Source organism: Streptosporangium nondiastaticum (assembly GCF_003011965.1).
In the GTDB taxonomy this organism is placed as follows: Bacteria; Actinomycetota; Actinomycetes; order Streptomycetales; family Streptomycetaceae; genus Streptomyces; species Streptomyces nondiastaticus.
Map to the genome: position 1 here is coordinate 1 of NZ_PXWG01000047.1, position 47,196 is coordinate 47,196.

At 73.5% G+C, this 47,196-nt stretch carries 42 protein-coding genes; 22 read left to right on the plus strand and 20 right to left on the minus strand.

All coding sequences use genetic code 11. The features are described from left to right. Nucleotides 1-111 precede the first annotated feature (111 nt). Entirely contained in the window at nt 112-519 is a 408-nt protein-coding gene (locus tag B7P34_RS39740) for a DUF6542 domain-containing protein (protein ID WP_353620251.1), read from the plus strand. Here the strand turns inward: B7P34_RS39740 and ppgK are convergent. Both ppgK and B7P34_RS18480 read right to left on the minus strand, forming a co-directional pair. Continuing rightward, complete coding sequence (ppgK, locus tag B7P34_RS18475; RefSeq protein WP_106677872.1) at nt 410-1,180, minus strand: polyphosphate--glucose phosphotransferase; 771 nt, start codon at nt 1,178-1,180, stop codon at nt 410-412. The genes B7P34_RS39740 and ppgK overlap by 110 nt on opposite strands. A gap of 70 nt (nt 1,181-1,250) precedes the next feature. Beyond that, the gene (locus B7P34_RS18480) at nt 1,251-2,243 is read right to left on the minus strand and encodes a 4-hydroxy-3-methylbut-2-enyl diphosphate reductase (RefSeq protein ID WP_223267981.1); all 993 of its coding nucleotides are present in this window, start codon (nt 2,241-2,243) and stop codon (nt 1,251-1,253) included. Between the two features lie 115 nt (nt 2,244-2,358). Between B7P34_RS18480 and B7P34_RS18485 the strand changes: the two genes are divergently transcribed. From B7P34_RS18485 to B7P34_RS18500, 4 genes are all read left to right on the plus strand, one after another. Then, nucleotides 2,359-3,717, plus strand: coding sequence for an APC family permease (locus B7P34_RS18485; RefSeq protein WP_106677875.1), 1,359 nt, complete (start codon nt 2,359-2,361; stop codon nt 3,715-3,717). 219 nt (nt 3,718-3,936) lie between these two features. Next, nucleotides 3,937-5,181: an exodeoxyribonuclease VII large subunit gene (gene xseA, locus B7P34_RS18490; protein ID WP_106677876.1), complete on the plus strand. Its 1,245-nt coding sequence runs from the start codon at nt 3,937-3,939 to the stop codon at nt 5,179-5,181. A 10-nt stretch (nt 5,182-5,191) separates the two neighbouring features. After that, complete coding sequence (locus B7P34_RS18495; RefSeq protein ID WP_106677920.1) at nt 5,192-5,476, plus strand: exodeoxyribonuclease VII small subunit; 285 nt, start codon at nt 5,192-5,194, stop codon at nt 5,474-5,476. A 138-nt stretch (nt 5,477-5,614) separates the two neighbouring features. Continuing rightward, nucleotides 5,615-6,208, plus strand: a complete 594-nt coding sequence (locus tag B7P34_RS18500; protein WP_106677878.1) for a malonic semialdehyde reductase — start codon at nt 5,615-5,617, stop codon at nt 6,206-6,208. 87 nt (nt 6,209-6,295) lie between these two features. Here B7P34_RS18500 and B7P34_RS18505 read toward each other — a convergent pair whose 3' ends face one another. Then, a complete protein-coding gene (locus B7P34_RS18505) occupies nt 6,296-6,853 on the minus strand; it encodes a DUF4245 domain-containing protein (protein WP_106677879.1) in 558 nt (185 codons plus the stop codon). 189 nt (nt 6,854-7,042) lie between these two features. Here B7P34_RS18505 and glpX point away from each other — a divergent pair, with 189 nt between their 5' ends. Next, nucleotides 7,043-8,074 (plus strand): class II fructose-bisphosphatase, encoded by a 1,032-nt coding sequence (gene glpX / locus B7P34_RS18510; RefSeq protein WP_030367537.1) that lies wholly within the window; start codon nt 7,043-7,045, stop codon nt 8,072-8,074. 105 nt (nt 8,075-8,179) lie between these two features. On the opposite strand, the gene B7P34_RS18515 is transcribed toward glpX, so the two are convergent. Beyond that, on the minus strand, nt 8,180-8,539 hold the full coding sequence (locus B7P34_RS18515) for a WhiB family transcriptional regulator (RefSeq protein WP_030367536.1): 360 nt from the start codon (nt 8,537-8,539) through the stop codon (nt 8,180-8,182). A gap of 227 nt (nt 8,540-8,766) precedes the next feature. After that, the gene (locus B7P34_RS18520) at nt 8,767-9,456 is read right to left on the minus strand and encodes a DUF1707 SHOCT-like domain-containing protein (RefSeq protein WP_106677880.1); all 690 of its coding nucleotides are present in this window, start codon (nt 9,454-9,456) and stop codon (nt 8,767-8,769) included. 159 nt (nt 9,457-9,615) lie between these two features. On the opposite strand from B7P34_RS18520, the gene B7P34_RS18525 reads away from it, so the two are divergent. Next, nucleotides 9,616-11,280 carry a fumarate hydratase gene (locus B7P34_RS18525; protein ID WP_106677882.1) on the plus strand — a complete coding sequence of 555 codons (1,665 nt, stop codon included), beginning with the start codon at nt 9,616-9,618 and terminating at the stop codon, nt 11,278-11,280. 111 nt (nt 11,281-11,391) lie between these two features. Here B7P34_RS18525 and B7P34_RS18530 read toward each other — a convergent pair whose 3' ends face one another. Next, nucleotides 11,392-12,936, minus strand: coding sequence for a ricin-type beta-trefoil lectin domain protein (locus tag B7P34_RS18530; RefSeq protein WP_106677883.1), 1,545 nt, complete (start codon nt 12,934-12,936; stop codon nt 11,392-11,394). 107 nt (nt 12,937-13,043) lie between these two features. On the opposite strand from B7P34_RS18530, the gene B7P34_RS18535 reads away from it, so the two are divergent. From B7P34_RS18535 to B7P34_RS18545, 3 genes are all read left to right on the plus strand, one after another. Then, nucleotides 13,044-14,438: a class II fumarate hydratase gene (locus B7P34_RS18535; RefSeq protein ID WP_106677885.1), complete on the plus strand. Its 1,395-nt coding sequence runs from the start codon at nt 13,044-13,046 to the stop codon at nt 14,436-14,438. 89 nt (nt 14,439-14,527) lie between these two features. Then, complete coding sequence (gene fomD, locus B7P34_RS18540) at nt 14,528-15,229, plus strand: cytidylyl-2-hydroxypropylphosphonate hydrolase (protein WP_106677887.1); 702 nt, start codon at nt 14,528-14,530, stop codon at nt 15,227-15,229. A 177-nt stretch (nt 15,230-15,406) separates the two neighbouring features. Further along, nucleotides 15,407-16,084 carry a class I SAM-dependent DNA methyltransferase gene (locus B7P34_RS18545; RefSeq protein WP_106677889.1) on the plus strand — a complete coding sequence of 226 codons (678 nt, stop codon included), beginning with the start codon at nt 15,407-15,409 and terminating at the stop codon, nt 16,082-16,084. Here B7P34_RS18545 and B7P34_RS18550 read toward each other — a convergent pair. Beyond that, complete coding sequence (locus B7P34_RS18550; RefSeq protein WP_106677891.1) at nt 16,065-16,544, minus strand: AMP-binding protein; 480 nt, start codon at nt 16,542-16,544, stop codon at nt 16,065-16,067. The genes B7P34_RS18545 and B7P34_RS18550 overlap by 20 nt on opposite strands. A 270-nt stretch (nt 16,545-16,814) precedes the next feature. Then, on the minus strand, nt 16,815-18,452 hold the full coding sequence (locus tag B7P34_RS18555; protein ID WP_106677893.1) for an ABC-F family ATP-binding cassette domain-containing protein: 1,638 nt from the start codon (nt 18,450-18,452) through the stop codon (nt 16,815-16,817). Between the two features lie 147 nt (nt 18,453-18,599). On the opposite strand from B7P34_RS18555, the gene B7P34_RS18560 reads away from it, so the two are divergent. Together B7P34_RS18560 and B7P34_RS18565 are read left to right on the plus strand one after the other, a co-directional pair. Continuing rightward, nucleotides 18,600-18,836 carry a hypothetical protein gene (locus B7P34_RS18560; protein WP_146166850.1) on the plus strand — a complete coding sequence of 79 codons (237 nt, stop codon included), beginning with the start codon at nt 18,600-18,602 and terminating at the stop codon, nt 18,834-18,836. 51 nt (nt 18,837-18,887) lie between these two features. Further along, nucleotides 18,888-19,697, plus strand: a complete 810-nt coding sequence (locus B7P34_RS18565) for a class I SAM-dependent methyltransferase (RefSeq protein ID WP_106677895.1) — start codon at nt 18,888-18,890, stop codon at nt 19,695-19,697. A 52-nt stretch (nt 19,698-19,749) separates the two neighbouring features. On the opposite strand, the gene B7P34_RS18570 is transcribed toward B7P34_RS18565, so the two are convergent. Further along, entirely contained in the window at nt 19,750-21,708 is a 1,959-nt protein-coding gene (locus tag B7P34_RS18570) for a Xaa-Pro dipeptidyl-peptidase (protein ID WP_223267982.1), read from the minus strand. Between the two features lie 187 nt (nt 21,709-21,895). Between B7P34_RS18570 and B7P34_RS18575 the strand changes: the two genes are divergently transcribed. Then, nucleotides 21,896-23,407 (plus strand): M1 family metallopeptidase, encoded by a 1,512-nt coding sequence (locus B7P34_RS18575; RefSeq protein ID WP_106677897.1) that lies wholly within the window; start codon nt 21,896-21,898, stop codon nt 23,405-23,407. A gap of 124 nt (nt 23,408-23,531) precedes the next feature. Then, on the plus strand, nt 23,532-24,284 hold the full coding sequence (locus tag B7P34_RS18580; RefSeq protein ID WP_106677899.1) for a MerR family transcriptional regulator: 753 nt from the start codon (nt 23,532-23,534) through the stop codon (nt 24,282-24,284). Between the two features lie 178 nt (nt 24,285-24,462). Here B7P34_RS18580 and B7P34_RS18585 read toward each other — a convergent pair whose 3' ends face one another. The 7 genes from B7P34_RS18585 to B7P34_RS18615 all read right to left on the minus strand — a co-directional run bounded on the left by B7P34_RS18585 (nt 24,463) and on the right by B7P34_RS18615 (nt 32,618). Then, a complete protein-coding gene (locus B7P34_RS18585; RefSeq protein WP_106677900.1) occupies nt 24,463-26,622 on the minus strand; it encodes a 3-hydroxyacyl-CoA dehydrogenase NAD-binding domain-containing protein in 2,160 nt (719 codons plus the stop codon). Nucleotides 26,623-26,687: 65 nt separating this feature from the next. After that, nucleotides 26,688-27,902, minus strand: a complete 1,215-nt coding sequence (locus tag B7P34_RS18590; RefSeq protein ID WP_106677901.1) for an acetyl-CoA C-acetyltransferase — start codon at nt 27,900-27,902, stop codon at nt 26,688-26,690. 75 nt (nt 27,903-27,977) lie between these two features. Continuing rightward, the gene (locus B7P34_RS18595) at nt 27,978-29,120 is read right to left on the minus strand and encodes an acyl-CoA dehydrogenase family protein (protein WP_106677903.1); all 1,143 of its coding nucleotides are present in this window, start codon (nt 29,118-29,120) and stop codon (nt 27,978-27,980) included. Then, nucleotides 29,117-30,256: a CaiB/BaiF CoA transferase family protein gene (locus tag B7P34_RS18600; RefSeq protein WP_106677904.1), complete on the minus strand. Its 1,140-nt coding sequence runs from the start codon at nt 30,254-30,256 to the stop codon at nt 29,117-29,119. The genes B7P34_RS18595 and B7P34_RS18600 overlap by 4 nt, the downstream gene beginning before the upstream one ends. A 146-nt stretch (nt 30,257-30,402) precedes the next feature. Further along, complete coding sequence (locus tag B7P34_RS18605) at nt 30,403-30,780, minus strand: MmcQ/YjbR family DNA-binding protein (RefSeq protein ID WP_106677905.1); 378 nt, start codon at nt 30,778-30,780, stop codon at nt 30,403-30,405. 91 nt (nt 30,781-30,871) lie between these two features. Then, the gene (locus B7P34_RS18610) at nt 30,872-31,807 is read right to left on the minus strand and encodes a dihydrodipicolinate synthase family protein (protein WP_106677907.1); all 936 of its coding nucleotides are present in this window, start codon (nt 31,805-31,807) and stop codon (nt 30,872-30,874) included. A gap of 124 nt (nt 31,808-31,931) precedes the next feature. Continuing rightward, nucleotides 31,932-32,618, minus strand: a complete 687-nt coding sequence (locus B7P34_RS18615; protein WP_223267983.1) for an endonuclease V — start codon at nt 32,616-32,618, stop codon at nt 31,932-31,934. Nucleotides 32,619-32,682: 64 nt separating this feature from the next. Between B7P34_RS18615 and B7P34_RS18620 the strand changes: the two genes are divergently transcribed. Then, entirely contained in the window at nt 32,683-32,982 is a 300-nt protein-coding gene (locus B7P34_RS18620) for a YciI family protein (protein ID WP_106677909.1), read from the plus strand. A gap of 6 nt (nt 32,983-32,988) precedes the next feature. On the opposite strand, the gene B7P34_RS18625 is transcribed toward B7P34_RS18620, so the two are convergent. Then, nucleotides 32,989-34,095 carry a WD40/YVTN/BNR-like repeat-containing protein gene (locus B7P34_RS18625; protein WP_223267984.1) on the minus strand — a complete coding sequence of 369 codons (1,107 nt, stop codon included), beginning with the start codon at nt 34,093-34,095 and terminating at the stop codon, nt 32,989-32,991. Nucleotides 34,096-34,251: 156 nt separating this feature from the next. Here B7P34_RS18625 and B7P34_RS18630 point away from each other — a divergent pair, with 156 nt between their 5' ends. Together B7P34_RS18630 and B7P34_RS18635 are read left to right on the plus strand one after the other, a co-directional pair. Then, nucleotides 34,252-35,445 (plus strand): sensor histidine kinase, encoded by a 1,194-nt coding sequence (locus B7P34_RS18630; protein WP_106677910.1) that lies wholly within the window; start codon nt 34,252-34,254, stop codon nt 35,443-35,445. Between the two features lie 285 nt (nt 35,446-35,730). Next, nucleotides 35,731-36,144, plus strand: a complete 414-nt coding sequence (locus B7P34_RS18635; RefSeq protein WP_030367709.1) for an SsgA family sporulation/cell division regulator — start codon at nt 35,731-35,733, stop codon at nt 36,142-36,144. Between the two features lie 41 nt (nt 36,145-36,185). On the opposite strand, the gene B7P34_RS18640 is transcribed toward B7P34_RS18635, so the two are convergent. The 3 genes from B7P34_RS18640 to B7P34_RS18650 all read right to left on the minus strand — a co-directional run bounded on the left by B7P34_RS18640 (nt 36,186) and on the right by B7P34_RS18650 (nt 39,647). Further along, complete coding sequence (locus tag B7P34_RS18640) at nt 36,186-37,622, minus strand: hypothetical protein (RefSeq protein WP_106677912.1); 1,437 nt, start codon at nt 37,620-37,622, stop codon at nt 36,186-36,188. Between the two features lie 22 nt (nt 37,623-37,644). Then, entirely contained in the window at nt 37,645-38,136 is a 492-nt protein-coding gene (locus tag B7P34_RS18645) for an inorganic diphosphatase (protein WP_189382878.1), read from the minus strand. A 599-nt stretch (nt 38,137-38,735) separates the two neighbouring features. Further along, nucleotides 38,736-39,647: a DMT family transporter gene (locus B7P34_RS18650; protein WP_146166851.1), complete on the minus strand. Its 912-nt coding sequence runs from the start codon at nt 39,645-39,647 to the stop codon at nt 38,736-38,738. A 282-nt stretch (nt 39,648-39,929) separates the two neighbouring features. Here B7P34_RS18650 and B7P34_RS18655 point away from each other — a divergent pair, with 282 nt between their 5' ends. The 5 genes from B7P34_RS18655 to B7P34_RS18675 form a co-directional block, all read left to right on the plus strand. Beyond that, a complete protein-coding gene (locus tag B7P34_RS18655) occupies nt 39,930-42,038 on the plus strand; it encodes an MMPL family transporter (protein ID WP_106677916.1) in 2,109 nt (702 codons plus the stop codon). Further along, on the plus strand, nt 42,038-43,348 hold the full coding sequence (locus B7P34_RS18660; RefSeq protein ID WP_106677917.1) for a sensor histidine kinase: 1,311 nt from the start codon (nt 42,038-42,040) through the stop codon (nt 43,346-43,348). Before B7P34_RS18655 ends, B7P34_RS18660 begins: the two co-directional genes overlap by 1 nt. A 141-nt stretch (nt 43,349-43,489) precedes the next feature. After that, nucleotides 43,490-44,218: a response regulator gene (locus B7P34_RS18665; protein ID WP_106677925.1), complete on the plus strand. Its 729-nt coding sequence runs from the start codon at nt 43,490-43,492 to the stop codon at nt 44,216-44,218. Nucleotides 44,219-44,583: 365 nt separating this feature from the next. Beyond that, a complete protein-coding gene (locus B7P34_RS18670) occupies nt 44,584-45,306 on the plus strand; it encodes an AfsR/SARP family transcriptional regulator (protein WP_223267985.1) in 723 nt (240 codons plus the stop codon). 175 nt (nt 45,307-45,481) lie between these two features. Then, the coding region (locus B7P34_RS18675) for a beta-ketoacyl synthase N-terminal-like domain-containing protein (protein ID WP_286157489.1) at nt 45,482-47,196 on the plus strand (1,715 nt) is incomplete at its 3' end.

Below are 47,196 nucleotides of genomic sequence, written 5' to 3' on the forward strand. Positions count from 1 at the left end.
GGCCTCCGCCGGCCCCGCGGCGGGCCCGCAGACCCGGGGCTGCGGGGCCTGGGGCGGCTGCCCGCGCCCCGGCTGACCGGGCTCGGCAGCGGACTGCTGACCACCGTGTGGATGCTCGGGACCGGCTGGCTGGACTCCCGGGCGGGCGGCTCCCCCGCCTTCTACGGGATCTGCTTCCTGCTGGCGGGCACGGTGTGCGCCCTGTGGGTGCGCCCGGCCGACCTGGCCACCGCGCCCGTCGCCGCCCCCATCGCCTTCGCGGTGGGGGCGGTGCCCTTGGTGGACGCCGGGGGCGGCGCGGGCAGCAGGGTCATGGGCCTGGTCACCCTGCTGTCGCTCAACGCGGGCTGGCTCTACGCGGGCACGCTGCTGACCGCGCTCGTCGCGCTCGGCCGCCGGATCGCGCTCGTCAGACGGCGGAAACAGGCACGGCTGCGCCGGCTGCAGCGGCAGCGGCCATCGCGGCCCCCACGATCCCCGCGTTGTTCTCCAGCTCAGCAGGCACGATCTCGGCGCTGACGCCCTCGATCAGCGGCAGGAACTTGTTCGCCTTGCGGCTCACCCCGCCCCCGATGATGAACAGCTCGGGCGAGAACAGCATCTCCACGTGGGCGAGGTAGCGCTCCACGCGCCGCGCCCAGTGGTGCCACTTCAGGCCCTCCTCCTCCTTGGCGCGGGTCGAGGCGCGGGTCTCCGCGTCGTGGCCCTGCAGCTCCAGGTGGCCCAGCTCGGTGTTGGGCACGAGCCTGCCGTCGCTGAAGACGGCGCTGCCGATGCCGGTGCCGAAGGTCAGCATGATCACGGTGCCCTTGCGGCCCCGGCCGGCGCCGTGGGTCATCTCCGCCAGCCCGGCCGCGTCGGCGTCGTTGATCACCGTGACCGGGACGCCGAGCTGCTCGCCGAGCAGCCAGGCCGCGTCCCAGCCGACCCAGGCCTTGTCGACGTTGGCGGCCGTACGGGTCGTGCCGCCGACGACCACGCCGGGGAACGTCGCCCCGACGGTCCCGGAGGGCCGCCCGAAGTGCTCCACGACCTGCCGGACGCAGGCCGCGACCGCGTCCGGGGTGGCCGGGCGGGGAGTGAGCACCTTGAAGCGCTCCTCGGTGAGCTCGCCCCGCGTCACGTCGACCGGCGCGCCCTTGATGCCCGATCCGCCGATGTCCACGCCGAATACGTTCATGGCCACCACGCTACGGCGTGGTGGCCATGTGCGCAGGGGTGCCCGCGACCGGGTTTCCCGGGCGGCGTCCCTAGGCGGACTCGCCCCCGGCCAGCTTCCCGGCCGCCTCCGCGCGCAGGTCGCGGCGGAGCTCCTTGGGCAAGGAGAAAGTGATGCTCTCCTGGGCGGAGGTGATGGTCTCGACGTCGCCGTAGCCGCGCTGGGCGAGCCACTCCAGGACGCCCTCGACGAGGATCTCGGGGACGGAGGCGCCCGAGGTCACGCCGACCGTGGAGACGCCCTCCAGCCAGGCCTCGTCGATCTCCTCGGCGTAGTCCACGAGGTGCGCGTCCTTGGCGCCGGCGCCCAGGGCGACCTCGACCAGGCGGACGGAGTTCGAGGAGTTCTTCGAGCCGACGACGATCACCAGATCGGCGTCGGCGCCCATCTGCTTGACCGCGGTCTGCCGGTTCTGCGTGGCGTAGCAGATGTCGTCCGACGGCGGGGAGATCAGGTTGGGGAACTTCTGCTGCAGCGCGCCGACGGTCTCCATCGTCTCGTCGACCGAGAGGGTGGTCTGGGAGAGCCAGACGACCTTGTCCGGGTCGCGCACCTCGACGCCCGCCACGTCGCCGGGGCCGTCGACCAGGGTGATGTGGTCGGGCGCCTCGCCGCTGGTGCCGATGACCTCCTCGTGGCCCTCGTGGCCGATCAGGAGGATGTCGTAGTCCTCCTTGGCGAAGCGGACGGCTTCCTTGTGGACCTTGGTGACCAGCGGGCACGTGGCGTCGATGGTGGCGAGCTTGCCGCGCTCGGCCTCCTCGTGGACGACCGGGGCGACGCCGTGCGCGGAGAAGATGACGATGTTGCCCTCGGGCACCTCCGCCGTCTCGTCGACGAAGATCGCGCCCTTCTTCTCCAGGGTCTTCACCACGTATTTGTTGTGGACGATCTCATGACGCACGTAGACGGGGGCGCCGTACTGCTCCAGGGCCTTCTCGACGGCGATCACGGCGCGGTCCACACCCGCGCAGTAGCCACGGGGGGCGGCGAGGAGGACCTTGCGGGCGGTGGGTGCAGTCATGCCGTCCATCGTAAGGGCCCGCGGTGCCGACCGGCGGCGGGCGGCCGGGTGGGGCAGGATGACGGAAGCCGCGATTCCGCCAGTTCCGGACTCCGTCATTTCTAGGGGCAAGCCCATGACCGCACCCGTGACCGCAGCGCCCGGCGGCACCGGCGGAAAGCTCCACCGCACCCTCACCTTCCGCGACCTGGTCGTCTACGGGATGCTCTTCATCGCCCCCATGGCGCCGGTGGGCATCTTCGGCACGCTGGACGCGAAGTCGCACGGGGCGGTGGCGCTGGTCTACGTCGTCGCGACCGTCGCGATGGCCTTCACGGCCTTCTCGTACGCGCAGATGGTGCGGGTCGCCCCGCAGGCCGGCTCGGTCTACACCTACGCGCGCGTGGGCCTGGGCGAGGGCGCCGGGTTCGTCGCGGGCTGGATGGCCCTGCTGGACTACCTCCTGATCCCGGCGGTGGCCTACCTCTTCTCGGGCATCGCGCTGCACGCGCTCGTGCCGTCGGTGTCGCAGTGGGTGTGGACGGCCGTCGCGGTGGCGGTGACGACCGCGCTGAACCTCGCCGGCGTGCGGACGGCCGCCGTCGTCGGCTTCCTGGTGCTGGCGATGGAGGTCGCCGTCCTGGTGGTCTTCGTCGTCTGCGCGATCTTCGCGCTCTCGGACCGCGGGGCGCAGCGGGACTGGCTGTCGCCGCTGACCGGCGAGGCCGGCTTCACCACGGGGGCGGTGGTCGCGGCGGTGTCGGTGGCGGTGCTGTCGTACCTGGGCTTCGACGCGATCGCCGCCTTCGCGGAGGAGGCGGCGGGAGGGTCGGAGCGGGTGGCGCGGGCGGTCCTGACCTGCCTGGTCGTGGCGGGCGTGCTCTTCGTCGTCCAGACCTACCTGGCGGCGCTGCTGGCCCCCATGTCGCCGGCGGAGCTGGCCGCGAAGCCGGCCGCGCAGGGCTCGGCGTTCTACGACACGGTGGACTCGGCCACGGGCCCCTGGCTGCACGACCTGGTGGCGGTCAGCAAGGCCGTCGGGGCGGCGTTCGCGGCGCTGGCCGGGCAGGCCGCGTCGGGGCGGCTGCTGTTCGCGATGGCCCGCGACCGGAGGCTGCCGGGCGTGCTGTCGAAGGTGGACCGGGCGTCGGGCGTCCCGCGCGTCGCCGTGCTGGGGGCGGCGGTGGTCAACCTGCTGGCGGCGGTGTGGGCGGCGCGGCGGGACGACGGGCTGGACCGGCTGGTGTCGGTGGTGGACGTGGGGGCGCTGGTGGCCTTCGCGCTGCTGCACCTGTCGGTGATCGGCTGGTTCGCGGTCCGCGGACGGGGTCGCGAGCTGAGACCCGTACGGCATGTGGTGGTGCCCCTGCTGGGGCTGGCCGTGGTCATCGCGGTCATCGCCAAGGCATCGGCCACGGCCCAGATCGTGGGCGGGCTGTGGCTGGTGGCGGGGCTGGGGGTGCTGGGGGCGGAGGCGCTCCGCGGGGATCGCTAGTGCGGGGCTGAGCGGCTTCCGGCACCGCGGAGCCGCTCCGCGGGGATCGCCAGTGCAGGGCTGAGCGGACTCCGGCACCGCCGGACCGCGCCGCGGTGGTTGCGCGCCGCTGCGGCGGTCTTGAGAGGCCGGGCCTCTCAACCGATGGCCGAAGCGCCGGCGGAATACGCGGCGAACCGGACCCGTACGGTGTCAGCGCCCCCCACTACGCTCGCCCTCATGGCCCTCAACACGTCCCCCGAAGCCCCCGTCCCCGTCGGGCAGGTGTCGCGGCTCATCGGCGGCTGGATCGACCGGCTCGGCGCGGTGTGGGTCGAGGGGCAGATCACGCAGATCTCCCGCCGCCCGGGCGCCGGCGTCGTCTTCCTGACGCTGCGCGACCCGGCGCACGACATCTCGCTGTCCGTCACCTGCTACCGCGCGGTCTTCGACCGGGTGGCCGACATCGTCGCGGAGGGCGCGCGCGTCGTCGTGCACGCCAAGCCGGAGTGGTACGCGCCGCGCGGCCAGCTGTCCCTGCGGGCGGCGGAGATCCGGCCGGTGGGCGTCGGGGAGCTGCTGGCGCGGCTGGAGCAGCTGAAGCGGTCCCTCACCGCGGAGGGCCTGTTCGCGGCGGACCGCAAGCGGCCGCTGCCGTTCCTGCCGCAGCTGATCGGCCTGGTGTGCGGCCGGGCCTCGGCCGCCGAGCGGGACGTCCTGGAGAACGCCCGGCACCGCTGGCCCGCGGTCCGCTTCGAGGTCCGCAACGTGCCCGTGCAGGGCGTCCACGCGGTGCCGCGCGTCATCGAGGCCGTCGAGGAGCTCGACAGGGCCCCGGACGTGGACGTGATCATCGTGGCGCGCGGCGGCGGCAGCGTGGAGGACCTGCTGCCGTTCTCGGACGAGCGCCTGGTCCGCTCCGTGGCCGCGTGCCGCACCCCGGTGGTGTCGGCGATCGGCCACGAGCCGGACTCGCCGCTGCTGGACCTGGTCGCCGACCTGCGTGCGTCGACGCCGACGGACGCGGCGAAGCGCGTCGTGCCGGACGTCGGCGAGGAGCTGGCCCGCGTCCGCCAGCTGCGCGAGCGGGCCCTGCGCTGCGTCACGGCGCACCTGGACCGCGAGGAGCGCGGCCTGGCGTCCGTACGGGCCCGGCCGTGCGTGCAGCGCCCGCAGCGGATGGTGGAGGAGCGCGAGGCCCACGTCGAGGCGCTCACCGACCGGGCCCGCCGCACCCTGGGCCACCTGCTGGACCGCGCGGACTCGGAGCTGTCGCACACGCACGCGCGCGTGGTGGCCCTCTCCCCGGCGGCGACGCTGCGCCGGGGCTACGCCGTGCTGCAGCACGCGGACGGCTCGGTGGTGCGGGCCGCGGCGGAGGTGAGCGCGGACGAGGAGCTGCGGGCCCGGGTCGCGGAGGGCGAGTTCACGGTGCGGCCGGTCACCGGCTCCGCCGCGGGGCCCGCTGTCGGACCCCCCGCATAGGCTGGTGGCCATGGCGACGACAACGGATGCGGCGACGAATGCGCTGGGGTACGAGCAGGCTCGCGACGAGCTGATCGAGGTCGTGCGCCGCCTGGAGGCGGGCGGCACGACGCTGGAGGAGTCGCTGGCCCTGTGGGAGCGGGGCGAGGAGCTGTCGAGGGTGTGCCGGCGCTGGCTGGAGGGCGCGCGGGCCCGGCTGGACGCGGCGCTGGCCTCGGAGGAATCAGAAGAGGCAGCAGAGGCGGCGGCGGAAGCGGCCGGGGGCGGCTCGGAGGGCTCCGAAGAGCAGGCCTGACCAGGCCTTACGTCATCACGGGCGGAGAGGCCCGGCGACCCCCGGCCGCCACTTGTTGAAGTTTCAGTTGAATTTTCATCCACTTGTCGTACAGTGGGGAGCGCAAGCCTCCCCGTTTCACACGCAAGTAGGTGCCCCATGTCCCTCGCCCTCGACTCCGCCGCTCAGGACCTGCTCTTCCGCGAGGCCCACACGGCCGGCGCCTTCTCCGCCGAGCCGGTGACCGACGAGCAGATCCAGGCGATCTACGACCTGGTGAAGTACGCCCCCACCGCGTTCAACCAGTCGCCGCTGCGCATCGTGCTGATCCGCTCCGAGGAGGCCCGCGAGCGCCTCGCGCCCCTCATGGCCGAGGGCAACCGCGACAAGACCGTGAAGGCCCCGCTCGTCGCGATCCTCGCCACGGACAACGAGTTCCACGAGGAGCTGCCGACGCTGTTCCCGGCCTTCCCGCAGGCCAAGGACGTGTTCTTCGCGGAGCGCCCCGTCCGCGAGAAGTCCGCCGCGGCCAACGGCGCGCTGCAGGCCGGCTACTTCATCCTGGGCATCCGCGCGGCCGGCCTGGCCGCCGGCCCGATGACCGGCTTCGACTTCGCGGGCGTCCAGAAGGAGTTCCTGGACGACGACCACACGCCGCTGATGATCGTCAACATCGGCAAGCCGGCCGAGGAGGGCGCCTACCGCCCGCGCTCGCCGCGCCTGTCCTACGAGCAGGTCGTCACCACCGTCTGAGCCCCGCGCCCAGCCCCGCGCTCAGCCCTGCACCCGGTCCCGCGCCCAGTCCGGCGCGGGACACCGGCAGCACCCGGCCGTCGCGCTCTAGCCGTTCCCGGCGCCCTTCACGGCGCCCTTCTCGGCCTTGAGCGCGGCGGCCATCTGCATGAGCCGCTCGTGGGAGGCGGTCCCGGTGACGACCGTGGTCACGCCCTTCTCCTCCCGCACCAGCGCGTTGTACTTCCCGCCCTCGTACTGCCGCCACGTGGCATCGCCGACGCGCTGCGTCTTCGGCGTCTTCACCGCGCGCTGACTCGCGTCGTCGATGAAGGCCCCGGGCGGCCCGTCGCTCTGCTCCACGGCCACGTACTCGGTGTCCGGGTCGAGGAAGCCCAGGTGCCAGACGGAACCCTCCTTGCCGCCCGCCTTGTACGAGACGGAGGTGGCGCGCCAGTCGCCGCCGAGCCCGGCGGGGGCCGCGACCGGGTACGGCGCCGCGCGCCGTGCCGTGTCGAGCTCGACCCGGTAGTCGACGGTGCGCACCGGGTCCTTGTTCTCGTCGTGCGGGATGAAGACATAGCTGACGAAGGCCACGGGGATCACCGCCGCCATCGCGAGCATCATGTTCCGTACGGTCTGCGCCTTGGGATTCCTACCTGCCACGCCCCCATCGTCCCCCATGGCCGGCCCGATCTTCCGGCGGCCCCTCCGGGAGCCTTGACGCCGCTCATGCGTGGGGCCCCCTGCTCACTCTCGCAGTGAGCAGATAAAGTCATCAGCACCCTCACCTTCTGCCCCTTTCGGGGGAGAGGGGTCCCTGCGGCCGTCGCCGTACAGAAAGGTTGCGCTCCGATGACCGAGCATCATCTGCCGTCCCAGCTCGAGGTCAGCCCCGAGGCCCCCGACCGCAACCTCGCCCTGGAGCTCGTCCGGGTCACCGAAGCAGGCGCCATGGCATCGGGCCGCTGGGTCGGCCGGGGTGACAAGAACGGCGCGGACGGTGCCGCGGTCAAGGCCATGCGCGCGCTCATCGGCACCGTGTCGATGAACGGCGTCGTCGTCATCGGCGAGGGCGAGAAGGACAACGCCCCCATGCTCTACAACGGCGAGCGCGTGGGCGACGGCACCGGTGCGGAGTGCGACGTCGCCGTCGACCCGGTGGACGGCACGACCCTCACCGCCAAGGGCATGGCCAACGCCGTGTCCGTGATGGCCGTCGCCGACCGCGGCACCATGTTCGACCCGTCCGCGGTGTTCTACATGGACAAGCTGGTCACCGGCCCCGAGGCGGCCGACTTCGTCGACATCACCGCGCCGGTCGCGGTCAACATCCGCCGGATCGCCAAGGCGAAGCACTCCTCGCCCGAGGACGTCACCGTCGTCGTCCTGGACCGGCCCCGCCACGACGGCCTGGTCAAGGAGATCCGCGAGGCGGGCGCCCGCATCAAGTTCATCGCCGACGGCGACGTCGCCGGCGCGATCATGGCGGCCCGCGAGGGCACCGGCGTGGACCTGCTGCTGGGCATCGGCGGCACGCCGGAGGGCATCATCGCGGCCTGCGCGATGAAGTGCATGGGCGGCACCATCCAGGCCCGGCTGTGGCCGAAGGACGACGAGGAGCGGCAGCGCGCGATCGACGCGGGCCATGACCTCGACCGCGTCCTGGAGACGAACGACCTCGTCAGCGGCGAGAACGTGTTCTTCGTGGCGACCGGCATCACCGACGGCGAGCTGCTGCGCGGGGTGCGGTACCGCGCGGAGACGGCGACGACGCAGTCGCTGGTGATGCGGTCGAAGTCGGGCACGATCCGGCAGATCGACTCCACGCACCGCCTTTCGAAGCTTCGCGCTTACAGCACGGTGGACTTCGAGCGTCCCAGCTGACGCCCCGCGGGCGGCCCGCTCCGCCCCGTGCCCTCGATCGCCGGGCAGGCTCAATCCTGAGCCTGCCCGGCGATCGAGGACGTCAGCCCCCGCAGATCACGGAATTCAGCCCGCGGCAGCGACCCGCGTGGCGCGCGCCAGCTCCGCCTCGCGGCGGCGCCGGCGGGCCAGCACCACCCGGCGCTCGGCGGCGGTCAGACCGCCCCACACCCCGTAAGGCTCCGGCTGCAGCAAGGCGTGCTCGCGGCACTCGACCATCACGGGGCATCGCGCGCACACGCGCTTGGCCGCCTCTTCACGCGACAAGCGGGCAGCCGTCGGCTCCTTGGATGGTGCGAAGAAGAGCCCGGCTTCATCCCGGCGGCACACCGCCTCCGAATGCCAGGGGCCGGCCTGATCCCGCGCGGACGAAATCCGCGGGGACGGTACGGCGGCTTCCTGCAGGGGCTGATGCGGTAGCAGCACGGTCTACTCCTGACGACGGCTTTTGCTTGGCCGGTTGAGTCACCCTTGCCCGCCTCCACTGCGCACGGCCATTCGCACCGGCAGCCGTACGAGAGACGATGCACCAAGCTTTACCCGCTGTGCGCGTGCTTATTCACACCGTTGCCATGAGCGGAACGCGGTAACCCGCAGTAAGTTTCCGGCAACAGGCCGCGCGGGGCTCCTGAGGGCCGCCGCGCGGACCGCCATCAGCCGCCCGCGCGAAGGTTCTTGAGCCGCTTGCCCCGCTTCGGCTTCGCGTCCACGCCGCCGAAGACCGCGAATCCGGTGAGGGAGACGACGGGTGCGTCGGGGTCCGGCGCCTCGACCGTCTTCACGTCGAAGCCGCCGAAGATCCCGGTGCCCGTGGAGCGCAGGGTCACGTTCTCCGGGACCCTGATCTCGATGCCGCCGAAGACGGCGGTGGCGTTGATGACGATCTCCTGCTGCTCGAAGACCGCCTCGGTCAGGTCGATCTCGATCCCGCCGAAGAGCGCGAACGCGTTCGTGCGCCGGCTCACCCGCCAGCGCCCCTTGCGCGTCGCGCCGCCGAAGACCGCCACGAGGTTCTCCGCGGGGGCCGCGCCGGGGGAGTACGCCGAGGCCTCGTAGGGGCGCGCGGGCGCCGCCGGCTCGGCCCGGCCGGCCTGCGGCAGGTCGCTCACCAGCGGCTCCAGCTCGCCGAGCGTCTTGGCGCGGTAGACCTCGCCGATCCGCTCGGAGTGCTCCTCGGCGGTGATCCGCCCCTCCGCCATGGCGTTGCGCAGGATGTCCGCGAACCGGTCGCGGTCGGCGTCGGAGGCGCGCAGCGCGGGCGGCGCGGGGGCCGGAGCGGATCCGGGCGCGCCCTGCTGGGGGCGCTTCTCAAGGGAGTGCTTTTCGAACGATGGCTCTTCCACGGCAAGCAGAGTAGCCAATCGCGATAGATCGCGATAGGGGCGGGTGCCGCGCGGGTGAGCCTTACCTCACAAGACCGCTCCCCCGCGCGCGGCCTACGCTGGTAGACGCTGTCGAGGACGCCAGCCACCACTGCCTGCCGAGTGAGGAACTTGCCGCACATGTCTGCCTCTGAGTTCGCCTATACGGACCTCCTGCCCCTGGGCGAGGACACCACTCCGTACCGCCTGGTCACCTCCGAGGGCGTGTCGACCTTCGAGGCCGACGGCCGCACCTTCCTCAAGGTGGAGCCCGAGGCGCTGCGCAAGCTGGCCGCCGAGGCGATGCACGACATCTCGCACTACCTGCGCCCCGCCCACCTCGCGCAGCTGCGGAAGATCCTCGACGACCCCGAGGCGTCCCCGAACGACCGCTTCGTCGCCCTCGACCTGCTGAAGAACGCCAACATCGCGGCCGCCGGCGTGCTCCCGATGTGCCAGGACACCGGCACGGCCATCGTCATGGGCAAGCGCGGCCAGAACGTGCTGACCGGGGGCGAGGACGAGAAGGCCCTCTCGCACGGCATCTTCGACGCCTACACCGAGCTCAACCTGCGCTACTCGCAGATGGCCCCGCTGACCATGTGGGACGAGAAGAACACCGGCTCCAACCTGCCCGCGCAGATCGAGCTGTACGCGACCGACGGCGGCGCCTACAAGTTCCTGTTCATGGCCAAGGGCGGCGGCTCGGCCAACAAGTCCTTCCTCTTCCAGGAGACGAAGGCCGTGCTCAACGAGGCGAGCATGATGAAGTTCCTGGAGGAGAAGATCCGCTCGCTCGGCACGGCCGCCTGCCCGCCGTACCACCTGGCCATCGTCGTCGGCGGCACCTCGGCCGAGTACGCGCTCAAGACCGCCAAGTACGCCTCCGCGCACTACCTGGACGAGCTGCCGGAGGAGGGCTCCCCGCTCGGCCACGGCTTCCGCGACAAGGAGCTGGAGGACAAGGTCTTCGAGCTGACGCAGAAGATCGGCATCGGCGCCCAGTTCGGCGGCAAGTACTTCTGCCACGACGTGCGCGTCGTCCGCCTCCCGCGCCACGGCGCGTCCTGCCCGGTCGCCATCGCCGTCTCCTGCTCCGCCGACCGCCAGGCGCTCGCGAAGATCACGCCCGAGGGCGTCTTCCTGGAGCAGCTGGAGACGGACCCGGCGCGCTTCCTCCCGGAGACCACCGACGAGCACCTGGAGTCGGAGGGCGACGTCGTCCGCATCGACCTCAACCGCCCCATGGACGAGATCCTCGCGGAGCTGACCAAGTACCCCGTGAAGACCCGGCTCTCGCTGACCGGACCGCTCGTCGTGGCCCGCGACATCGCACATGCGAAGATCAAGGAGCGGCTGGACGCGGGCGAGGAGATGCCCCAGTACCTCAAGGACCACCCGGTCTACTACGCCGGCCCGGCCAAGACCCCCGAGGGCTACGCGTCCGGTTCCTTCGGCCCGACGACGGCCGGCCGCATGGACTCCTACGTCGAGCAGTTCCAGGCCGCGGGCGGCTCCAAGGTGATGCTCGCCAAGGGCAACCGCAGCAAGCAGGTCACCGACGCGTGCGGCAGCCACGGCGGCTTCTACCTCGGCTCGATCGGCGGCCCGGCGGCCCGCCTCGCGCAGGACTGCATCAAGAAGGTCGAGGTCCTGGAGTACGAGGAGCTCGGCATGGAGGCGGTCTGGAAGATCGAGGTCGAGGACTTCCCGGCGTTCATCGTCGTGGACGACAAGGGCAACGACTTCTTCGTCGACCCGGCCCCGGCACCGACGTTCACGTCCATTCCGGTGCGGAGTTCCTGACGCCGACGGCCGGCTGTGGCTGATCGCGCCCGCGCGGCGGAGCCGCAGATCGACACTTCCCCGCGCCCCTTAAGGGGCGCGGGGAACTGCGCGAACGGCCCCGTCGGAGCGTCAGACGAAACGCTGCCCCGCCGACCCGTCGCACCTCTGCAGCCGTACGGGGTCCTTCGCCGACGCCAGCGTCAGGCACAGGTCCTGCGCGGCCTCGGGCCGGTACCCGTCACCGCTGCGCGTGAAGCGCTGGTTGCCACCCCCGTGGCAGTCCCACAACACCACGGCCGTCCCCGCCGCGTACTTCCCGCCGGGAACGTCCACGCACCGGTCGTGCGACAGCGCCGTCCGCAACGCCTTCGTCCCGGAGTCGTACGCCCACTCCTGGTTCCGGTTGCCCGTGCAGTCCCACCCGCCGACGGTGGTCCCGTTGCGGCTGCTCGCCGCGTAGGCGTCGACGCACGTGCCCGTGGCCTCGTTCTTCAGGGGCCGGAAGGCGTCGTCCCACGCGCCCTTGGTCAGGACGGGCGTGCCCGTGCTCGCGGGGTCGGCGCAGCCGGCCTCCTGCCAGCCGGTGCGGTAGAGCTGGGTCAGGCAGGACGCGAACGCGCCGTGGCCGCGCTGGTTGGGGTGGAAGGACTGCCGGACGGAGTTCTCGTTCGGCGGGAAGGGGTTGGTCACGTCGACGTAGAGCCCGCGGGCCCAGGTGTTGTCGGTGCACACCTCGTGGCCGTGGAAGAGGCGGGAGTTGTCGAGGTAGAGGGCTCCGGTGTCGCGGGCGGCCCTGCGCATGCCGCGCTCGAAGGCGGGCACGGCGGCGTTGCGGCCCCAGGCGGCGTCGGAGGTGTAGCCGACGCAGCCGCCGGGGAGCTTGCCGGGGAAGGACGGGTTGTCCTCGAAGTCGGGGCCGATGGGGCTCGGGTAGCCCATGAGGACGAGTTTGTAGTCGCCGTCGGCGTATCCGGCGTCCTTCATGACGGTGCGCAGGTCCCGTACGGTCTGCTCGACCTTGGGCACGAGGCCGTCGACGCGGGCCTGCCAGCCGGGGGCGTACTTGGGCTCGCAGGGGCCCTGCAGGGTCAGGTAGCGGGTGACGCAGTCGGTGATGACGGGCCCGAACTGCAGGTCGTCGTTGGCGCCGGCGACGAGCAGGACCAGCTTCACGCGGGTGTTGCGGGCCTTGATCGCGAGGCTGTCGCTCTGGACGAGCTCGTCCGCGTACTGCTTGGAGCCGCCGATGCGGATGTTACCCGTGTAGGCCCCGGAGCAGGCGACGTTGTAGGTGACGTCCGCGGGGATGCCGGTGCGGTGGATGGCCGCGTCGGGCGAGCGGTGGCACCAGTTGTCCGGGCCGTTGGTGCCCGGCTCGTAGGTGCCGACGCCCTCGCCGGAGATCTCGCTGTCGCCGAGCGAGAGCAGCGAGGACTTGCGCTCCTCCAGGGGCCGCACGGCGGCGTCGCCGTAGAGCTTGACGGCCTCGGCGGCGCGGATCTTCTCCAGCTCTGGCGGGAGGGGCGCCGCGGCGGCGGTGCGGGTCGCGGGGTGGGGTGCGTGCGGCGCGTGGGCCGCGTGGGCTGCCGGCCCGGCGACAGCGAGGCCGCCGAACGCCGCGGCGAACGCGGCGACGGCGGCGAGTGAACAGCGCAGGGTGGGTCTGCGTGTCATGGTGCCTCCCCGATTTCAGTTGTTACCCGCGGTATTTACTAGGCGGTAGTGCTTTTTGGGAACACCGTGAACCGGACAAACGCTTGGTGTGTCAGGAGGTAGTGACGATGACCGATGGTGAGCAGTACCGGGTCGAGCACGACTCGATGGGCGAGGTCCGGGTCCCGGCGGACGCCAAGTGGCGGGCCCAGACCCAGCGCGCGGTGGAGAACTTCCCCGTCAGCGGGCAGCGGCTGGAGCGGGCGCACATCGAGGCGCTGGCCCGGATCAAGGCCGCCGCGGCCAGGGTCAACGCCGAGCTCGGCGTGGTCGGCAAGGACGTGGCCGAGGCGATCGAGTCCGCGGCGGGCGAGGTCGCCGAGGGGCGCTGGGACGACCACTTCCCCGTGGACGTCTTCCAGACCGGCTCCGGCACGTCCTCCAACATGAACGCCAACGAGGTCATCGCCACCCTGGCGAGCGAGCGCCTGGGCAGCCCGGTGCACCCCAACGACCACGTGAACGCGTCGCAGAGCTCCAACGACGTCTTCCCGTCCAGCATTCACATCGCGGCGACGGCCGCCGTCACCGGCGACCTGATCCCCGCGCTGGAGCACCTCGCCGCGGCCCTGGAGCGCAAGGCGGAGGAGTTCGCCGAGGTCGTCAAGTCCGGTCGCACGCACCTGATGGACGCCACGCCGGTGACGCTGGGCCAGGAGTTCGGCGGCTATGCGGCGCAGGTCCGCTACGGCGTCGAGCGGCTGCGCGCCTCCCTGCCGCGCCTGGCCGAACTCCCCCTGGGCGGCACGGCGGTCGGCACCGGCATCAACACGCCGCCCGGCTTCTCCGGCGCCGTCATCGCCGAGGTCGCCCGCACGACCGGGCTGCCGCTGACCGAGGCCCGGAACCACTTCGAGGCGCAGGGCGCGCGCGACGGCCTGGTGGAGACCAGCGGTCAGCTGCGCACGATCGCCGTCGGCCTCACCAAGATCGCCAATGATCTGCGCTGGATGGGCTCGGGCCCGCGGGCCGGCCTCGCCGAGATCAGCCTGCCCGACCTGCAGCCCGGCTCCTCGATCATGCCGGGCAAGGTCAACCCGGTCATCTGCGAGGCCGTGCTGATGGTGGCCGCCCAGGTCACCGGCAACGACGCGACCGTCGCGACCGCGGGCGCCGCCGGGAACTTCGAGCTCAACGTGATGCTCCCGGTGATGGCGAAGAACGTCCTGGAGTCGGTGCGGCTGCTCGCCAACGTCTCCCGGCTGCTGGCCGACCGCACGGTCGACGGCATCACCGCGAACGTGGAGCGCGCCCGCGAGTACGCGGAGTCGTCCCCGTCCGTCGTCACGCCCCTCAACCGCTACATCGGCTACGAGGAGGCGGCGAAGGTGGCGAAGAAGTCCCTTGCGGAGCGGAAGACGATCCGCCAGGTCGTCCTCGAAGCGGGTTATGTCGAGCGGGGGCTGCTGACGCTGGAGCAGCTGGACGAGGCGCTGGACGTGCTGCGGATGACGCGTCCGTAGGGACGCCCCGGGCACGCGTCCGCCGGTAACCGTGGTCCGTGCGGCACACATCACGGCGCGCCCTCACCACCGCCACCTAGGATCTCCGCATGACAGCGGATGCGGACGCGGAGACGGTCGGGACGGCAGGCGCGGGCGAAGGCGCACCCTCCTGGGCGCCGGGGGAGCAGATCCTCTGGCGCTACCGGGGCAATGCCACCGACCGCGTCCACATCTGCCGCCCCGTCACCGTCGTGCAGGACACCGCCGACCTGCTCGCCGTCTGGGTCGCGCCGGGCACCGCGTGCGTGCGGCCGCTGCTCGCCGACGGCACCCCGGTGCACCAGGAGCCGCTCGCCACGCGCTACACCAAGCCCCGCACCACGCAGGTCGCCGCGTGGTCCGGCACCGGGGTGCTGAAGCTCGCCCGGCCCGGCGAGCCGTGGTCGGTCTGGCTGTTCTGGGACCGTGACTGGCGCTTCAAGAACTGGTACGTGAACCTCGAGGAGCCGCTGGCCCGCTGGGCGGGCGGCGTGGACTCCGAGGACCACTTCCTCGACATCGCCGTCTACCCGGACCGCAGCTGGCAGTGGAAGGACGAGGACGAGTTCGCGCAGGCGCAGCAGGCGGGCCTGATGTCCGCCGGGCAGGCCGAGCGGGTGCGCGCCGCCGGCCGGGCCGCGGTCGAGCGGATCGAGGCCTGGGCCGCGCCGTTCGCCGCGGGCTGGGAGGACTGGCGGCCCGACCCGGCCTGGCCCGTACCCGCCCTGCCGGCCGACTGGGACCGTTCCCCGGCCCGGATCCGGGCATGATCCGCGCGGATTCGACGGCAAGGCGGCCAACCGCTTGGCACCGGCCCGCCGGGCAACCGTAGGATCGGCCTCCGCGGTACTGCACAGCAGCACGGCACGAGCACGGCACGAACAGAGCACGGCATGTGACGCTTGTTCAGGGAAATGCGGCCAACGGTCACAGGGAGGGCGGGCGCCGTGAGCGGTGACGAGAACCGGCGGGACTACGACGGCTACGCCCGCCCGGGGCTGGACCGGAGCGGGCAGGCGGAGGCGTTCGACGCGATCGGCCACCGCTACGACGAGGCCTTCCCGCACAAGGAGGGCCAGCTCGGCGCGGGCGCCTGGCTCGCGGCGGCCCTGCCGCCCGGCTCCCGCGTCCTCGACCTCGGCTGCGGCACCGGGCTGCCGACCGCGCGGCAACTGACCGACGCGGGCCACCACGTCGTGGGCGTCGACCTCTCGCCCGGCATGCTGGAGCTGGCCCGCGGCAACGTCCCCAAGGCCGAGTTCCACCTGGAGGACCTGGCGGAGCTGCGGGACGGCCGCCTCGGCACCTTCGACGGCGTGGCCGCGTTCTTCTCGCTGCTGATGCTGCCCCGCGCGGAGATCCCGCACGCGCTGCGGATGCTCCACGCGCTGCTGAGACCCGGCGGGTTGCTCGCCCTGTCGATGGTCGAGGCCGATGTGGACGACTACGCGATCCCGTTCCTGGGCAACACGATCCGGGTATCCGGATACCTGCGGGACGAACTGCGCCAGGTCGTGCGCGAAGCGGGTTTCGAAGTCGCCGGGGAGAACTCGCTGGCGTACGCCCCGGCGAGTACGGACGTGCCACCCGAGATCCAGCTCTTCCTCAATCTGCGACGCGCCTGACCCACGGTGCACCCGCGCGAGCGGGCGCACGGTCCCGACGGATGGAACCCCACGCGTGACGGAGCACACCGACTCCCACGGAAACCAGCGGATCGCCGCGGTGCGGCAGGCCGCCGTGCCCGCCGCCGCCTCTGCCCCGGATCCGGAATCCAGTCGTCCGCGACCGGCGGCCGGGCCCGGGCCGCAGGGCGTGCCGCCCCAGCGGCGCGAGGACGCCCACGCGGTCGCCGGGGCCGATGCCGGCGCGGTGCAGGAACGCGGCGCGGCGGGCGGTCTCGTCGCACAGGGCCCGGTAGGTGAGGACCTCCCCGGCGGCGTCGAGGGCGGGGGCGCCGGGGTGGCGCGCCGCGGTGGCGTCGAGGATGTCGAGCAGGGTGCGCGGCGGTGCCGGCGGGGCGCCGCCGTACAGCGCCCGGGTTCTGTGCGGGGTGCCGGGTACGGAGACGGTGGGGTGGGACATCGGGGCGGCCTCACTTGATGCCGTGGTGCGGTTGTGGTGCGGGCGTCCTTCGGACGTCCGCACCCACAGACGGCGGGTCGCGTGAAACCGGTTCGTATCCCGGTGCCAACATTCCGTAAATCGAACAGAGTCCGTACGGCCTCAAGAAACCGTGATGTCCCGCCTGCCGCAGGGCTTTTGCGGGCGGCAGGTCAGCCGGGACGGCCGTGCTTCTTGGGAAAGGTTTGGCCTATACCTGGGATTGTTTTCGGACACTCGGGAGCGGCGGTGTCAGAGCTCCGTAAGCCGTCCCTGTGAAACCTCTATGCGGCGGGTCGTGTGGACCGCTTCCAGCATCCGGCGGTCGTGCGTGACCAGGAGCAGCGTGCCGTCGTACGAGGCGAGGGCCGACTCCAGCTGCTCGATGGCCGGCAGGTCGAGGTGGTTGGTGGGCTCGTCCAGGACCAGGAGGTTCACGCCGCGGGCCTGGAGCAGGGCCAGTGCCGAGCGCGTCCGCTCCCCCGGAGAGAGGGTGGCGGCCGGGCGCAGCACGTGGTCGGCCTTCAGGCCGAACTTCGCCAGCAGGGTGCGCACGTCGGCGGGGGCGAGCTCGGGGACGGCCGCGCCGAAGGCCTCCAGGAGCGTCTCCGTGCCGAAGAACAGGGCGCGCGCCTGGTCGACCTCGCCGACGACGACGCCCGGGCCGAGCGCGGCGTGCCCGGCGTCCAGCGGCAGCCGGCCCAGCAGCGCGGCGAGGAGCGTGGACTTACCGGAGCCGTTGGCGCCGGTGACGGCGATCCGGTCGGCCCAGTCGACCTGGAGGTCGGCGGGGCCGAAGACGAAGGAGCCGCGGCGCACCTCGGCGCCGCGCAGGGTGGCCACGACCGCGCCGGAGCGCGGGGCCGCGGCGATCTCCATGCGCAGCTCCCACTCCTTGCGGGGCTCCTCGACGACCTCCAGCCGCTCGATGAGCCGCTCGGTCTGCCGGGCCTTGGCGGCCTGCTTCTCGGTGGCCTCGCTGCGGAACTTGCGGCCGATCTTGTCGTTGTCGGTGGCCTTGCGGCGGGCGTTCTTGACGCCCTTCTCCATCCAGTTGCGCTGGGTGCGGGCGCGCGCCTCCAGCCCGGCCCGGGTGCCGGCGTACTCCTCGTAGGCTTCGCGGGCGTGCCGGCGGACGGTCTCGCGCTCCTCCAGGTAGGCGGCGTAGCCGCCGCCGTAGAGCCGGATCTCCTGCTGGGCGAGGTCGAGCTCCAGGACCTTCGTCACGGTGCGGGTGAGGAACTCGCGGTCGTGGCTGACGACGACGGTGCCGGCGCGGAGCCCGGTGACGAAGGACTCCAGGCGGGCCAGCCCGTCGAGGTCGAGGTCGTTGGTGGGCTCGTCCAGGAGGAAGACGTCGTAGCGGCTGAGCAGCAGGGAGGCGAGGCCGGCGCGGGCGGCCTGTCCTCCGGAGAGGCTGGTCATGGGGCGGTCGAGGCCCACGGCGAGGCCGAGGGAGGCGGCGACCTCCTCGGCGCGCTCCTCCAGGTCGGCGCCGCCCAGCCCGAGCCAGCGGTCCAGGCTCGCGGCGTACGCGTCGTCGGCGCCGGGGGCGCCCTCCACGAGCGCCTGGGTGGCGGCGTCGAGCTCGGCCTGGGCCTGCGCGACGCCGGTCCGGCGGGCCAGGAAGGCCCGCACGCTCTCGCCGGGCCGCCGGTCCGGCTCCTGCGGCAGGTGTCCGACGGTGGCGGTCGGCGGGCTGAGGGAGATCCCGCCCTCCTCGGCCCGGCCCAGCCCCGCGAGGAGCCGGAGCAGGGTCGACTTCCCCGCGCCGTTGGCCCCGACGAGGCCGATGACGTCACCGGGCGCGACGACGAGGTCGAGCCCGGAGAAGAGGGTGCGGTCGCCGTGTCCGGCGGCCAGGTTCTTGGCGACGAGGGTGGCACTCATATCCCGTCGACTCTAACCGGCGGCGCGGGTGCTTCCGTACCGGTTTTCGGGGCGGCCGCCGGGGAGGCGGCGGGGGCCCTGCCCGAACGGGCGAACAACTTCCCGGAACGGGCGCGGGCCCGCGCCCGCTGGGGCAGCATGCGGGCCATGAACGCTGGTCGGAACGGCCCCCCTCTGGTCCGGTGCCCGCACTGCCGCAACGCGATGTGGTGGGACGTGACGTACCCGTACAAGCCGACGTGGTACTGCTCGGTGTGCGGCTTCCCGTCGGACCGGCAGCGCAGCGCCCACGCCGCTCCGCCGCGGTGCCCGGAGGGGTGCGCGAGCGCCGTGATCCAGACCGGCGACGACGGAACCAGGACGTTCGTCTGCCACCGCAAATAGGAAGGCGCCGACCGTCTGCGGAGCCCTGTCGCCCGGTCCTACAGTGGCGGCATGGCGACCGAGGAGCACGACCGGGAACGGCGGCAGGTGTTCGGTGACGACGCCGAGCAGTACGACACGGCGCGGCCGGGCTATCCGGACCGGCTGGTCGAGGACGTCCTGGACTTCGCCGCCCTCCCCGCGAGCGTCCCCGCCGTCGAGGTCGGCGCCGGGACCGGCAAGGCGACGCTCGCCTTCGCCGCGCGCGGCACCCCGGTGACGTGCGTCGAGCCGGACGCGCGGATGGCGCGGGTGCTGCGCAGCCGCTGCACGGGCCTGCCGCACGTCGCCGTCGAGGTCGCCGACTTCGAGACCTGGCGCCCGGACCGGGCGTACGGGCTGCTGTACTGCGCCCAGGCCTGGCACTGGGTCGACCCGGCGGTGCGGTGGGCGCGGGCGCGGGCGGTCCTGCGGCCGGGCGGTGCGGTGGCCCTCTTCTGGAACCACTGGGACCTGGAGGACCTCCGCCTGGCCGAGCGGCTGACGGCCGTCCACGCCCGGTACGGGCTGGCCGTGCCGCCCTACACCATCCTCGATCCGCGCCCCCGCCCGGCCGGGCGCGGCCCCCGGGCACGGCAGTGGCGCGAGATGGAGGCGGACGGCGGCTTCGCCGGCATGGAGCACCGGCTGTACGAGTCGGCGCACGAACGCTCGCCGTCCGGGCTGATCGAGCTGCTCGCCTCCTTCTCCGGCTACCGGGCGCTCCCGGCGGCGCTGCGCGACCGGCTCTTCCGGGACGTGGGCCGGGCCGTGGAACAGGACGGCGGGAGCGCCGGGGTGAGGGTGACGAGCAGCCTGTTCCTGGCGCGGAGCCGGGCCTGACACCGGTCGGTGCTCCGGTGCCGGGCCCGGCCTGAGCCGTGTTCCGGCAGGGTCAGGGCACGTGCACGAGCGACGGCACGCCCAGCCCGCGCGGCGGCGTGGGCTTGCCGTGCCCGCCGCCCGACGTGGCGCGGACGAAGGCGCCGTAGCCGCCGACGAGCGGCAGGCTCGCCGAGGTGTCGTGGAGGTCCACCGTGACGTGCGGGGTGGTGGAGGCGGGTTCGATGAGGCCCGCGTCGGTGCCGGCGACGATCAGGGCCAGGCGGTGGCCCGCCGGGACGACGTGGTCGGTGGCGGCGAGGTCGAGCGTCATGGCGTAGGGCTCGCCGGGGGTCAGGGGGCCGCCCTTGCCCGAGCCGTCCCAGTGGCCGAGGTCGGCCCAGCCGCGGCTGAAGACGGTGTGGCCGACCTGGGCCTTCGAGGCCTCGGTGCGCTTGTAGCAGGCGCTGTCACCGGTGGTGCCGCTGCCCCAGCAGGTGCGGTCGGCCAGCGTGCGGATGCCCTCGCCCTTGTCCGTGTAGTCGCGGATGGTGGCGGGTCCGAGGTCCACGAGGACGGCGGACAGGTGGGCGGAGGAGGTGGACGGGGTGACGGTCAGGCTCACTGACGACGAGCCGGAGAGCCGCAGGTCGCGGGTGAGCGGCGGGGTGACGAAACCGGCCTTGCCGGGCGTGGGCTTGTCGATGTCCGTGGCCCAGTCGCTCTCGTTCAGCTTCGGGTCGTCGGTGAACGCGGCGGTGGCGCCCTCCGGTGCGGGCTTCAGGCCGAGCGTGCCGACGCCATCGACGGGCCCGGCGCCCGGGCGCAGCGTGGTCGCGCGGGTGCCGGCCGGCGGCCAGGCGCGGTCGGTGGACCACTGGTCGGGGGCGCGCTCGACGTCGGCCATGGACTCGCGCTCGATGCCGTTGTCGTAGCCGAGGAGGTAGTGGTCGAACCAGCGGTGGAGGGTGGGCACCCAGGTTTCGCGGCGGAAGTCGAAGGGGTCGACGTGGCCGGTCTGGGAGAGCCAGACCTTGCGCTCGACGCCGTTCTCCGCGAGGGCGTCCCACCACTGACCGAAGTGCTTGGTTCGTACATTGAGGTCCTGCATGCCGTGGACGGCGAACACGCTGGCGCGCACGTTCCCGGCGTCCTTGACGTAGTCGCGGTCCTCCCACAGCGGCGTCCGGTCGCCGTTGCGCGGGGCGCCCTCCACGAGCGCGCGCTGTACGGCCTGGCAGCGGCCGCGGGCCTCGGAGCTCTCGATGCCGTTGGAGAGCCCGTCGGGGCCGCCGTCGTAGAGGGCCGCGCCCTGGGCGAAGTAGTAGTCGTACCAGGAGCTGATGGCGCCGATGGGGACGATGGTCTTCAGGCCTTCGACGCCCGTCGCGGCGACGGCGTTGGCGACGGTGCCGTCGTAGCTCTTGCCGATCATTCCGACGGCCCCGGTGGTCCAGCCGGCCGTGGCCGCTGCGGTCCCGCCGCGCGTGGTGTAGCCGCGTGCCCGGCCGTTCAGCCAGTCGACGACGGCCTTGGCGGACTGGACGTCGGACGGGCCGCCGATGTCGACGCACCCGTCGGAGCGGTTGGTCCCCGCGAGGTCGACCAGGACGACGGCGTAGCCGCGCGGGACGAAGTAGTTGTCGTAGTAGAGCGGGAACTGGACGGGCCGGCCCTGCGCGTCGTAGGTCTTCTTCTGGCTCTCGTTGCCGCGGCCGCAGCACGAGTAGTACGGGCTGGCGTCCATGATGACGGGGACACGCTTGCCCTGCTCCGCCGCCTCCCGCGGCCGGATGATGTCCACGGCGACCCGGTCGGTCCGGCCGTCGCCGTCGGAGTCGACCCGGGTGTCGACCCAGACGGATTCGCGGACGGCGCGGTCGTAGGAGTAGACCGGCGTGCTCTCCCCGCGGCGCGCCGGGGCGGCCTGCGCCCCGCCCGGCGGTGACACGAGAACCGTCAACAGGGCGGCCACGGCCGCCAGTACGAGTGATGTCCAGGGTATGCGGGCGAGCCGCCGTTGTCTGATCACGGCCGGACCGTAGCGCCGCCGGGGCGGGAAACAGAAGGGGTGAAGGCGGCTTCAGGAGTTGACGGCCGTCCCGCCGCATGACGCGCGCATGTCGATCACATGTCGGAAGGCGCCATGGACATACCCCCGTGCTGGGTGAGTACATAGGCTTCGAGTGATCGTTCTCCTCTACGAGTTGGAGTGACTCGTGCGTCAGAGACTCATCGTTCCGAGCACGGCCGCTGCCGCCTTCCTGCTGCTCGCGGTCCCGGCCTCGGCGGCGGACGCCACACCCGGGGCGCCGGGGGCCGGGGACTCGTACTACCCCGAGGCCGGCAACGGCGGCTACGACGTCTCCCACTACGACCTGCGGCTGAAGTACCAGCCGAAGACGGACCTGCTGGAGGGCACGGCGACCCTGCTCGCCACCCCCACCCAGGCGCTGTCCCGCTTCAACCTCGACTTCACGCTCGACGTGAGCGAGGTGCTGGTGAGCGGGAAGAAGGCCGCGCACCGGCTGACCGGCGCCCACGAGCTGGAGATCACGCCCGCCGCGCCGCTGGAGAAGGGCAAGCCCGTCAGCGTCGTGGTCCGCTACAGCGGCGTCCCCTCCGCAGTGAAGATCAACGGCTACTCGGCGTGGAAGCGCACTCCCGACGGCGGAGTCGTCGCCCAGGAGCCGGAGTCGGCGGCCTGGTGGTTCCCGAGCAACGATCACCCCACCGACAAGGCCACGTACGACGTCTCCGTGTCCGTGCCGGACGACGTCCAGGCCATCAGCAACGGCGTGCTCGCCTCCCAGACCTCCAAGCTCGGCTGGACGCGCTACAACTGGCGCTCCACCAAGCCCCAGGCCACCTATCTGACGACCCTCGCCGTCGGCAAGTTCGACATCACCACGGACACGACGGCGAGCGGCCTGCCCGTCGTCAACGCCTATAGCAAGGACCTCGGCGACAACCTGTCGTCGGCCAAGGCCAGCATCGAGCGCACCGCGGAGATCACCGACTGGGAGAGCACGGTCTTCGGCCCGTACCCCTTCACCGCCGTCGGCGGGTACGTGCCGAACGTGAAGTCCTCCTACGCCCTGGAGACCCAGACCCGGCCCTTCTACAGCCCCTCGTCGTTCGCGAGCGGCGCCAACCAGTCGATCGTCGTGCACGAGCTCGCCCACCAGTGGTTCGGTGACAGCGTCTCCGTCAAGGACTGGCGCGACATCTGGGTGAACGAGGGCTTCGCCACCTACGCCCAGTGGCTGTGGTCGGAGAAGGAGGGCGAGGGCACCGCCCAGGAGCTCGCCGAGTACGTCTACAACAGCATCCCCGCCGAGAACGACTTCTGGAAGGTCAAGCCGGGCGACCCGGGCGCGGACCGGCAGTTCGACCGCGCCGTCTACAACCGCGGAGCCGTCGCCCTGCAGGCGCTGCGCAACACCGTCGGGGACAAGACCTTCTTCTCGCTCCTCAAGCAGTGGCCCACGGAGAACCGTTACGGCAACGCGTCCGTGCAGGACTTCGTGAAGTTCGCCGAGAAGGCCTCCGGCAAGCGGCTCGCCCCGCTCTTCGACACGTGGCTGTTCCAGCCGTCGAAGCCGGCCGTGCTGCCGGCTCCCGCCGTGGACGGCGGGGCCGCGAAGGCGAAGAAGTCCGTGACGTCCGGGCTCATCCCGCCCAAGTCCTGGAAGAAGATCCAGGAAGCGGAGCGCGCCCACCGGCACTGACCGCTCTCACGCCCGCCCCGTGCCCATGAGGCGCGGGGCGGGCCGCCGCCGGTTTCACAGGGGCAGTGGCACAGCAATACTGTTCCACACCGACGGGTGCGGAACAGAGAGCGAGGTGCCGCCCATGGCCGCGGAGGCGGAAGCGGAGACCGGGACGGGGCCGGGTGCCGGCGAACCGGCCCTCACGGTGGACGAACTGGCCGCCCGGGCCGGGGTGACCGTACGGACCGTGCGCTTCTACAGCAGCCGCGGGCTGCTGCCGCCGCCCGAGCTCGGCCCCCGCCGCGTCGGGCGCTACGGGCCCGGCCACCTCTCCCGGCTCGCCCTCATCGAGGAACTCCAGCACCAGGGCCTCACCCTCGCCGCCATCGAGCGCTACCTGAACCGGCTCCCCGAAGGCCTCAGCGCCCACGACCTCGCCATCCACCGCGCCCTCGTGGCCTCCTGGATGCCCGACGAGGCCGAGGACACCAGCCGGGAGGAGCTGGAGCGGCGGGCGGGCCGCGCCCTGACGGAGGAGGACGTCGACCGGCTCGCCGCGATGAACATCCTGGAACGGCACGGCCCCGGCGACGGCTTCCGGGTCGACCCGGGCCTCCTCCACCTCGGCGTCCGGCTGCTGGACGTCCCGATCGCACCCGAGGCGATCCTCGCCGCCCGGACGGTGCTCCTGGAACACGCCCGCGCCGCCGCCCGGGAACTGTCGCGTCTCTTCCGCGACGAGGTCGAGACGCGGACCCCGGACGTCGCGGCGATGAAGTCCCTGTCGGCCCACATGCAGCCGCTCGTGGTGCAGGCGCTGGTCACCGCGTTCCAGCGGTCGCTGAACGAGGAGTTGCGGGCGGCGTACGGGGACGCTGCCGCTGGGCGCGCTTGACCCTGCCGGCCCGGCAGCAAATCTGTTGCCGCCGCAACGGCGAGCAAGCGGAACGGCGGCTGCCGGCGGTGCCGGACCGAGCCCGGGCCGGCACGGCACCGCCGGACACGCACACGGTGGTTACTCGCCGTTGCGGCGGAGGAACCCTTGCCGCCGCAACGGCGAGCCGTCTACCGGGTCAGAACCGTTCCCCCCGTTCCGCCTTCTCCAGCAGCAGAGCCGACGGCTCGAACCGGTCGCCGTACGTCGCCGCCAGTTCCCGCGCCCGTGCGACGAAGCCTCGCAGGCCGCCTTCGTAGCCGTTGATGTACTGCAGCGCGCCGCCCGTCCAGCCGGGGAAGCCGATGCCGAGGACGGAGCCGATGTTGGCGTCGGCCACCGACGTCAGGACGCCCTCCTCCAGGCAGCGGACCGTGTCGAGCGCCTCGGAGAACAGCATGCGCTCCTTCATGTCCTCGAAGGGGATCTGCCCGTCCGCCTTCGTGAAGTGCTCGCGCAGCCCGGGCCACAGCCCGGCCCGCTTGCCGTCGGCGTAGTCGTAGAAGCCGGCGCCCCCGCTGCGGCCCGTGCGGCCGAACTCCTCGACCATGCGGTCGATGACCGCGTCCGCGGGGTGGGGGGTCCACGTCCCGCCGTCCGCCTCCACCGCGCGCCGCGTCTCCTCGCGGATCTTCCGGGGCAGGGTGAGGGTCAGCTCGTCCATGAGGGAGAGCACCTTCGCCGGGTAGCCGGCCTGCGCGGCGGCCTGCTCGACCGAGGCGGGCTCGGCGCCCTCGCCGACCATGGCCACGCCCTCGTTGATGAAGCGGCCGATGACGCGCGAGGTGAAGAAGCCGCGCGAGTCGTTGACGACGATGGGCGTCTTGCGGATCTGCCGGACGAGGTCGAACGCGCGGGCGAGCGCCTCGTCGCCGGTGCGCTCGCCCTTGATGATCTCGACGAGCGGCATCTTGTCGACGGGCGAGAAGAAGTGCAGGCCGACGAAGTCCGCGGGCCGCTCGACGCCTTCGGCGAGGAGGGTGATGGGGAGCGTGGAGGTGTTGGAGCACAGCAGCGCGTCGGGCGCGACGACCTGCTGGACCTCCTGGAAGACCTTCTGCTTGAGCGCGGGGTCCTCGAAGACGGCTTCGATGACGGCGTCGCACCCGGCGAGGTCGGCGACGTCGCCGGTCGGGGTGATGCGGGCGAGCAGGGCGTCCCGCTTCTCCTCCGTGGTGCGGCCCTTGGCGAGCGCCTTGGCCAGCAGGCCTTCGGAGTAGGTCTTGCCCTTGCGCGCGGCCTCCTCCGAGACGTCCTTGAGGACGACCTCGATGCCGGCCCGGGCGCAGGTGTAGGCGATGCCCGCGCCCATCATGCCGGCGCCGAGGACGGCGACCTTCCGCACCTGGCGGGGGGCCGCGTCGCCGGGGCGGCTCGCACCGGAGTTGACGGCCTGGAGGTCGAAGAAGAAGGCCTGGATCATGTTCTTCGAGGTCTGCCCGATGACCAGCTCCGTGAAGTAGCGGGCCTCGATGACCTGCGCGGTCTCGAAGTCGACCTGGGAGCCCTCGACCGCGGCGGCCAGGATGTTGCGCGGGGCCGGGTAGGGCGCGCCGCCGAGCTGCTTGCGCAGGCTGGCGGGGAAGGCGGGCAGGTTGGCGGCGAAGCGGGGGCTGGCCGGGGTGCCGCCGGGGATCTTGTAGCCCTTGACGTCCCAGGGTTGCTGCGAGGCGGGGTGCGCGTCGATGAAGGCCCGGGCCTTGGCGAGGAGTTCGTCGCGATCGGCGGCCACCTCGTGGACGAGCCCGGCCTCCAGGGCGCGTCGCGCGTCGTACTGCGTGCCCTGGAGCAGCACCTTCAGCAGCGCGTCGGTGATGCCGAGGAGCCGTACCGTACGGGTGACGCCGCCGCCTCCGGGCAGCAGGCCGAGGGTGACCTCGGGGAGGCCGATCTTCGTGCCGGGGGTGTCGAGCGCGATGCGGTGGTGGCAGGCGAGGGCGATCTCGTAGCCGCCGCCGAGGGCCGCGCCGTTGACGGCGGCGACGACGGGCACGCCGAGGGTCTCGATGCGGCGCAGGTCGCGCTTCATGGTCATGCCCGCCTCGAAGACGCGCTGCGCGTCGGCGGGGGTGGCGGCGATCAGCTCGCGCAGGTCGCCCCCGGCGAAGAAGGACTTCTTCGCGGAGGTGAAGACGACGCCGCGGACCGATCCCTTCTCGGCTTCCAGGCGGTCGGCCACCGCCGTGAGGGAGGCCTTGAAGGCCTGGTTCATGGTGTTGGCGGACTGGGCGGGGTCGTCGAGGGTGAGGGTGACGATGCCGTCCGCGTCGCGGTCGTAGCGGATGGTGGATGCGGTCATGTCCGGGGCTCCGTGGTGTGTGGCGTGACGGGAAGGGGCGGGACTGGAGGGAAGGCCGGTCGCGCCTACACCCGTTCCACCACCGTCGCGACCCCCATGCCGCCGCCCACGCAGAGGGTGACCAGGCCGTACCTCCCGTCCCTGCGCTCGAGTTCGTCGATGACCGTGCCGAGGAGCATGGCGCCGGTGGCCCCGAGCGGGTGGCCGAGGGCGATGGCGCCGCCGTTGACGTTGATCTTGTCGAGGCCGATGCCCATCTCGCGGGCGAAGTGCAGCACGACGGCCGAGAAGGCCTCGTTGACCTCGATGAGGTCGATGTCGTCGATGGTCAGGCCCGCCTTGGCGAGGGCCTTGCGGGAAGCGGGGGCCGGGCCGGTGAGCATGATGGTGGGGTCGGAGCCGGAGACGGCCGCGGAGACGATGCGGGCGCGGGGGGTCAGGCCGTAGCGCTCGCCGGTCTCGCGGTTGCCGATGGCGACGAGGGAGGCGCCGTCGACGATGCCGGAGGAGTTGCCGGCGTGGTGCACGTGATCGATCTTCTCGACCCAGTGGTACTGCTGCAGGGCCACGGCGTCGAAGCCGCCCGCCTCGCCGATCGCGGCGAAGGAGGGCTTGAGCCCGGCGAGGGTCTCGACGGTGGTGCCGGGGCGGGGGTGCTCGTCCCGGTCGAGGACGACGAGGCCGCTGCGGTCGCGCACGGGGACCACGGAGCGGTCGAAGCGGCCGTCCTTCCAGGCGGCGGCCGCGTTCTCCTGCGAGCGGGCGGCGAAGGCGTCCACGTCGGCGCGGGTGAAGCCGCCGAGGGTGGCGATGAGGTCGGCGCCGATGCCCTGGGGCACGAAGTTGACGTCGAGGTTGGTCATGGGGTCGTTGAACCAGGCGCCGCCGTCGGAGCCCATCGGCACCCGGGACATGGACTCCACGCCGCCGGCGAGGACGAGGTCCTCCCAGCCGGAGCGGACCTTGGCGGCGGCCAGGTTGACGGCCTCCAGGCCGGAGGCACAGAAGCGGTTCTCCTGGACGCCGGCGACGGTGTCGGGCAGCCCGGCGGCGATGGCCGCGATCCGGGCGATGTCGGAGCCCTGGTCGCCGAGGGGGCTCACGACGCCGAGCACGATGTCGTCGATCGCGGCCGGGTCCAGGCCGGGGAGCCGGCGCCGGAGCTCGTGGATGAGGCCGACGACGAGGTCGACGGGCTTGGTGCCGTGCAGGGCGCCGTTGGCCTTGCCGCGGCCGCGCGGGGTGCGGATCGCGTCGTATACGTACGCTTCGGTGCTCAAGGTCGTGGGCCTTTCGGAGGCGGGGGCTGTGGCGGGCGGTGGGACCGGACGGGGCGGGGGCGGGACGGGAGCGGATCAGGAGAGCAGGGAACGGCCGATGATCTCCTTCATGATCTCGGTGGTGCCGCCGTAGATCGTCTGGATCCGGCCGTCGGTGAACGCCTTCGCGACCGGGTACTCGCTCATGTACCCGTAGCCGCCGTGGAGTTGCAGGCAGCGGTCGGCGACGCGCTTCTGCAGCTCCGTCGCCCACCACTTGGCCATGGAGGCGTGCACGGCGTCGAGCGTGCCGGCCGCGTGGTCGGTGATGCAGCGGTCCAGGAACGCGCGGGTCACAGCGCATTCGGTGGCCATCTCGGCGATCTCGAAGCGGATGTGCTGCAGCTTGGCGAGCGGGCGGCCGAACGCCTCGCGCTCCTTGACGTAGGCGGTGGTGATCTCCAGGAGGTGCTCGGCGGCGGCGATGCCGGCCACGGCGATGTTCATGCGCTCCTGGGCGAGGTTGGTCATCAGGTGGGCGAAGCCGCCGTGGAGCTCGCCCAGGAGGTTCTCCTTGGGCACGCGGACGTCGTGGAAGAACAGCTCGGCGGTGTCCTGCGCCTTCTGCCCGATCTTGTCGAGGTTGCGGCCGCGCTCGAAGCCCGCCATGCCGCGCTCGACGACGAGCAGGCTCAGGCCCTTGGCCCCGCCCTCGGGCGTCGTGCGCGCCACGACGACCACGAGGTCGGCGAGGATGCCGTTGGAGATGAAGGTCTTGGAACCGTTCAGGAGCCAGTGGTCGCCGCGGTCCTCGGCGGCGGTGCGGATGCCCTGGAGGTCGGAGCCGGCGCCGGGCTCGGTCATCGCTATGGCGGTGATGATCTCGCCCGTGCAGAAGCCGGGCAGCCAGCGGCGCTTCTGCTCCTCGGTGGCGAGGCCCGTCAGATACGGCCCGATGATGTCGTTGTGCAGCCCGACGGCGAGACCGGCGGCGCCGGCGCGGGTGAACTCCTCGGTGAGCACGGCGCTGTAGCGGAAGTCGGTGGTGCCCCCGCCGCCGTACTCCTCGGGCACGGCGAGCCCGAGGAGGCCCTGGCGGCCCGCCGCCCGCCAGGCCTCGCGCGGGACGATGCCGTCGCGCTCCCACCGGGCGTAGTGCGGGGTGACCTCCTTGGCGAGGAAGGTGCGGACCGTCCCGCGGAAGGCTTCGTGGTCGGCGGTGAAGATCTGGCGCTTCATCTGTGCGGGCCCTTCCGGAGGGAGTCGAGGCTCGGGACGTCCCAGTCCCGCGCGACCTCGGCGGTGTCCGCGCCGGGCCGGGCGGGCGGGCGGCGGACGGAGCCGGGGGTTTGGGAGAAGCGCGGGGCGGGGGCGGGCTGGGTGAGGCCCTCGTGCTCGACGAAGGTGCCGCGGGCGGCGAGGTGGGGGTGGGCGGGCGCCTCGCGCAGCGACAGGACGGGGGCGACGCAGGCGTCCGAGCCCTCGAAGACGGCCGTCCACTCGGCGCGGGTGCGCTCCCGGAAGCGGGCGGCGATGGCGGCGCGCAGCTCGCCCCAGCGGGCGGGGTCCTCGCGGGCGGGGGCCGTCTCCGGCAGGCCGAGGAGCTCCATGAACTGCACGTAGAACCGCTGTTCCAGCGCGCCGACCGCCATGTGGCCGCCGTCGGCCGTCTCGTACGTGCCGTAGAAGGGGGAGCCGCCGTCGAAGAAGTTGGCCTCGCGGCGGTCCTGCCAGGCGCCGGCCGCCAGCATGCCGTGGATGAGGGCGGTCAGGTGCGCGGTGCCGTCGACGATGGCGGCGTCGACGACCTGCCCGGCGCCGCCCGCGCGGGTGTGGTGGAGGGCGGCGAGGACGCCGACGACGAGGTAGAGGGCGCCGCCGCCGAAGTCGCCGAGGAGGTTGGCGGGGAAGGCGGGCGGGCCGCCGGCCGGGCCGGACAGGCCGAGGGCGCCGGTGACGGCGATGTACGCGATGTCGTGGCCGGCGGTGTCGGCGAGGGGGCCGTGCTGGCCCCAGCCGGTCATCCGCCCGTACACGAGGCGGGGGTTGCGGGCGAGGCACGCGTCGGGGCCGACGCCGAGGCGCTCGGCGACGCCGGGGCGGTAGCCCTCGATCAGCACGTCGGCCCGGGCGGCGAGGTCGAGGACCGCGCGCCGGCCGTCCTCGGTCTTGAGGTCGGCCGTCACCGAGCGCTTGTTGCGGTTGGTGACGTCGCGGGAGGGGGCGATGTGCAGGCCCGGGCCGCCGGGCCGGTCGACGCGGACGACGTCCGCCCCGAGGTCGGCCAGCAGCATCGCGGCGAACGGGCCCGGCCCGATGCCCGCGAGCTCGACCACGCGCACGCCCTGCAGCGGACCGCCGGCCGTCCCGGTCATCCGGACCCCCTGTGCGTTGGTGACACGACCCTGTGACATGACGCCGGTGGCGCGGCCCCTGCGGCGCCACCTCTGTGACACAACTGCTGTAACACTCGCGATGTTAAGAACAGGTTCCAGTTTTCACAAGACCTCGCCCCCTCGCCTCAGCGGGCGTCGAGCTCCGCGACGAGCCGCTTCGGGGCGATGGTCCGGTAGCTCTCCTCCACCCAGTCGCACAGCATGTCCGCCGGGGCGCTCTCCCCGGTGAGCGGGACCGACACCCAGCCGTGCCTGCCGAGGCCGTAGGCCGTGGGGGCCGCGCCGGGGACGGCCATGGCGTGGCCGTGCACCTCCTCGTCCTTGAGCTTGACCGAGATGCCGGGCGACTCGGTGTTCCCCTCGGCGCCGAGGAAGACGAAGATCTTCTTGTTGACCTTGACGACGGCGTCCTCCTCCCAGGGGAACTCCTCGACGGCACCGGGCAGCGAGAGCGCGAATTCCCTGACCTTCGCACGGACCTTGAGGGGGACGGACAGGGCCATGGGGTGCCTCCGGACATGTGCGCGTGCGCCGCGCTGCTGCGTCGCCTCGTCGTCCGTACACGCTAGCCCGCGGGTCTGACATCGCCCGGCATCAAAGCAGCCCGGCCTCCGCGAGGTGGTGCCGCACGGCGTCCACGGCCGCGCCGGGCAGGGGCCGCTGCGGCGCCGCCGTCGCCGGGCAGTCGATGACGCCGAGCAGGTGCAGGGCGGCCTTGAAGCCGCCCAGGGCTGACGCGGTCGGGCCCATGTCGCCGTGGCCGCCCGACTCGGCCAGCGCGAACAGGGCCGCGAGCCGGTCCTGTTCGGCGGCCGCCTCTGCCCAGCGGCCGGCCCGGGCGTGCTCGTACAGCCGTACGTAGCCGGCCGGGTCGACGTTGCCCAGCCCGGGGACGACTCCGTGAGCGCCCGCCAGCAGGGCCGCGTCGACCGCCAGTTCGGATCCGGTCAGGACGGCGAAGGTGCCGTCCAGGCCGCGCCGGCGCAGCCCGACGAGGAGCCGGCGCAGCGCGCCGAGGTCGCCGCTGCTGTCCTTGAGCCCGGCGGCGGTCCCGTCCTCGGCCAGGGACAGGATCGTCCCGGCGTCCAGCTTGGTGTGGACGGACTGCGGGATGTCGTACGCGAGGAGCGGTAGTCCGGCCCCCTCACGAATGCGGCGGAAGTGGTCGCGGACCTCCACCGGATGGGTGGTCACGTAGAAGGGCGCGGTGGCGACGAGCGCGTCCGCGCCCAGCGCGGCGGCCGCGCGCGCGTGGTCCAGGACACGGGCGGTGGTCATGTCGATGACCCCGGCGAGCACGGGCACCCGGCCGGCGACGGCGTCGACGGCGGCCCGCAGCGCGGTGCGGCGCTGCGCGTCGCTCAGGCAGGCGGTCTCCCCGCTGGAGCCGAGCACGAACACGCCGTGCGCACCGGCCGCGAGCACGTGCTCCACGAGGGAGGCCAGCGAGCGGGTGTCGACCTCGCCGGACGGGGTCAGGGGCGTGCAGAGCGGCAGGACGACACCGGACAGGGGAACGGGCAGACCCATGGCGACCGCCTTTCCGGCGCGATGCGGGTGCGCCGAGCCTTCGGTGGGAGCGAGCCCAGTATGTCGGCGCGGTGCGCCGCCGTGGGGGCGCTCCGCCGTCAGGGCGGGGCGCGCGCCCGCTCCTTCAGTCCGCCACCAGCCCCTGCAGCGCGCGGCGGCACAGGGCGTCCGCGGCCCGCGTCGTCTCCGGGAGGCGGTAGGCGGGGGCCAGGGCGAGGGTGTGGGCGATGGCGTTGCCGAGGCTCGTGCGGTGGCCGACCGACACGAACACCGGTTTGACACCGGCCCGGGTGCGCACGGCGCGGCCCACTTCCTCGTCGCCGTCGAGGAGGGGCGAGGTGTCGCCCCGGAGGGGGCCGGGGGCGTCGTAGCGGAAGGTGAAGGGGTTCTTGGCGACGCCGATCGTGGGCAGGCCCGTGAGGACGCCGAGGTGGCTGGCGAGGCCGAAGCGGCGGGGGTGGGCGAGCCCGTAGCCGTCGCAGACGACCAGGCCCGGGGTGACGCCGAGGCGGTCCAGGGCGGCCAGCACGGTGGGGATCTCGCGGAAGGCGAGCAGCCCGGGGACGTACGGGAAGGCGACCCGGCCGGTCGCGGTCGCCTCCCCGACGACCCGCAGGGTCGCGGTGTCCAGGGCGACGGCGGCGGCCACGACGACGTCCCGCTCGTCGTCGTAGGCGACGTCGACGCCCACGGCCACGAGGGGCTCGCCGGGCGGCGGCCCGGGCTCGCCGAGGACGACGCGGCCCCGCAACTCGTCCTGAAGGGCAGCCGCTTCCGCCTCGGTCGTGGGCCAGCCGGGAGGTACGCCCACGGGTTCTGTCTGTTCTGCTGCGCTCATTGTGCGGCCACCGTACCCGGCCCGTAGGCTAGCGATCATGTTCGTACTGGAGCTGACCTACATCGCGCCGATCGAGCGCATCGACGCCGCCCTCCCCGAGCACGTCGCCTGGCTGGACGCGCACTACGCGTCCGGGGTCTTCATCGCCTCCGGGCGCAAGGTGCCGCGCGACGGGGGCATCATCCTCGCCCTCGGGGACGACCGGACGAAGATCGAGGAGATCACGCAGAGCGACCCGTTCACCGTGGCGGGCGTGTGCGAGTACACCATCACCGAGTTCATCCCGACGAAGACGGCCCCCGCCCTGGAGGTCTACCGGCAGGAACTGCCGTCCTGACCGCGCTCACCTTCCTGACCGTGCGGTGAGCCGGGCGAGGCGGCCCTTCTCCCCCGCGGCCCAGCAGCCGCCGTCCGGAGCGCAGTCCACGGTGTCGTACGAGCCGGTGTCGAAGGCGCGCCAGGTGCGGCCGCCGTCCGTGGTGACGTCGCTGCCCGTGGGCCCGACGGCGAGCGCCGTGGTGCGGCCGCGGGGCAGCCAGGCGACGCCGGAGCGGTAGGCGCCCGGCGGACGGGCGGACGCGCTCCAGGTCGCGCCGCCGTCACCGCTGACGGCCGCGGCCCGCTCGGAGGGCTGCCCGGCGCGGTAGTCGCCGCCGACGGCCAGGCCGTGCGCCCGGTCGCGGAAGGCCAGGCCGAAGACGCCGCGCGCGGGGTCGCCGGCCGGTACGGGCGCTCCGGTCACGGTCCAGGTGCGGCCGCGGTCCGCGGAGTGCAGGACGCGGGAGGAGGCGGCGCCTCCGGTGGCGATCCAGGCGTCGCGGCCGCCGGACCGCCCGCGGGCGGTCACCACGCACTGGCCGCTCGCCGCGAACGCCGCCTCGCCGGGCAGCGCCTCCGGCATGCCGGACGCGGGCAGGACACGCCAGCTGCGGCCGCCGTCGCCGGTCGCGAGGACGCGGAACCTGCCGTCCACGGGGTCGCCGAGCGCGATGCCGTGGCGCGCGTCGAAGAAGGCCAGGCAGTCGTAGAACGCCTTCGGATCAGCGTTGCGGAAGGTCTCCGTCCAGGTGGTGCCGCCGTCGTCGGTGCGGAAGACCCGGGAGGCCTCGCCCTCGCCGATGGCCAGGACGACGGCGCGCCGCGCGTCGAACGCCTCCACGTCGCGGAACTCCAGCGTGCCGGCGCCGGGCGGCGAGACGTTTCGCCAGCTATGGCCGCGGTCGCGGGTGAGCAGGACGGTGCCCTTCGTGCCCGCGGCCCACGCGGTGGTCCGGCTGACGGCCGCGAGGCCCCGGAAACGGGCGTCGCTGCCGCTGTCCCGGAGCTCCCATGCGGGGGTGAGAGCCTTGCCGGCGGCTTGGGCGGGGGTGGCCGCGGTGCCCGTGAGTACGAGTGCGGTGCCGCACAGCGCGGCGGCGAGGGTGCGTAACGTCGTCAGTGTCCGTCTCATGGCGGCGCAAGGTAGCAGCTGCGGGGCGGGGGGTCACCGGCTGCGGTGGAGTCCGGCGCCGCCGGGCGACACCGTCCAACGTTCATCCTTTCGGCCGGGCCGGAATGGCTGTACGGGCGATCCGCCACTCCCCCTCCCGCGCCTAGCGTGCAGCGCATGACGCCGACGACGCCGACACCCATGCCGTTCACCCCCGCCGGAAGCGTGCCCCTGAGCCGGCGCCGCCGCCACGGCTGGCTGCTGGCAGGGCTGTGCGGGCTGTGGCTGCTGGAGGGCCGGCTGCTGTCCCGGGGCGCCGGCTACCCGGGGCAGTCCGGCGCCCACCACGCCCACCTCGTGGTGTGGGCGGCCGGGCTGCTGGTCGTCATGTGCGTGCTGCCCTGGGCGCCGCTCGCCCTGCGGGCCGCGGCGGCGGTGGGCGTGTCCTGGGCGGCGACCGGATACCTGATGGCCGCGGGCCTGCACCTGCCCGTCTGGGGGCTGACGGAGAGCGCCGCGCTGCTCGTCCTGCTCGCCCTGGTGGCGTGGCGGGCGCCGGTGCGGGCCGCCGTGCCGGCGGGCGTCGCCCTGGCCGCCGGGGTCCTGGTGGCCCCGGTGCGGGACACGGACGCGCCGGGCACGGCCGTCGTCGTCTACGCCCTCGTCGTCGCCGGGGTGACCTCGGCCGGACTGTGCCTGCGCTACCGGGACGCCGAGCGCGCCCGGGCTGTGGCCGCCGCGCGCGACGCGGAGCGGCTGGAGCTCGCCGGCGAGCTGCAGGACTTCGTCGCGCACCACGTCGCCGCGATGACCCTGCTGGCCAAGGCCACCGGCACCGTCGCCGAGGACGAGCGGGTGGCCGCCTCCCTGCGGGACATCCAGGCGGCCGGCGACGAGGCCCTGACCTCGGCCCGGCGGCTGCTGCGCGTCCTGCACCAGGACGCGGCCCACCGCGCGCCCCTGCCCGGGCTGGACGGGGTGCGCGAGCTGGTCGACGACTTCCGCCGCACGGGGCGGGGCCCCGTCCGGGTCGACCTGCACGTCGACCCCGGTTTCGGCGCCGGGCTGCCCCCGGAGCTGGCCGCCTCCGTGCACCGGATCGTCGCCGAGGGGCTGGCCAACGTGGCCAAGCACAGCCCGGCGGCGTCGGCCGTGCGCGTGACGCTGCGCGAGGCGGAGCGGAGCCTGTTCGTCTCGGTGCGCGACGACGGGGCCGCGGGGCAGCCGGTGCAGTGCGCGCCGGAGGACACCGGCGGGCTGGGTCTGGTCGGGCTGACGGAGCGGGCGGACGCGATCGGCGGGTCGCTGACGGCGGGGCCCGTCCCGGACGGCGGCTGGGAGGTACTGGCGGTTCTGCCGGTGCAACGGTGAGCGGAGCGGCCAACGGGCAAGGATTTGACGGCTGATGCGGCAGTTGTCTTTTCCAATCCAAGGAGCGTGACGCAGCTCACGCTCGAATCATGTGCACTGCAGCGATCGAACCGCCGTCTCTCCTGACGGCGTCTCTCCGGTGGGCGGCCCCTCCCGGGGCCGGCCGGCAGGAGAGCCACCACCGCACGGCCCCGCACCACGGCAAGAAACCGCAAGGAACCGCAACGAACCGCACGTCACCGCAACGAACCGCACCACGTCACAGCGATCGCGAGGGAGCACGCGTTGTCCACTGTCATCGACCAGGCTGTCCAGGCACGGCTCATTGCGTCGGCCCCGCAGGACCGCGCCGTCCCCGCGCAGTTGCGCTACGAACCCTCCGATCCCTTCGCCGTGCACATCGGCTTCCCCGCCGCGGCCTCCCTCGACGGGGCCGACGTGGAATGGGTCTTCGCCCGCGAGACGCTCGCCTGCGGCCTGATCGCGCCGACCGGGGGCGGTGACGTCCACGTGTGGCCGTGCGGGCCGGACCGCACGGTGCTGGAGTTCCACGCCGTGGAAGGCGTGGCCATGGTGCAGATCGACACGTCCGAGCTGCGGCGCTTCCTCGCCCGCTCCTACGCGCTGGTGCCCGCCGGCAGCGAGGGCGGGCACCTGGACGTGGAGGGCGATCTGGCGGCGCTGCTGCGGGACGCCTGACGCCGGCGGAGGGGTGTCAGGCGACGTAGCCGTGGTGTCCGTCAGGGCACGTACGCGATCCAGTCGGTCCCGGGGAGTTCGTGGGGGCGCCAGGTGCGGGCGTACGGCGGGAGGTAGGGGTCGGCCGGGTCGTAGAGGACGGCCATGGGCATGCGCCGTGCGGTGCGGGCCAGGGCGGCGTCCGTCGTCGAGCGGTTGTTGCCCATGGTCTGGGCCGAGGCGCAGCCCGCCGCGTAGGCGACGGGCTGCGCCCGGGGGCCCGTGACCGTGCACGGGGCGGACAGGCCGAGGCGCCGCAGGCCCTCGGCCGCGCGCCGGTAGCGGACGGCGGTGTCCCGGGCGTCGGCGGTGTTGACGCGCAGCTCCTTCAGCTGCACCGAGAGGTGGGCGGCGAGGACCGCGCACAGCACCGCGGCCACCGCCCACCGCCGCGGCCCGGCGCGGCAGGCGGCCGGCGCGCGGGCCGCGAGGTCCGCCACGGGCAGGGCGAGCAGGGCGTAGGCGGGGAGCAGGAAGCGGGGTGCGGAGTAGTCGAGCAGGAGCAGGTACGGGGCGGCGAGGGAGAGCGCGCAGGCGACGGGCAGCAGGACGACGGCCCGGGTGCCTCTCCCGTCCCGCGCGTGCCCCCGCAGGGCCAGGGTGCAGGCCGCCGCCACCAGGACGGGGAGCAGCAGCCACCACAGCGAATGCGTCACGGACGGGGCCGCGATGCGGCAAGGGCGGCACAGCTGGGGGCCGTTGAGGCTGCGGCGGGCGGCGGTCAGGCCCGCGCCCAAGTGCGCGCCCATGCCGCCCTCGGTGTCGCTGGAGTCCGCGAGCCGCTGCGCGATGCCGCCGAAGCGGACGTACGCCTCCACGGCCCACTGCGCGCCGCCCGCCGCGAGGCCGCCGAGGACGGCCGCGGCGACGCGGGGGCGGCGCCAGGCGCGTACGGTCGCGCAGGTCACGAGCAGCGGCAGGGCGAGCCAGACGGCGTCCGGGGCGCGGAGGAGAGCGGCAGCGGCCAGGGCGGCGGCGAGGCCGGCGAGCGTACGGCCGCCGGCGCCGTCGCGGGCCCGGACGAAGAATCCGGTCGCGGCGACCGCCGCGAGGGCGATCCAGAGGTTCGGCATCACCTCGGGCCCGCTGAGGACCGTGATCCACAGTCCGGCGAACAGGGCCGCCGCGAGCGCCGTGCGCCCCCTGCCGAGCAGGGGGCGCCAGACCGCGAACGCCCCGTACAGGGCCGCCGACGACAGCAGCGCCATCGTCACGCGCAGGGCCGTCGTGGACGGGGTGAGTGCCACGACCGGTGCCGCGAGGAAGCTGATGCCGCGCGAGCGCGGGGCGCTGAAGTACGCCGCCGGGCTGCCCGGGTCGACCTGGGAGAGGTAGACGCTCTCGTCCCAGCCGAGGTCCATGTGCGCGACGGCGTAGCACAGTTGCAGCACGGCGTAGGCGGCGGCCACGGCCGCGAGGGGCGGGATGGTGCGGCGCATGCCCCTCTTCTACCGCATCCCCCTATGAGCGGTCCGCAGCCGCCCGCTCGTACGACGCGGCGATCTCCGCCTCCGCGGCGGCACGGTCGGCCCAGCGGGCGCCCTCGTCCACGGACTTGCCGGGTTCGAGCTCCTTGTACACCTCGAAGAAGTGCTGGATCTCCAGCCGGTCGAACCGGGGAAGGTGCCGCAGGTCCCTGACGTGCTCGTGGCGGGGGTCGCCCGCGGGCACGCACAGCACCTTGTCGTCCTCTCCCTGCTCGTCGCGCATCCGGAACATCCCGACCGCCCGGCAGCGGATCACGACGCCCGGGAACGTCGGCTCGCCGGCGAGGACGAGGGCGTCGAGGGGCTCGCCGTCCGCGCCGAGGGTCCGCTCGATGTAGCCGTAGTCGGCGGGGTAACGGGTCGAGGTGAACAGCAGCCGGTCCAGCCGGATGCGGCCGCGGCGGTGGTCCATCTCGTATTTGTTGCGGCTGCCTTGCGGGATCTCCACGACGACGTCGAACTCCACGGGGCACCTCCGGTGGGGGTCGGCCGGGCGACGGGCCCCATCGTGTCGCGGTTCGCCCGCGGTAGCCATACCTCCTCGCGGAGGGCGCCCGTGGATGTGCGGGGCCGCACGACCGCCTCCGCTTCCCTCCGCCGCGACGGCGATCAGCAACCGCGGCGCGGGCCGGCGGTGCCCGGCGGGCAGGCACCCGCAGCCGGCCCGTCCGGCACCGCCGGAATGCGCCGTACCAACTGATCGCCGCTGCGGCGGAGGGAACTTCCCGGCGAAGCCGAATGCGGCGGCTCCGGCCCCATCTTCCGCCGCAGCGGATTCGGCGGTGCCGGGCCGACAAGCACCCGCAGCCGGCCCGTCCGGCACCGCCGGAATGCGCCATACCAACTAATCGCCGCTGCGGCGGAAGGAACTTCCCGGCCCGGAACCGGATACGGGCTGCCGGAGCCCTCCTTCGGAGCGGAAGAGACCGGCCGAGCGCGGACACCGGCCCCCGCCGAGGCCGCCCCGGCAAACGCCGGCAGCAATCGTCCGCCGCGACGGCGATCAACCACCGCGGCGCAGCCCGGCGGTGCCGGGCCGGCCGTCTCCCGTACGTGCCCCGCACCCTACTTACGCGCCCCCACCTGCGGAACGCAGTGCCGCGCCCGCGGCACCGTCGTGCGGCTGCACACCGTGATCGTGGCGGCCCCGCCCGGGGCGACGCGGCTCAGGGTCACCACGCCCGCCGTGGCGAACCCGCCGGCCAGCACGGCGAGGACGCCGCCCGCCGCCCCGTAGCGAAAGGTTTCGCCGAGCACTGCCGTGCCGACGGCCGCGGCGACCACGGGGTTCACGATCGTCACCGTGGCGAGCGGCGCGGCCAGGCCCGCGCCGCGGTAGGACGCCTGGGACAGGAGCATGCCCGCCGAGGCGAGGACGGCGGTGGCGAGGAGCGTGGGGACGAGGGAGCCCGTCTCGTGCGAGGTCCAGTCCTCCGCGGCGGCCTTGGTGAAGACGGAGCCCATGCCGAACGCGGCGCCGGCGGCCGCGGCCAGCACCACCCCCCTGACGACGGCCCGCCGCGCCCGCCGCGCGCCGAGCGCCAGGACCGCGGCGCCGGTGAGCACCGCGGCCGCGAGGAGGGGCCGCTGCGCGGCGTCGAGGGTTTCGGCGCGCGGCGGCCCGGTGAGGGTAAGGATCCCGGCGAGGCCGCCGGTCGCGAGGAGGGCGCCGCGCCAGCCGGCGGAGCCGACGGGTCTGCGGGCGAACAGGGCCGCCATGGGCAGCGCGAAGACGATCGTGAGCGCGCCGAGGGGCTGGACGAGGCTCAGCGGCCCGTACGCGAGCGCCACGACGTGCAGCCCCGCGCCGAGCCCGGTCAGGGCGACCGCGCCCCACCAGCCGGGCCGCCGCAACGGGCCGCGGGCGCCGGGCCCGTCCGCCGTCGTGGCGGCGACCCGCTCCTGCACGATGGCCGCGCCCGCGTAGGCCACTGCCGACACCAGGCAGAGGAGGACCGGCAGGAGGAGCGCACTCATGCCCTCCACGATGCCCGGTCGCGCCGGATCCGTCGTCGTCCCGGGGGACGGACCTGCGTCTCCTACCAGCGGAGTACGGGATACCTGAGACGTACGGGCGGGCGTACGGGCAAGCCGCCGGGAGCCGGCACCCGCCGGTGGTTACTCCCGCGGGAGTAGCAACCACCCCGTTGCACCCGGCGGATTAGCTTCCGCTTCGGTCTGCGGGCCGACGCACCGGGCGCTTCGCGCCGGAACCCTGGAAAGGTCAGCGAACTCCGGCTCAGAGGAGGCGGCGAGCACATGGCCCCGGCGGCGGACACGCAGCAGAAGGAGGGCCGGGAGCGACCGGCCCGCGAAGGCAAAGCGAGGCGGCGCGCCCTCCCGTGGGCGGTGATCGCCTTCTGGATCGTGATCCTTGCGGTCACGGCGCCCTTCGCCGGAAAGCTCAGCGGCGCCGCACGGGACCGTCCCGTCGACTATCTGCCGGCCAGCGCCGAGTCCACCCGGGTCGAGCACCTGCTGCAGAAGCTGCCGGGCGGCAACACCTCCGACGCGCTGCTGGTGTACCACCGCGACGGAGGGCTGAAGCCGGCGGACACGAAGGCGGCGCAGGAGCACCTGAAGCAGATCGCGGGCCGCTACGAGCTGCGCGGCGGCGACAAGCCGCCCACCGTCGTGTCCAAGGACGGCGCCACGTCGATGACCGCGCTGTCGGTGAGCGGCCTGCCGGACGCCTCCGCGCAGGGCAAGGCGGTCGACGGCATCCGGGACATCGTCAAGGAGGACAAGCCTGAGGGCCTGAAGGCCGAGCTCGGCGGGCAGGTCGCCCTGATGTCCGACCAGAACGAGGTCTTCCAGTCCATCGACGGCGTGCTGCTGCTGGGCACCGCGGGCGTCGTGGCGGTCCTGCTGATCCTCATCTACCGCAGTCCGTTCCTGTGGCTGGTGCCCCTGGCGGTGGTGGGCGTGGCGGCCTCGGCCGCGATGGCCGGCGTCTACGGGCTGATCAAGGCGTTCGACCTGACGGTGACGACGATGAGCACGTCCGTGATGACGGTGCTCATCTTCGGCGCGGGCACCGACTACGCCCTGCTGCTGGTGGCCCGCTACCGCGAGGAGCTGCGCCACGTCGAGCAGCCCTTCGACGCGATGAGGTCCGCGATCCGCGGCTGCGGCCCGGCCGTCCTCGCCTCGTCCGGCACGGTCGTGGCGGGCCTGATGTGCCTGATGGCGGCGGACCTCAACAGCAGCAGCGGCCTCGGGCCGGTCGGCGCGGTGGGCGTCTTCTGCGCGCTGGCGTCCATGATGACGCTGCTGCCCGCGGTGCTGGTCCTGCTGGGCCGCCGCGTGTTCTGGCCGATCGTGCCGGTGTACGGGACCGAGGCCGTGCAGCGGCGTTCGCTGTTCGCGGCGATGGGCAACTCCGCGTCCCGCCGCCCGGCCCTGGTGCTGCTGTGCGGTGTCGGGGCGCTCGTCGCCCTGTCGTTCGGCGCGCTGAAGCTGCCGGGCACGCTGAAGCAGGAGGACGCGTTCCTCAAGAAGCCCGACTCGGTCGCCGCGATGCGCACGGTCGCGGCCGCGTTCCCCGATGCCAGCAGCCTGCCGATCACGGTGGTGACGCGTACCCCGCAGGCGGGCGAGGTGGAGAAGGCCGTCAAGGCCACGAAGGGCGTGGCCACGGTGCAGCCGGGCCGCAGCGGCGAGGAGCGCACCGAACTGCAGGTGTTCTCCGTGGCGAAGCCCGAGTCGGCCGGTGAGAAGAAGACCATCGGCGCGCTGCGGGACGCGGTGCACGACATCAAGGGCGCGCAGGCGATCGTCGGCGGCCCGACGGCCCAGCAGATGGACCTCGACACCACGAACGCCGACGACCGGCGCAAGGTGATCCCGCTGGTGCTGGTCGCGGTGATGATCGTGCTGGTCGCCCTGTTGCGCAGCCTGGTGGCGGCGGCGGTGCTCGTGCTCGCCGTGATCGCCTCGTGGGGCGCGGCGATGGGGCTCAGCGGCCTGGTCTTCGGCCCGCTGCTCGGTTACAAGGGACTCGATCCGAGCCTGCCGCTGCTGACGTTCGTGTTCCTGATCGCGCTCGGCGTGGACTACGGCATCTTCCTGATGCACCGGGCGCGTGAGGAGCGGCTGAAGGGGGCGGGGCCGGAGGAGGCGGCGCTCACCGCGCTGCGCACGACGGGCGGGGTCATCACCTCGGCGGGCGTCGTGCTGGCGGCCACGTTCGCCGTGCTGGCGACGCTGCCGCTGGTGGCGCTGGTCGAGATGGGCTTCATCATCGCGGTCGGCGTGCTGCTGGACACCTTCCTGGTCCGCACCTATCTGGTCACCTCCGCAAGCCTGTTGCTGAAGAGGTGGATGTGGTGGCCCGGGAAGCTCTCCCGGGGTTCCATGGAAACGTGATGCCGTCCCGGGACCCGGTTGCCCCCCTGATCGCACGACTGCTGCTGCCGCGGCACGCGATCGCACGACGCAGCGCCCTGCTGCAGGACCTCGGCATAGCGCTGACCGTGCTCGTCGTGCAGAGCGTGCTGTTCGTCGTCACCTCGCGGCGGTCGCTGGACCTCCCGGGCTGGGCCCTCCTCGCCGGCGCCGCGCTGTCGCTGACAGCGCGGCGCCGGGCGCCGTGGCTCACGGTGCTCGCGGTGGCCTGCATGAACGGTCCGTTCTACCTGCTGGGTTACCCGCGGGCGGCGGTGCTGCCCGCGGGTCTGGTGGCGCTGTGCACGCTCGCCGTGGTGGGGCCGCCGCGGCGCAGCTTCCTCACTCTGGGCGGCATCTACGGCGTCGCGACGGCCGTGATGCTGGCCCTGGGCAAGGGCCACGAGATCCTGCCGACGCTGGTGAGCGCGGGCTGGATCGCCGACGTCGTCCTGATCGGGGAGGCGGTGCGCCTGCACCGCAACTACGTCGGGGCGATCGTGGAGCGTGCGGAGCGCGCCGAGCGCACGCGGGAGCGGGAGGCGGCGCGCAGGGTCGCGGAGGAGCGCGTGCACATCGCGCGCGACCTGCACGACCTGCTGGCCCACAGCATCACGTTGATCGGCGTGCAGACCGCGGTCGCGGCCCACGTCCTGGTCGCCGACCCCGACCGGCTCGACCGCACGGCGCTCGCCAAGGCGCTGGACGGCATCGCCGACACGTGCCGGGACGCCCGCGCGGAGCTGCGCGCGACGCTGGAAGTGCTCCGCGGGAACGATTCGGCGGCGTACGGGCCGCTGCCGGGGCTCGACGGGCTGCCCGACCTGGCGCGGGCCGCGGAGGCGGCGGGCGCACGGGTGAGCCTGAAGGTGCTCCTGGGGCCGGTGGACGCGGCCACGGAGCACGACGGCACCGCCGCGCAGCCGGCGGCAACGGCCGTCCTGGCCCCGGCGGTCGGGGCCGCCGCGTACCGTATCGTGCAGGAGGCGCTCACCAACGCGGTCCGCCACGGCGGGCCCGCGGTCCGCGTCTGGGTGACGGTGGCGCGCGGCGAGGGCGACGGCGCCCTGCGGGTCACCGTACTCGACGACGGCGGCGCGGAGGCGCCGGTGCGGGCCGCCGTGCCGGGGAACGAGCCGAACGGCACCGGCGGTTACGGCATCGTCGGCATGCGCGAGCGCGCCCGCAGCGTCGGCGGCGGGCTGCAGGCCGGCCCGCGGCCGGGCGGCGCCGGGTTCGCGGTCACCGCCGTCCTGCCGGCCGCCCCCGTGGACGGGGCCGTCTTCACGTGAACCCCCGCGCACCGGCGCGTGCACCCGTCAGTGAAACGACCCGCCTCCGCCCCGCGGGGCCGGGTCCCACCCCGAAGGATGGCCGATGACAGCAGCACCGACTCCGGCGGCACCGTGCTCCCCCGGGGGGAGGGTGCGCCGATGAGCACGCAGCAGCAGCCGATCCGGGTCCTGCTCGCCGACGACCAGCGGCTCGTCCGCTCCGCCTTCGCCATGCTGGTCGACACGGCCCCGGACATGGAGGTCGTGGGCGAGGCGGGCACGGGCCGGCAGGCCGTCGAGCTGGCCCGCAGCGCCCGCGCCGACCTGGTGGTGATGGACATCCGGATGCCGGACCTGGACGGCATCGAGGCGACCCAGCGCATCGCCGCCGACGAGGACATGGCAGGCGTGAAAGTGCTCGTCCTGACGACGTACGACACCGACGAGTACGTCATCGACGCGCTGCGGGCGGGCGCCTCCGGATTCCTCGTGAAGGACACCCGGCCGGCGGCGCTCCTGGAGGCGATCAGGACCATCGCCGCCGGGGAGGCGCTGCTGTCGCCCGGGCCGACCTCGCGGCTGATCGCCCGGGTGCTGCGGGCGCCGCGGGCGGACATCCCGGCGAGCTTCGTCACGGGCGGCCTGGCGGTGCTGTCCGTGCGCGAACGCCAGGTGCTGACCCTGGTGGCCCGGGGCCTGAACAACGCCGAGGTGGGCGATGTGCTGGGGCTCAGCCCCCTGACCGCCAAGACCCATGTCAGCCGCATCATGGGCAAGTTGTGCGCCCGCGACCGCGTGCAGCTGGTCATCGCCGCGTACGAGGCGGGCCTGGTGACGCCGGGCTCGGCGCCGGGCGGAGCCCCCGGGAACGGCGTCCGCTCTTCCTGAAGCCGGGCTGAAGAAAACGGACGCCGCACCTACGCCGTGCTGCCGACCGGGGCGACCGGGCCCCGTCCTCCGGGCGTTGACGCCGCGTTGAGCCGGGCGGGCACGCGCCTCAATGAACGTACGGGGCCACCGCCCGGCTCCGCCATCCGTTGAGGGCGGAAAGGGGCCGGGGGATGGATGACGCCAGTTGTTCCGCGTTGCGAGGATTGGGCGCCGAAAGGGGGAAAAGCCGGTACCGGCTTCTGTTCTGATCTCCGGCGGAAACCGCTGTGTGGGGGAATTTCGTGCAAATTGAAATACTCGGTCCGGTGCGCGTCAGCGCTGCGGAGAGGAGCAGCGACATTCGGGCCAGCAAGGTCCGGTCCATGCTCGCGACCCTCGCCCTCCGGGCGGGGCGGGCGGTATCGCACATGGAGCTCGTCGACGAGCTGTGGTGCGGTTCGCCCCTCGGCAATCCCCGCAACGCCCTGCAGGCGCAGGCGACCAGGGTGCGCAAGGTACTCGAGGCACACACTCCGATGCACCGCACGACCGTCCTGCGGGCCGTCCCGAACGGCTACCTGCTGGACGTGGCGGCGGAATGCGTCGACGCCAACAGATTTCTCGATCTCGCCTCCCGCGGCGGAGCCGCGCTGACCACCGACCCCGAGCGGGCGGCGAGGTTGCTGGAGACCGGTCTGCGCCTGTGGCGCGGCCCGGCACTGTTCGACGCCGGGGAGGGGCTGCGGTGCGCGAGCGCCGCGACCCTCTTCGAGGAGCGCCGGCTGACCGCCTGGGAGGACCTGGTGAGCGCCCGCCTGGTGCTCGGCCACAACACCCAGGTGATCGCCGAACTGCAGCAGCTCGTCGCGCAGCACCCGCTGCACGAGCGGTTCTGCGAGCTGCTGATGCTCGCGCTGTACCGGTCGGGGCGGCAGAGCGAGGCGCTGGAGCGCTTCCGGCTCACCCGGAAGCGGCTGGACGAACAGCTGGGCATCCAGCCGGGTGCCGGGCTGCAGCGCCGGCACGCCGAGATCCTGGCCCAGGACCCGGGGCTGGCCCAGCCGGGCGCCCTGGCGCCCGGCGGGCGGGTCACCAGCGGCGTGTGAGTCCCGCTACCCGGGCATTCCGCCGGACCCCGGCCTCGTGGTCCTCGCCGTTGCGGCGGGCACGATCTTCCGCCGCAACGGCGGGACCCGCGAAGGCGCCGGCCGGCGGGCCCGCAGCCCATCCTTCGTCCGTCCGCCGCCTCCGGCCGACCGAGACACCTGGAGCCGTTCCGACATGCGCAGTCAGTCCGACGCACCCCTTGCCGAGCCCGTCGCGATCGTCGGCATCGCGGCGCTCCACCCGGGCGTACGGGGAGCCGACGCCTTCTGGAGGCACCTGACCGAACCACCGCCGCCGCCCGGGGCGGCGGCTCCGTCGCTCGCGGACGTCGAGGTCGACGTCGCGCAGTTCGGCATTCCGCCCGCTCAGGCCGGCGCGCTGACGCGCATGCAGCTACTGATGCTGGAGGCGGCCCGGGAGTGCCTGGAGGACGCGAAGGCCGGCGACCGGGCGCTGCAGGCCGAGCGGACGGACGTGGTGGCCGGGGTGTGCGCGGGCCTCGACCGGCAGTACGCCAACGCCCTGCGCGTCGAGGGCAGCCGGTACGCCCGCGAGCTGGAACGGGCGTTGACCGCGCCGGAGTTCGGCGGCTCGGCCCGTACGGCCGCGCAGGCCGCCGACGAGCTGCGCACCGCCCTGGTGCGGCGCCTCGGGGCGTCCCCGCACGACCGGGTCGGGGAGATGGCCAGCACCATTCCGGCCCGGATCGCGAGCGCCTTCAAGCTGCGGGGCCGCACCCTGGCCCTGGAGTCGGCCGACGCGACGTCGTTCCTCGCGCTCGCCCACGCCCTGGACAACCTGCGCGGCGGCCTGTCGGAGGCCGTTCTGGTGGTCGCGGGCCAGCGTGAGGAGGGCCCGTTCCTGCGGGCGGCGCTCGCGGCGAAGGGTCTCGTCGCCGACCGGACGCGGCCGTTCGCCGCGGACGGCGGCGGCTTCGTGCTCGGCGAGGGCGTGGGCGCCCTCCTGCTCAAGCGGCTGTCGTCCGCCGTCCGCGACGGGGACCGCGTCTACGCGACCGTCCGCGGCTGCGCGGTGCACCACGAGGGGCGCCCGGGAGTGTTCCGCTACTCCACGTCCGTGGAGCGGCGCGCCGTGACGGCCCGTGCCGCGCTGGACGCGTGCGGCGCGCAGCCGTCGTCCGTCGGCTACGTGGAGTGCGGCGGCACCGGCGTGGCGCACGAGACGCGCGCCGAACTCGACGCGCTGAAGGCGGTGTACGCGGGGGACGGTCCCGGCTCCGTGGTCGTGGGCAGCGTGCGCGACCGGCTCGGGCACACCTTCGCCAACGCGGGCCTGGCGAGCGTCACCAAGGCGGCGCTGGCCCTGTACCACCGGCGCCTGCCGGGCGGGCTCCCGGCGGCGCCCGAGCCCGGCCCTCCGTTCCGTACGCTGCCGGAACCGCGGAAGTGGCACCAGGAGGCGGGTGCCGGGCCGCGCCGGGCCGCGGTCAGCGGTGCGTCGCTGACCGGCACGCTCTGCCACCTCGTCCTGGAGGAGCACGACCCGGACGCCGCCGCGCCGGCCGCGGAGCGTCCGCGTACCGCGCGGGCCTCCGTCGCCCCGGAGCCCATCGCCGTCGTGGGCTACGGCGGGCGCTTCGGCAACGCGCCCGACGCCGAGGCGTTCTGGGCCGCCATGCTCACCGGCGAGGACCGCATCGGGCCGCTGCCGGAGTCCCTCCTCGACCGCGAGCTCTACTACGAGCCGGGCAAGCTCAGCCTCACCCACAGCTACACCGACCAGGGGTCGCCCCTGGAGGTGCCGGCGGCGCCGCCGGAGGGGCTGCGCATCCCGCCGCGCCGCTGGGCGGTCATGGACGCCGCGCAGCGGGTGGCCCTGTCCGTGGCCGGCGAGCTGATGGCGCGCCGCGGCCCGGGCGCCGCCGCGCT

Bases quoted from the DNA above. Each gene is read 5' to 3' on its own strand.
- B7P34_RS39740 (WP_353620251.1), top strand. From the start codon at position 112: ATGCTCGGGACCGGCTGGCTGGACTCCCGGGCGGGCGGCTCCCCCGCC.
- ppgK (WP_106677872.1), bottom strand. From the start codon at position 1,180: ATGAACGTATTCGGCGTGGACATCGGCGGATCGGGCATCAAGGGCGCG.
- B7P34_RS18480 (WP_223267981.1), bottom strand. From the start codon at position 2,243: ATGACTGCACCCACCGCCCGCAAGGTCCTCCTCGCCGCCCCCCGTGGC.
- B7P34_RS18485 (WP_106677875.1), top strand. From the start codon at position 2,359: ATGACCGCACCCGTGACCGCAGCGCCCGGCGGCACCGGCGGAAAGCTC.
- xseA (WP_106677876.1), top strand. From the start codon at position 3,937: ATGGCCCTCAACACGTCCCCCGAAGCCCCCGTCCCCGTCGGGCAGGTG.
- B7P34_RS18495 (WP_106677920.1), top strand. From the start codon at position 5,192: ATGGCGACGACAACGGATGCGGCGACGAATGCGCTGGGGTACGAGCAG.
- B7P34_RS18500 (WP_106677878.1), top strand. From the start codon at position 5,615: ATGTCCCTCGCCCTCGACTCCGCCGCTCAGGACCTGCTCTTCCGCGAG.
- glpX (WP_030367537.1), top strand. From the start codon at position 7,043: ATGACCGAGCATCATCTGCCGTCCCAGCTCGAGGTCAGCCCCGAGGCC.
- B7P34_RS18525 (WP_106677882.1), top strand. From the start codon at position 9,616: ATGTCTGCCTCTGAGTTCGCCTATACGGACCTCCTGCCCCTGGGCGAG.
- B7P34_RS18530 (WP_106677883.1), bottom strand. From the start codon at position 12,936: ATGACACGCAGACCCACCCTGCGCTGTTCACTCGCCGCCGTCGCCGCG.
- B7P34_RS18535 (WP_106677885.1), top strand. From the start codon at position 13,044: ATGACCGATGGTGAGCAGTACCGGGTCGAGCACGACTCGATGGGCGAG.
- fomD (WP_106677887.1), top strand. From the start codon at position 14,528: ATGACAGCGGATGCGGACGCGGAGACGGTCGGGACGGCAGGCGCGGGC.
- B7P34_RS18550 (WP_106677891.1), bottom strand. From the start codon at position 16,544: ATGTCCCACCCCACCGTCTCCGTACCCGGCACCCCGCACAGAACCCGG.
- B7P34_RS18555 (WP_106677893.1), bottom strand. From the start codon at position 18,452: ATGAGTGCCACCCTCGTCGCCAAGAACCTGGCCGCCGGACACGGCGAC.
- B7P34_RS18560 (WP_146166850.1), top strand. From the start codon at position 18,600: ATGAACGCTGGTCGGAACGGCCCCCCTCTGGTCCGGTGCCCGCACTGC.
- B7P34_RS18565 (WP_106677895.1), top strand. From the start codon at position 18,888: ATGGCGACCGAGGAGCACGACCGGGAACGGCGGCAGGTGTTCGGTGAC.
- B7P34_RS18580 (WP_106677899.1), top strand. From the start codon at position 23,532: ATGGCCGCGGAGGCGGAAGCGGAGACCGGGACGGGGCCGGGTGCCGGC.
- B7P34_RS18585 (WP_106677900.1), bottom strand. From the start codon at position 26,622: ATGACCGCATCCACCATCCGCTACGACCGCGACGCGGACGGCATCGTC.
- B7P34_RS18595 (WP_106677903.1), bottom strand. From the start codon at position 29,120: ATGAAGCGCCAGATCTTCACCGCCGACCACGAAGCCTTCCGCGGGACG.
- B7P34_RS18600 (WP_106677904.1), bottom strand. From the start codon at position 30,256: ATGACCGGGACGGCCGGCGGTCCGCTGCAGGGCGTGCGCGTGGTCGAG.
- B7P34_RS18605 (WP_106677905.1), bottom strand. From the start codon at position 30,780: ATGGCCCTGTCCGTCCCCCTCAAGGTCCGTGCGAAGGTCAGGGAATTC.
- B7P34_RS18610 (WP_106677907.1), bottom strand. From the start codon at position 31,807: ATGGGTCTGCCCGTTCCCCTGTCCGGTGTCGTCCTGCCGCTCTGCACG.
- B7P34_RS18620 (WP_106677909.1), top strand. From the start codon at position 32,683: ATGTTCGTACTGGAGCTGACCTACATCGCGCCGATCGAGCGCATCGAC.
- B7P34_RS18625 (WP_223267984.1), bottom strand. From the start codon at position 34,095: ATGAGACGGACACTGACGACGTTACGCACCCTCGCCGCCGCGCTGTGC.
- B7P34_RS18630 (WP_106677910.1), top strand. From the start codon at position 34,252: ATGACGCCGACGACGCCGACACCCATGCCGTTCACCCCCGCCGGAAGC.
- B7P34_RS18640 (WP_106677912.1), bottom strand. From the start codon at position 37,622: ATGCGCCGCACCATCCCGCCCCTCGCGGCCGTGGCCGCCGCCTACGCC.
- B7P34_RS18650 (WP_146166851.1), bottom strand. From the start codon at position 39,647: ATGAGTGCGCTCCTCCTGCCGGTCCTCCTCTGCCTGGTGTCGGCAGTG.
- B7P34_RS18655 (WP_106677916.1), top strand. From the start codon at position 39,930: ATGGCCCCGGCGGCGGACACGCAGCAGAAGGAGGGCCGGGAGCGACCG.
- B7P34_RS18660 (WP_106677917.1), top strand. From the start codon at position 42,038: ATGCCGTCCCGGGACCCGGTTGCCCCCCTGATCGCACGACTGCTGCTG.
- B7P34_RS18665 (WP_106677925.1), top strand. From the start codon at position 43,490: ATGAGCACGCAGCAGCAGCCGATCCGGGTCCTGCTCGCCGACGACCAG.
- B7P34_RS18670 (WP_223267985.1), top strand. From the start codon at position 44,584: ATGCTCGCGACCCTCGCCCTCCGGGCGGGGCGGGCGGTATCGCACATG.